Consider the following 55,140-nt stretch of genomic DNA (forward strand, 5'->3'; position numbering starts at 1 on the left):
ACAGGCCCTCATCGTGAACGCGGCGTACAACCTCCTCCGGATGGTCCGGCTCGAGTTGTGCGCCCGGGCCGCCTGAGGAGTTGTGCAGAGGCCGAAAGCCCTGTTCGCGGGGCTCCGAGAGGCCCCGATCGGAGGCCATCCAGGGCCTGGTCGCGTCGTTCGCGCGCATCTCGATCCGCTCAAGAGCTCCGTCAGTCCATCGACGACTGTTTTTTCAGCGTCCTGCTAAGTTCAGCGAGTGGTAGCATTCGCGATTCGTCCTCCGCTTCTCGCTCGAGTGCCCTGACGTGCCGGCAAACCCATAGGAGATGACCGATGATGACTTCGACGACAATGCGCATGACGGTCTTCTTGGCCGCTGTCGCCTTCTCAGCCTGCAGCGATCAGTCGACGGATCCGGCGGTTGAACGATGCGAGGCACAGACCGCCTCCCTCTTGCCCACCGTCACCACGGGGTCATCGGTGATCTTCAACTGGGAACCTCAGTGCGGCGTCATGATGCTGGGCGTGGAACCGCCGGATTCCGCTCAGGACAGCAGCGATCGTTGGTTCATATGGACGGACGAACAGACATGGGGCTCACCCGAGCAGGCGAACCTCATCTTCCCGCCGGTCACGTACGGCATTCGGCCCGCGGCATCCCCCAATTCCAACGGGCCTGAGCCGCTCTTGGCTGGCCGCGAATACGATCTGATACTGTGGCGGCAGCTGCCGATGGGACGGACCGATCAGTGCCTCAACGACTCAGGTACGGCGTGTCTGGTAACGTTGTATACCTTTGTCCGGTGACGGTCGGAGCTCCGGCGATTCCTTCACATGGACCTTCTTCACCGCGCGGACGACCGGAGCTTCCCCTCCAGGCCCCGCTTCTCACGCCCCCGCGCGGCTCCCCCGCAGGCCGAGCTCTCCTTCGATCGGACGCCCGCGTTCGACCCGTTCGATCCCGAGCTCATCCCCGAGCTCGACTTCGACCAGTCCCCGCGGGATCACTGGCACGCCTGACCTCGGGACGCCTGACCTCTCCTCTCCTCGGAGCTCCGCTCCGCGTTCGGTCACCATCGCCCCTTCTCCCATCCTCCCGGCTCATCCGGACATCGGACCACGGACCACCCCGTCCGGGCCCCGCGGCGCGCCTCTTCACTTGCCAAGCCTCCTCGTGTTTTTTCGCCTTCGAAGGTTTCTTCGGCATGGAAATCGCTCCCTCGTGCCCCGTGGAAGGCGACGTTACGAAAGCCGGAGGGGAAGGGTGCGGAGCCTCTGTCCCGTGAGCGCGAAAACCGCATTCGCGACGGCCGGTGCGATCGGCGGCACACCGGGTTCCCCGAGCCCGCCCATCGGGGCGTCCGAATCCAGGAAGGCGACGTTTACCTGCGGGGCGTTGGCGAGCCGGATCATCTCGTAGTCGGGGAAGCTGCGTTGCTCGACAGCCCCGCCCCGCACAGTGATCTCGTGGAAGAGGGCCGCGGAGAGGCCGAAGATGATTCCACCCTCGATCTGGGCCACGGCCTGATCCGGATTCACGACGAGTCCGCAATCCACCGCGGCGTCCACGCGGTACACGCGGATGGCGCCATTCGCGTCCAACCCGACCTCTCCGACTTCCGCCACGACCGTGCCGAACGACTGTACGATGGCGATCCCCCGTGCGCGTCCCTCCGGTGGAGCACTCCCCCACCCCGCCATCTCCGCGGCTCGCTCCAGAACGGCCCGATGGCGTGGCTCATCGTTGAGGAGGGATCGGCGATACTCGAAGGGATCTTCTCCCGCGGCGCTCGCAAGCTCGTCCACGAAGGACTCCATGAAGAAGCCGTGCTGCGACGAGGCCACCGAGCGCCAGGAGCCGGTCCGGAGGTGCCTCGGCGGATCCACGGCCCGGATGTCCAGATTCTCGATCGCATAGGCTGGTGTCGCCGCCGAACTGTCCATGAGCCGCGACCCGGTGAAGAGATGGCTCCACCGGAGCGGACGGCCGTTCGCGTCCAACTCTCCCCGCATCCGCGAAAGCACGGTCGGACGATAGTACCCGTGCTGCATGTCTTCCTCGCGACTCCAGATCAACTTCACCGCGCGAGGAGAGACCGCCTGGGCGATCTTCACCGCCTGCTCGACGTAGTCGAAGGTTCCGGGGAGCCGGCGCCCGAAGCCACCCCCGAGGTGCAGGTTGTGCATGAGGACGTCGTCCGCATCGATCCCCGCGGCGGCCGCCGCCGCCCGGCGCGCATTCAGGGGATCCTGCGTCCCAGCCCACACTTCGAGGCGGCCTTCCTCGAAACGCGCTGTCGCGCACATCGGCTCCATCGTGGCGTGCGCGAGATAGGGGACGCGGTACTCCGCGGAAACCGTGCGCGTGGCTCCGGGCACAGTCTCGTCCGTACCTTCCGCATCCAGCGCCGCCGCGTGATTGGCGTAAATTCGCTCGCTGTCCACCGCTCCGACCCCGCCGTCCGAGAAGTCCGGGGTGAGCGCGCGGAGCCCTTGGGTCGCCTGCCAATAGCCGTCCGCGACAACCGCCACCGCATTTTCCAACTGGACGACCTCGCGTACTCCGGCCACCGCCATGGCCGGAGCTGGATCCACGCCGCGTAGAACGCCGCCTGGAATCGGCGCGGCGACGATCGCGGCATACCACATGTCGGGGAGCGCAACGTCGATGCCGAATTGGGCATTCCCGGTCACCTTGTCCGGAATGTCCCTCCTCTGCGTGGGCGTTCCGACGAGGCGGTACTCCGCTCGGGACTTGAGCGGCGGATGTCGAGGTACATCGAGCGCGGCGGCCTCGGTCGCGAGCTCGCCATACGTCGCGCTGCGACCGGAAGGCCCATGAGTGATCCGCGAATCGCGCGCCGTGAGCTCTTCGGTCGTCACGTCGAAGCGCCTCGCCGCGGCTTCCAGGAGCATGACCTTCGCCGTCGCTCCCGCGACGCGCATCCCGAACTGTCCGGTCGCGCGCGTGCTCGTGCTTCCCCCGGTCATCTGCAGGTCCGCGATTCCCGCGACCTTGTAGGCCCCGAAGTCGAGCGCCCGTTCGAGCCACCGCGGCACCTCGAGCCCGAATTCCTCCGCGAAAGCGCGGAAGAGATAGCCATTCGCGAAGACGTCGTCGGCCGGAGCTTCCTCGATCCGCACCCGGCTCCAATCGGCCTCGAGCTCTTCGGCGAGCATCATCGCGAGCCCTGTCACCGCTCCCTGCCCCATCTCGCAGTGGGGAATGACGACGACGACATCATTGTCGGGAGTGATCTTGATCCAGGTCGTCAGGCGCTCGCCCTCGCCCCCTCCCGTACGATCCGGAAGGCTGCGAAGGCGGTTCGGCGCGAAGACGATTCCCCCCACGCCGAGGACGAGTCCGCCCCCGACGACAGTTCCGGCCCCGATGAAGGCGCGCCGCGTCCACTTACCCATTGGAGGGCTCCGGGGACGGGGCGATCGCGCGGATCGCGCGCCGTACGCGCACGTACGTTCCGCAGCGGCAGATGTTGCTCACCGCCGCTTCCATCTCTTCGTCGGTCGGCGCGGGGTTTTCCGCGAGGAGCGCGGCCACCGCCATAATGAGGCCGGACTGGCAGTAGCCACATTGGGGCACCTGATGCTCGATCCAGGCTGCTTGCACCGGATGAAGGCCGTCGGCCGGCGCTAGCCCTTCGATCGTCGTGACGCTTCGCCCGGCGACCGATCCCGTCGTCAGTACGCACGACCGAACGGGGGCGCCGTCGAGATGCACCATGCACGCGCCGCAGGCGCCTATGCCGCAGCCGAATTTCGTGCCGGTGAGGGCGGCCTGCTCCCGAATGGCCCAAAGGAGGGGCATCGCCGGATCCACGTCGAGCGTGACCGGCCGGCCATTCAGCGTGAATTCGATCATCTCAGGAAAACCCTTTGCCGCGAATGCCATCGCAACCGGCCACGGGATTCCCCAGTTCAAGCGCTCCGGCCCGCCCACTGTGGTGGGCGGACCGGAGTCTCGACTACGGAAGGGCCAGCGTCGCCAGCCCGGTCTGGAGCTGGAGGACCACGTACTGTTTCCCTTCGTGCATATAGCTCGACATCCCGTATCGAGGGAGACCGGGAAGCTCGACCGCCGCCAACCTCTTCCCCGTCCGCTTGTCGATCGCGAAGAGGTGCGGCGTGTCATCGGCCGTCTGGCCCGAGGCCATGAGGAGGGTCGGCGTCGCGACCATCGCGGAGTGTCCGGCGCGCCCGCGGTTCGCCATCACGCCTTGCACTCCCTGAAGAAGCGGGTGATTCGCAATCCGATCCTGCGCCGCCTGCGACGCATCCCCGTTCGGGATCGTCCAGAGATGCTCGCCCGTGTTCAGGTCGATCGCGACGATGCGGCCATCGGGTCCCTTCCAGATCGGGAGACCTTCGAGCGTGCCACCCCCGCCAAACCCGAGCGTCGTGGCCACGGCCACGTATTGCGAGAGCGTCTTGCCGGATTGGGTCGGACCGTCCATCGGCGATCCGTCACCTGGCCTCACCTGGAGCCGGAAGCACTGGCTCTGCGAGGTGATGAAGATCACGCCTTCGACGGGATCCGCGACCTGTGCGCCCGTAATGTTTGCGCCCCCTGCCCCGCCTGGGCAGTTCCATGCCGCCCCCGCGGGATCGTCGTCCGCCGTCGGCGGATTGAAGGGCGGATTAAAGAGGTTGTTCTCTTCGGCGACTCGAAGCGCCGCCTGGTAGATCTCGGGCGTGTAGTCGATCAGGTGCTCCGGTGCCCTCCCCTGCAGGTCGAAGGGCGCCGGGCGGGTCGGGAAGGGCTGCGTCGCCGAAAGCTGCTCTCCCGGCACTCGCGACTGCGGAACCGGGCGCTCCTCGATCGGCCAGAGCGGCTCGCCGGTCTCGCGGTTGAAGACGTAGAGAAATGCCTGCTTCGTCGCCTGCGCGACGATCGGCACCGTCTCGCCGTTAATCTCCACGTCCATCAGGATCGGCGCCGCCGGATTGTCGTAATTCCAGACGTCGTGGTGCACCATCTGGAAGTGCCAGCGCCGCTCCCCGGTTTCGACATCGAGGGCGATCAGGCTCGTTCCATAAAGATTGTCGCCGGGTCGATGGCCGCCGTAATAGTCGATCGTCGCCGGATTCGTCGGAATGTAGACCAGCCCGAGCTCCGGATCGGCAGACATCGGTGCCCACGAAGAGACGTCTCCCGTCCACTGCCAGGCATCGTTCTCCCAGGTCTCGTGCCCCGACTCGCCGGGGCGCGGAATGACGTGGAACTTCCACTTGAGCTCGCCCGTGCGCGCGTCGTACGCGAGGATGTCGCCCGGAACGTTCTCCACGCGGGTCTGGAGGTAGCCCTGCTCGGCGGAGTTTCCGACGATCACGACGTCGTTCACGACAATGGGTGGAGAGGAAGTCGTGATGAAGCCGAGCTCCTGGGGGATCCCCATGTAGGGGTCGTAATCGCCCTCATAGGCCTCCCACGGACCCCATCCCTCGATCAGGTCGGCGATCATGTCCACGCTCCCCGACTCGGGGAACCCTTCGATCGGGACCCCCTCACCCCAATTCTCCAGGGGGCGTCCCGTCTCTGCGTCGAGGGCGTGGAGGAAAAATCCGGGCGTCGTGATATAGACCACGCCTCGCCCGTCCACCTCGGCGTACGCCACGCCCTTCCCGTACCCCTGCCGCATCGAGTACTCCCACCGATGCGTGTTCGGCTCCGTGAAGCTCCAGAGGAGCTCTCCCGTCGCGGGATCGAGCGCCACCACGTGCCGGCGACTCCCCGTCACCGTGATCAGCTTGCCGTCCACGTAGCTCGGCGTCGCGCGCGGCGTGTTCGACCCGAAGCTCGCCGAGCTCCACTCCCAGGCGACTTCGAGCTGTTCGAAGTTCTCGGCGTTGATCTGGTCCACGGGCAGGTAGCGCGTGTGCCAGGCGTCGCCACCCAGGTAGGTCCACTGTCCGTTTTCGACGCCGGGTCCCTGGGCAGTCACGGTGTGCGCGGTAGAGAGCAAACCGGCCAGCACCAGAGGAAGCGCGAAAAGCACTGAAAGCGGACTGCCGGCTCGACTGGAGACGAACTTCATCGGGGCGACTCCTGAGGGGGACGCATGGAGAACTGGTATAGGGACTCGACTCTTGTACACCGGCCTGACCTTATGGATCGAGCGGCGGGTTCGCAATCGCCGCCCAACCGCGGTGGGGAGGAGGTAGTGCCCCGATCAGACGACCCGATCGATCCCGGGGATCGTGTCGAAGGCGCGATCGAAAGTCAGGATGCGTGAGATTCGCCGGCGCACCATGACCGCGGCGTGGATTGCATCGCGTGCTGAGGCGGCGGCCAAACCATCCAGGATCCGTTTCGCTCGTTCGATGTCCTCGAGTTCTACAGAAAAGACCTCATCCGCCACCCCGAGCAAAACGTCGAAGGCCGGCTGTATGGCCTCCCTTCGCTCGATCGCGACGTACCGGTGCAGAATCTCCTGGAGGACTTCGGCGCTCGTCACCAGGCGCTCCCCCCGGGCGATCGCCCGTTCGAGCAGATGCTGCGCGTCCGACTTGTGCGGGTGGGGAGCGCCCACCAGGTACATCGGGACGTTGGAGTCGACGAAGATCACGATCCCCCGACGTATCCCTGCTCGATCTCGCGGAGCATCTGCTCGATGTCGGCGGTGGGAAAGCCATGTCGGGCGGCGAAACGAACGGCTGCCAGCTTCTTCGCGGCATCCGTCTCGGGTTCCGATGCCCGCGACTCGGCCAGGGAGCGACGCACCCATTCGGAGAGCGTCAGCCCCTGCCGCTGGGCGGACCGCTTGATCTCGCGGTATTCCTTCTCGCTGAAGACGACCTGAAGACGCTTGCTCATGCCTTGAGTATGTTTCACTCAATAGCTTGAGTCAATGCTCGCTCGCTTCGTCCTTCCCCTTCCCGATTTCGTCGAGTCTCTGCTTGAGGCTCATCTTGTCGAGTGACCGCGTCGGGAGGTTTACGAAGAGCGAGATTCGGTTGTGCAGGGATCGCATGGTCTCCGCAAACGCCAACTGACGTTCCGCTTCGTTCCCCTTCACCGACGCTGGATCGGGAAGGCCCCAGTGCGCCGTCGCCGGGTGGCCCGGCCAGATCGGGCACACTTCGTTGGCCGCGTCGTCGCACACTGTGAAGACGAAATCCATCTCGGGAGCGCCGGGCTTGGCGAACTCCTCCCAACTCTTCGAGCGCAGTCCTCCCGTCGGGTAGTTCTGGTTCTTCAGTCTCCGGAGGGCGTCCGGATGCACCTCGCCCCTCGGCTGGCTCCCCGCCGAATAAGCACGGAAGCGGCCCCGGCCGACGCGATTCAGAATGCTCTCCGCGATGATGGAACGCGCGGAGTTCCCCGTGCAGAGGAAAAGCACGTTATAGATCTTTTCGTCCGTCATGCGTCGCCGCCTCTCACATTCGATGTCATTCCGACGTCGGTCCGGGACCGCCCGGTACTGGTTTTCAAACCGCCGGCTTCCGCGCCCGGACGAAGGCGGAAATCAGTCGGCCCTCCACGTCGGCGGCGATCGCATCCGCTTCCAGGCCGGCGTCGCCGAGCAGCTGCCTCGCATCCTCGAAGTCGTACACGCGCGTCGGCTCGAGACTCGGGTTCTCGAATCCCACTTCGCGGAGAAGCCCTTCGAATTCCTTCTCCTCGAGCGCGCCCGCCACGCATCCCACCCAGAGCTCCATGCTCCGCCGCACCTCGGTGGGAATCTCGCCGCGCACGACCACGTCGGAGACGGCGAAGCGTCCGCCCGGCTTCAGGACGCGAAAGGCCTCCTGGAGCACCTGCCGCTTGTCGGTCGAGAGGTTGATCACGCAGTTGCTGATGATCACGTCTACACTCTCGTTCGGAAGTGGGATGCTCTCGATGTCGCCCTTGAGGAACTCGACGTTGGTGGCACCCGCGGCCGCGGCGTTCTTTCGCGCGAGCGCGAGCATCTCGTCCGTCATGTCGAGCCCGTAGGCCTTTCCCGTGGGGCCGACCCTCTTGGCCGAGAGGAGGACATCGATCCCTCCTCCGCTTCCGAGGTCGAGAACGACTTCCCCTTCGTTCAGCTCCGCGAGGGCCGTCGGATTTCCACATCCGAGCGAGGCGAGGACCGCCTGTTCCGGGAGGGATGCCGTGGTCACCTCGTCGTAGAGGTCGCTCGTGATCGGATCCTTCGCTTCGCCTCCGCAGCAGGAAGTGCCGCAGCACGACCCTTTTTCTCCGGATGCCGCGCGCTGCGCCGCCTCTCCGTACTTTTCCCGCACGATGGCCTTCGTTTCCTGCGACATGACTCCTCCTATATCAATCTGCGTTGATGTAATCCCGGAAAAAAAATGCGGGGTCCTGTGCCTGCCCCGGTCACTAACAGCAAGACGCGTCTTTGGGGGGCGTCTGGAGCCGCGCCTTCGGCTGAGCCGACCGCCACTCTTCCCTCGGCATCGTGTCGCCCAGGAACGCCCTCATTCCCTCGAGCGCTTCCGGCACCAGCGAGTAATAGACCCACCGTCCGTCTCGCCGGTCATTGACGACCTCCGCCTCCTTCAGCTTCCGGAGGTGAAAAGAAAGCCGGGACTGTCCCGCCCCCCCAAGCGCGGCCTGGAGCTCGCAGACGCAGCGCTCACCATCCGACAGCAGCCGCACGATCTCGAAGCGCGTTTCCTCGGCGACGGCCTGAAGCTGCCGAAGCACGAGGCTGGAATTGGGGGACTTGGTGGTCATGAGGAAGATGATATATCAACTGATGTTGATACGTCAAGGGAGGCTCCCCCGAGTGAGAGCCGCCCTCGGGACCGCCGTGAGAGCCACCTGTCCACAGGGCCCCCGGAATCGGCGTTCAACGCTCCCGGTCCCTCACCTGTAGAGGACTCAAGACGGGCTCACCGCCCCTCGAAGTTAGGTGGCCAACCATCCAAGGGGGATCTCATGGCCCGTATTCGCATGGCTCCAACTCTCGCCGCCCTCGCGGCCGCCCTGACTCTCCTTCCCGCTTGTTCCGCCGGACCGGGGGTCGACGGGGGGGAGGCGAACGGCATTGAGCCCGAATTCGCGGCGCTCCAGGCACGAGGGGCGATCGGGATGGGAGTGGACCAGTACGCCTCAACCCATCTCTTCGATGCCCTCCCGGACGGCGGGCGCATCGAGTTCCAGTTCAACGGGGACGATCCCGAGGAGATCGCCACGATTCGCCGGCACCTCCAGGAGATTCAGGTCGCCTTCGCGGCCGGGGACTTCAGCACTCCGGCCTTCGTACACGCGCAGAATGTGCCCGGAACGGACGTCATGGCGGCCCGGAAGGAGCACATCGGGTACGTCTACAACGAGCTCCCTCGGGGCGGTGAACTACGGCTAGTCACGAGCGACCCCGAGGCCCTCGAGGCGATCCGCGTCTTCATGGCCTTTCAGCGGGACGATCACCGGGCGGAAGGGGTGGACCATGCGACGATGGATCACTCCACCATGGATCACTCGGCGATGGGAGCCGGTGCCGCCGCCGCGGGCGGGATGAGCCATGAAACGGGCGCCCAAGGGGCGTCGGATCAGGCCGCCATGGATCGGACCGCGCATCACCTGGAGATGGGGGGCGGGGACGTTGCCTTCGCGGCGGACATGGACATCATCCATGAACTCGTGACCAACAATCGGGCCATCACCCGAACGGTCGAGCATCTTCCGAACGGGATCCGGACCCTGACGGAGTCAACGAGCCCAGCTGTGGCCGGATTCATCTCCGCGCACGTCGCCAGCATGGAGCGGCGCCTCGAGGCGGGTGAGCTCTTCAACCTCTTCAGCGAGACGATCCCCGTCCTCTTCGAGAACTACGATCAGATTCATTCCACCTTCGAGTACGGTGCGAGGGGCGTGGCGGTGATCCAGACCTCCGAGAACCCGGAGATCGTGCAGGCCCTTCAGGCCCACGCCGCCGAGGTGACCGAGCTGGTGGACGAGGGGATGATCGCGATGATGCGCGGGATGATGTCGGACGGCTCGCAGGGGATGATGGGTGGCATGATGGAGGGGACCACGGGCGGGATGCCGGGCCCGGAAACGATGCCGGAGGGGCGCCAGCCCTGACCCCAAGAGGGAGAATGAATGGCGGGAGGGGGAGCCGGGTCGCGGTCGGGTGGAGGGGACCTTCCTCCCGGAGAGGATTCCGACGAGGCGCTCGTCCGAGCGGTTCGGAACGGGGACCGGGATGCGCTCGAGACGCTCGTTCGACGCTACCTCCGCCCCGTGCACGCGGTGGCAGCCTCCTTCTTCGCCGAGCCGGAGGAGGTGGAGGACACGGCACAGGAGACATTTCTCCGGGCCCTGGGGGCGCTCGATGGGTACGATCCCCGCCGCCCCTTCGCCCCCTGGCTCTATCAGATTGCACGCAATGTGGCACGGAACCGGCTCGCTGCCCGGGCCCGGTGGAAGCTGGAGGAACTCCCCTTGGGAGGGATGGAAAGTCCCGATCCGGGTCCGGAGGTGGAGATGGAGCGGACCGAAGCGCGAGACCGGGTGGTAGCCGGCCTGATGCGGCTCCCGGAGCAGCGGAGGACAGCCTTCAGACTCGTGGACGTGGAGGAAATGTCCGCGGAGGACGCGGGACGCATCATGGGACTCACCCCGGGTACGGTGCGATCCCATGTGCATCATGCGCGAAGGGAGTTGAGGAAGGCGCTGGGCGAGTACGCCGAAGCCCCACGAGAGGGAGGAGGGTGACCGCATGAGCCATCGTACACAGTCGGATGAGGAGGCGGGTGCCCCGCTCCCGCTCCCGCGCGATTGGTTGCCGGAGGCACATCCGCCCGCGGAGGACCCCGCCTGGGAGGGGAAGATTGCCCGGATCCTAGCTGCCGCCGATCCCGAGCTCGTTCGGCGAACGGACGGGATCCGCCCAGCCGCCCTCCCCCGGTGGACTGAAGTGGGAGAATGGTGGCGGCCCGCCCTGGCACTGGCGGCCGGGGCGGCAGCACTCTTCTTCGTGGTGGACCGTTCCACCCCCTCCCTGGGGGGGGCGCCCCTCGACGCGATCGCGCTGACGCTCGTGGCCGCCGAAGGGGATCCGGCGGCGCTCTGGCGGAGCCTGGGCGAGCGAGCCGATCCCGTGCTCGCCCACGTCGCGATGGAGGATCACGACGCCTTCGTCGATCCGGCGGGCCCCCGTACCCCTGCGGATGGAGAGATCCGATGACCATGTCCAAAGGGTGGGTTCGCATGCGGGCCGCCGGAACGGTCCTTCTCCTCCTCCTGTCTGGAGCCGTAGTGGGGATCGCGGTGGACCGACTTTGGTTTTCCGCCCCCGTGACCAGTGCGGAGGCGATGCCGCTGACCGTGGACGCGATGGCGGCACAGCTTGGGCTGTCGGCCGGCGAAGAGGCGCGGCTGACCGCGCTTTTGGACACTTTGAATGCAGAGATGGCCGGCGCGATGGCCGGAGGTTCCGAGGCCCTCATGACCGCAACCCACGCCGCGCACCTCCGCATCGAAGCCTCCCTCCCGCCGGAGGCCCGATCGGCCTTCCATGCCTGGATGCGTGAGCAGCACCAGCGCATGATGCTGCGCATGCATCAGGGTGCTTTGGTACCGGAGGCCATGGATTCCGGCGTGATGCACCCCTAAGTCGGGATCCTCCTGGAGGGTGGTCGATGCGGCGATCGCGAAAGCCGGCGCACGCTATGGGACGGAACGGGCGTTGTAACCGTGCGGGCGGCGCGCGGTGTGCTCCCGTCCGATATATTTCCGCACCGTGCAGATACCGAGGTCGCGCTCGAAGTGACCTCATGAGGAGGTCGGCATGTTCGACGTCATAGGCTTTCATGCCTACCCGTTGCTCTTTGCCGTCCTGTTGACAGCCCCCGCACCTGCCATGACCGATGTCGATAACCCGGTCGAGGCTCGTCTCGGCACTCCGGCTGAGATCGAGTGGCTGGAGGTCGACATGTCGCGCCGCGAGCTCCGTGTTTCCGAAGGCACTACTGTGGAAGTGAGGGGAAGTGGTAGCCTTCAATTCCGAAATGGGCGACGCGTCATCGAATTTCCGGAGTCCCTCATCGTATTGATCGACGGCGCCGAGGTCGCGGGGTCTGGAACAGCCGAGGCCGGCGCGGAGGTCGTATTGATCTCGGAGAGCGGTGAGATCCGCTGGACGCTGCGGCAGGCGTTCAGCATCCCTCGCGAAGAGGGGACGACAATTTCCGACGACGATCCAGAGGCGACGGCTGCCATCGAGACCATCGAGCAGATCCAGTTCTTCCTGCGGGTCGGAACCGACGGAGTCACGACGTTCTTCCACCCGACCGACCAGGATGTGAGCCGTGCGGAACCACGCCGTCCGGACCCTTGGCCCCCCGCTCGGGCCGCGCGACACGTGGCTGTGCGGTCGGAGCTCGACACATATTTCGCGCGCTTGGCACAGTTCGGATTTTCCGGCACGGTGTCATTCGCCGAAGGCGACGACCTCGTCTTCGCCGATGCTTACGGGCTGGCGGATCGCGAGGACCGAAGACCCTTCCTGCCGTCGACAATCCTCACGATCGGATCCATCACCAAGTCCTTCACGGCGGCTGCCGTGCTCAAGCTCCAGGACATGGGGCTCCTGGCGGTGGCGGATGCGATCACCGTCTATCTGGACGACGTGCCCGCGGACAAACAGGAGATTACGCTCCACCAGTTGCTGACGCACACATCTGGGCTGAAACGCAACGGCCTGGAGGGCGGTGATCTGAACCTCGAAGCCACTCGCGATGCCGTCCTGAGAGATGTTCTCCGGAGTGAACTTCTGTCACCTCCCGGCGCCGCGTACAGCTACTCCAACGTCGGATACTCGCTTCTCGCAGTCATCGTCGAGAACGCTTTGGGGCTCTCATACGAGGAATTCGTTTATCGGTACCTGCTCGTCCCTTCCGGCATGTTCCGCACGGGATACCTCCTGCCGTCCTATCGATCCGAAGAGCTGGCTGCGGGTTATCTCGACGGAGAGCGCCTGGATCCCGTGATTCGCCTGCCCATGCTCGCAGATGGGCCGACGTGGAACCTGAGGGGCAACGGCGGGCTGCACTCGGACAGCTACGATATGTTCCGGTGGTTCGTCGCATTGCGGTCCTACAAAGTGTTGTCGACCGACGCTCTGAACGCCATGACCGAGGCCCACGTGGACCAGGGGGACGGGAATCTGTTCTACGGCTATGGGTTGGATGTCGGAAGAACCTCCGTTGGGACGCGCGAACTCTCGCACCGCGGAGGCAATGGCTACTTCTCGGCCGCGTTCCACTGGCTTCCGGATGAAGACTACATGTTCTTCATCGGATCGAACGCCGCCTCTCAGGTCAACATGACTCGCCTGTCGGGGACGGTGAAATCCATCCTTCTGGGGGAGCCCTATGCGCTGCCCCCACTCCTGGCCTCCGTACCGGCTGCGACGCTGCGCGAGTATGAGGGGAGCTACCTCTTCCTCGAAGGCGACAGCGTGGTCGTGACGCACGTGGACGGCGCCCTCGTACTTCGCGGCAGCGGCGACTACGGTATTCAGGCTGTGCTGGGCGGCACAAGAACGCTGGCCGATGCTCAGGTTGAAGGGCTGGCGCAGCGGTCGCTGGCCCTGCTCGAAGCCGAGTTCAGGGGTGATTTCGAGCCCAAGTACGAGGCCATGGGAGGAACTACGTCAATCCTGGATCTCGAGCGCTATCACCAGTACGATCGGGAGAATTGGGACGATCAGTTCGGACCCCTCGAGCGGATCGATATCGCGGCGGCCGCCGGGGAAGCAGATGAAGTCGAGATCGTCGTTCGGCTGAATTTCATGCGAGGAGCCGGGGCCCAGATCCATACCTGGCGGGAGGAGCGGCTCGCGAACATCTCGGTTATCCCCGATTGGAGGGAATTCGACTTCAGCCGGACCGTCTTCCCCATCTCGGACACAGAATTCGAATCATTCACGACCGGCTCGGCGATTCGGGCCATGATTCGGATCGAGCGAGAGGATCAGGCGCTGGACGCCGCTCGCTCCATCGTCTTTCCTCTGCATCCAGATACGCCGCGCGCGCAACCTGCCTCGGGGGGGTGAGTCTCGGGGGAGCTGGCCCTATTTTTCGCGGTGATCACGGAGGCGGAGGGACTCGAACCCCCAAGGGCTTGCGCCCGCCGCATTTCGAGTGCGGTGCCTTACCAGTTAGGACTACGCCTCCGGGAGCTGTTACCTCGGAGGCCGATCAGTGGTTCTTGGGTCAGGACGCGGAGGTCTGCGGCGGAGGATTCCGGTGAACGGAGAGCCCGCGTCGTGCCAGTCATCACGGCACGAAGCCGATCTCCGTGAGGGCTGCGATGTACTGGGGATCCTCGCTGAGGAGCCGGTCTATGCTCGGCCTTCGGAGGCGGCGCGCAGGTGCGGGAATCCCATTGCGAACCGTTGACTCGAGGGCAACCGGAGCGCGCTCCTGGGTTCCGTGCGGGCACCCTCTCCCAGTCCGCATCGCCTCGGGCGCCCGTCGCAGGGGTCGACGGTATCCTCGGCCATCGAGATGTCGTCGGGGTCCAGCACCAGCTCCAGGTACGGTTGTGGCTGGCCCATTTGAATGAGCCGATGAACGGGAAGTCCCTATCGATTCCGCGGTGATTGCGTACGAGCACCCTTTCGAAGTACCGTTTTGTGCGGATGTCAAACCCCGACTTGACCCGGAGGCACCTATGCGCGCCACTCGATCCCGTTGGGTCGGATGCGCACTGCTAGTCATGTTCGCGACCGCAGCATGCGCCAGCGCCGGAACGACAGGCGATACGAACCCGGGAACCGATGCGCCCAGGGAGGGCTCGAGCATCCTGATTCTGAACTCGACTCCCGGTGGCAGCGTGGTCACTGCCTACATCGTGCCACAGGGCGGGGCCCCAGAGCCCCTCGGCACCATCGATCCGGGCCGCCAGAGAGAGTTCCCGTTCGACGGACCTACGGGGAGCTATCGGCTCCGCCTGATCGGCTCTCGAGGTGAGCAGTTGAGCGACTCGTTCCAGTTCTATGCGAACTCCGAAGCTCGCTGGGACGCCGGAACGAGTACACGCGTCCGGGTCAGCGGCAACTGACGGGTCTTGCGCGATGGGGCGCCCCTCGCGGAGGTCGTTCAGGATGGATGTAGTGTCGCCTGGTGGAGCCACCCACCGCTTCTCGGCACTCGCGACATCCGCGCCGGATGGGTGTGGGTATGGATCTCCTGGAGCCAGCCTCTGGCACCGGCAGGCACGGTCCAGAAACGACGACGCCCCCGATCCTGCGAGGGACACCGAGGGCTGAGAAGCCGTGGGGTACTTCAGTCTCTGCGGAAGCGGAGGCGGAGGGACTCGAACCCCCAAGGGCTTGCGCCCGCCGCATTTCGAGTGCGGTGCCTTACCAGTTAGGACTACGCCTCCGGGGCATGTTACCTCGGAACGTGGTCGGGGGTCCTTCAGTCGGGGCGCCCGGATTAGCTCCGCTGCGCTCCGCAGATCGGGGCGAACACGATCTTGCTCTTCGATACCAGTCGGGGCGCCCGGATTCGAACCGGGGACCTCTGCGACCCGAACGCAGCGCTCTACCGGACTGAGCCACGCCCCGGGGTCTTTTGCATCCTTACCCAATCCCATCCGAACTCCGTCCAGACCATGCCGTCGAGCGGACGGGGTGGGATTCGAACCCACGCGGGCTTGCACCCACACGATTTCCAATCGTGCGCCTTAAGCCACTCGGCCACCCGTCCGAATCCCCTATACCGTCGAATCTTGCCACGTACGGAGGGGGTGGGATTCGAACCCACGCGGGCCTTTCGGCCCAACGCCTTAGCAGGGCGCCGCCTTAAGCCACTCGGCCACCCCTCCTCCAGTTGCCCCTCCTGGGTTCGAACCAGGACTCTCCTGATCCAGAGTCAGGCGTGTTGCCAATTACACCAAGGGGCAATAACCGCGCTCCGTGTCGGAGAGCCACCAGTCGGATTCGAACCGACGACCCCGTCATTACGAATGACGTGCTCTACCGACTGAGCTATGGTGGCGTAGAGTATGGAGCCGAGGGGAGTCGAACCCCTGACCTCTGCAGTGCGATTGCAGCGCTCTCCCAACTGAGCTACGGCCCCGAGGCGGGAATTCCGGAAAGTGGGCGCGAGAGGAGTCGAACCTCTGACCTCTACGATGTCAACGTAGCGCTCTAACCAACTGAGCTACGCGCCCTCAATTGCCTTTGACGATTGCCCTCGAAGCGAGGTGAGTGCGCCCGGAGGGATTCGAACCCCCGACCTCTTGATCCGTAGTCAAGCGCTCTATCCATCTGAGCTACGGGCGCCCAACCCCCTGCTTCCCCTTCTCATGCCCACGACAGGACTCGAACCTGTACGCCGTTTCCGGCACTGGTCCCTCAAACCAGCCTGTCTACCAATTCCAGCACGTGGGCGACACTCATTAGACCGATCCCACAGAGCAGTGCTCGAGGGGGGACTCGAACCCCCACAGGGTTACCCCCACAGGATCCTGAATCCTGCGCGTCTACCAATTCCGCCACCCGAGCTCCAGATCACTCTGGAGTGGAGCCGAGGGGAATCGAACCCCTGACCTCCTGAATGCCATTCAGGCGCTCTCCCAACTGAGCTACGGCCCCTTCACCGACCACGACCCGAAGTTGTCAAACAGCGCTACGGGGCTGACGGGACTCGAACCCGCGGCCTCCGGTGTGACAGACCGGCACTCTAACCAACTGAGCTACAGCCCCCAACCCTGCGCCGGACCAGCCGGCTCCAGCAACGCCCCCACGGGGAATCGAACCCCGATCGCCACCTTGAAAGAGTGGTGTCCTAGCCGTTAGACGATGAGGGCTCGAGCCTTCGTCGCTTTCGAGATCCCGAGCCACCGTTCGATCCCGACACACGGCGGCCTCCCACCTCTCTTCACAGGCCCGGAGGGACTCGAACCCCCAACCCCCGGTTTTGGAGACCGGTGCTCTACCAGTTGAGCTACGGACCTCTATCTACCCTACGGAGCCCGAGGGCTCTTTTCTTGCCGAGTGGCCAGGGACGGAATCGAACCGCCGACACCACGATTTTCAGTCGTGTGCTCTACCAACTGAGCTACCTGGCCAGAAAAAACGCCCGAGCCAGGCGGCGCGGGCGGTTTCACCTTCGAAAGAGTCTGGTCCAGCTCTATCGACGTGTCCCGCCCGTTCCGAACGGCGATTCGGACCAGGTGTCAGCCACGAGCCACGTTCGCGCGCGATGCGATCCCAGGACCACGACCCCTCCGATTCTCTTTTGGCGAACCGTCGAGCGGGCGGCTCGGTCCTCGGCGGGCCCCTCGGGTCCGTCGGTTCGGTTCCCCCCAAGGGCAGACCGGCCCTCCCACAAGTGGAAACGCCGCCCGAGGCGGCGCTCCCCTACCCACTCGAAATAGCGGGGGCGGGATTCGAACCCGCGACCTTCGGGTTATGAGCCCGACGAGCTACCAGGCTGCTCCACCCCGCAACAAGGACCCCAAGTATACCCCTGGGTTTCGGGGGTGTCAACCCTGAATGAGCCCTGTGAACGACGAGGAGGAAAGGGCCGATCTTCCAAGTGGGAGAAGCATTTCCGGAAGTGCGAAGAGGACGCGGATCGCGCGAACTTGAGCGCATCGCGAGAACCCGGTTAGATTCACCCGCCTCGGGACGTGGCGCAGCCCGGTAGCGCACCTGAATGGGGTTCAGGGGGTCGCCGGTTCGAATCCGGCCGTCCCGATTGATGGACGATCCGAGAAGGTATACGGACGGATCACCGGAGCGAAAGCGAAAGTAATCCGGCCGTCCCGATTGTTATCGAAGACCAAGACTGGAATGCCGCAGGATCTGCGAAGCGAAGCGCAGCTAATCCGGCCGTCCCGATATGGAAAGGTCCGATGGGGCATCGCTCCATCGGGCCTCTCTAGTTCATCCCCAACTCCTCGAAGCGCTGGTTCCCGATCCGGTAGAATCGCCAGTCCTTGTAATCGAAGTGCCACCATTCCGCCTCATAGACCGCGAATCCCTCCGCCTCCATGGCGAGCCGAAGAAGCGCGCGGGACCAACGCTGCCGCATCGTTCCCCCGGGATAGGCCGCAAACGACCGGGGGGAGAACTCGTCATAACCTCCGGGCATGTCCACGGACGCCCCAGTCGCAAGATCATAGAGGGTGAGGTCCACGGCTCCGCCACGATTGTGGCGCGAGCCTCCCGTTGGATTCGCCACGAATGTGCGGAGTTCGGGAGGCGTGGCGTCCCAAAACATCCGCGTGACGTACCAGGGGCGGTAGCCATCGAAGATCATGAGACCGTACCCCAGGGTTCCCAACCACCGATGGGCCCGCACGAGCGCCTCCGCCGCCGGCCTCTGTAGGAAGGCGCGCGGGCTGGAATAAAACTGGTCGCCCATGAAGTTGTTCGTGGTGGCGTATCGGATATCCAGAGCGATGGTGGGCTCCACCTCGGTCAGCTCGACGAGATCCGCTTCACGAAACTCTCCCTCCTCCAGTGGGGGCTCGGCCGCCAGAGCCTCGACGCGAAGCTCGACCACCGGTCGCACCGGATCGATACGGAAACCTTCCCCGGTTTCACCCCCGAGAGTGAGGCGTGAAAGGACCCGGCCCTCGGAAAGAATCCCCAAGATGGCTCCCTCTCGCGCCCATCGGATCACGACCGGAGTGTCCATGCCCGTGACGACCAGGAGAGTATCCTCTTCGAGTCGCATGGCGCTGCGCTCCCCGCCCCAGCGCAGGTACTTGAGCTCTCCGCCGTCCTCCATCAGCGACACGGTGTCCGGTCCCGCCGCGTACTCGCCGATCAGGGGTCGCCAGGATTCGGGAATATCGGGCGGTGGCTGGAGAGTGACAGAGGCGGCAACCGAGGCACTCGATGCGGGGCCACCTCCCTCCTCTTCCACACCGCCCCTCGAGGCTGTCTCGAGGCCGCACCCCGTGGCGAGACCGGCCAGAAGGCCGGCGAGCATTACAAAACCCTGGAACGATCCCAAAAAATGTGACCCGGTTCGCATCCGTAACTACCGCAGGAAGAAGGGCGGATAGTCGTCGTAGAGGAGGAGCAGGTACCCCTCGAGTCTCGAATTCCACCGAAGCACGCCCACCCCGTAGTCGTAGATGCCCCGGGGGTAGTTGCCCGTGAAAAGGATCGCGAACCAGGCCGCGATCGAGGTAAAGAACCAACCGATTCCGAGAAACCAAACCGCCAGGATGTGCGGAATCGCCAGGAGGAGCCGGAAACCGACAGTCAGGCGATTCCGTGGGAGGGTCGGAAGGTCGACTTCGAACTCCGCGGGATAGTCGCCCTCCCCGAACGGGGGATACTCGTCTCGGAGAAGGGTCGTGTACGCGACGGCGCGCACGCGCCACCGAATATAAAACTCGCAGAAACCGCGAAGCCCTTCGGGTTGTTTTCCGGTAAAGACGATCGCGAACCACGAAATCACCGCCGCCACCGTCGCCGCCAGACCGATGAGTCCGCCGCCGCCGCCGCCCGCGCTGGCACTACCGTCCTCGCCGGGCTGGGACGCCGACCACGAGAGCGCCGCGCCGAGGGGTCCCCCCACCAGGATGAGATGGGGGATGGCGAGGATGATTCGGAACGCCGTGGTGAGGCGATTCCGTCTTTCCGTCATGGGAACAACCTCGACTGCAGCCGGATAAACGGCCCCGCTTGGACTCCCTCCTCCAGGTCCGTTCACGATCGCCACCCTCCGCAGGAAGAATCCGACCTCGCCCGATGCCGCGCTCAAAGATGCGCCCCACGCGTCCACGGTGCCATCTCGGTGCCGTGGTGCGAATACTCTACGTGCGCAGGAACCTCTCTCCTTCAGATCGGGTTTCACTTCTCGCGCACGGCCTGCGTCAGAATTCTCACCGTTTCGCCGCGCGCCTCACCCTTCATCCCGGCTTCCCGTGTCCGGTGGCTTGATGCGCCGATCCACCTTCGGATCCATCGCCGCCCTCACCCTGACCCTCGCAGGGTGTGACTCGGCTCCCACCGACCCCGGCCTCGGCCCTGACGGCCAGGCCATTCCCACGACCTGCGAAGAATCCAACACCGCGACCCTCCAAATCGGCGAGACGGCCGAGTTTATCGGGCCGCATGCACGTTTCTTCTGCGTTCACGGGGACGACGAGAGCCAGCTGGATTACGTGATGACCATGCATGCCGCGGGGACGTCGGCCGTAACGGTCGGCGCTGAAGTGAACGGGACCGTGGCCCCGAGGAGCTCGCCGTCACCCGTCCCCACCCAGGAAGTCCGGTCCCCGTCCGCCCCCGACGACGCCTTTCACATCGCACTCAGGGAACGCGAAGTGCGCGAGCTGTCCGGACTCATTGGCGCGACCCGGTCTCCCGGCGACCTCGCGCCCGCAGCTCCCGCGGCCGTCCCCTTCGTTGGAGACATGCTCGTCCTGAACGCACAGGCCAACGCGGGGGGACTATCCGACGGCGCGTGCGGGATCCCGCTTCATGTGACCGCTCGCGTCGAGGTCGTGTCGGCCCGGGCGATCGTCGTCGCGGACGTGGCGAACCCCGGAGGCGGGTTCACCACATCCGATTATCGGCGTTATGCCGCGCAGTTCGACACGCTCCTCGCTCCGCTGGCCGAGGCGCATTTCGGACCCGCGACCGACATTGATGCAAACGGCCGCACGATTCTCCTCTTCACGCGCGAAGTCAACCGACTGACGCTCCACAATGCGAATTCCTTCACCGCGGGGTTTTTCTTCGCTCGGGATCTTTTTCCCCGACAGCGGCCGGCGGATGGGCGCCTCGGCGAATGCACGCATTCCAACGAAGCCGAGATCCTCTATCTCCTCGTCCCCGATCCATCCGGCACGATCAATGGGAATGTCCGGTCCCGGTCCGAGGTGGATCAGTCCACCCCGGCGACGATCATCCACGAGTACCAGCATCTGATCAACGCCGGCCGCCGCCTGCATGTGAATCGGCTTTCGAGCGAGTTCTGGGCCGAAGAACCCTGGCTTAACGAGGGACTGTCGCATGTGGCTGAAGAGCTTCTCTTTTTTCGGGCATCCGGGCTCGCGCCGCGGACGAACATCGGGCGAAATGCGCTTACCCTCGGTGGGTTTCGAGCCTCCCTCGCGCTCGAGCGGCACCAGCGGAACAACTTCCTCCGCTTCTTCGACTTCCTCGAGCGCCCCGAGTCACGAGGGCCCTACGACGTCACATTGACCCTGGAGTCGCGTGGCGCGGCATGGAGCTTTCTCCGCTATCTCGCGGACCGGTCCCCGAACGACGCCGCGTTTTTGTTCGACCTCGTGGATTCCCGCACACGAGGCCTCGCCAATCTCGTCGAAGTCCTGGGAGGGAGCGCTGTCCTCTTCGACCGGCTTTCGGACTGGCGCATCGCGATCTATGGGGACGGCCGGGTCTTCGGATTGGCCGAAAGGCACCGCGATCTGAGCTGGGATCTGCCCTCGATTCATGGGCAACTCGGCTCCGGAAGTTATCCGATCCGTTCCGTGACGATGTCTTCTGGCGTGGCGGTCGATCGAACACTCGTCCCCGGAGGTGCCGCGTACCTCCGCTTCGCGGCGGAACCCGGAGTCACCGCGACGGTGGATCTTCTTTCGAACGGCTCCCTCCCGCCAGGGACGCTTCGCGCGACCGTCCTTCGCACGCGCTGAGCGGGGCATTCATGCGCACCCATACACTTTCGAGCACTAATATCACCGCTCTTTCCCGATTATCGGATTTCCGTCGAATTGACACCCGCATCACTTTTTCTTTGATTGACTCTCCCTGTCATAGTCGAAGGGCCTCAAACAACTCACAGGAGGTAATTCCAGAATGACGAAGAAGGATGAAAAGATCCTCGCGCTGATGGAAACCGAGCTGGGAAAGAACCCGAAGGCCGCCACGCAAGACCTGTTCGATAAGGCGAAGGCGATAGACTCCGCGGTAGGCAAACTTTCGCTGCGTCAGTTCCATGCCCGCTATCCGCTTCAGATCAAGCGGAGGCGGAAGCGGGGCCGTCCGCGCCGCAAAGTCGCGGGAGTGACCCGACGCCGTGGAAGAAGCGCCGCTAAGAGTGGACGCGACGGACTTCGCGCCGTGTTCCTCCGGTTCGCCGAGGATCTGACGGCAGCGGAGGATCGCCGCAATCTGGTCAAGGTTCTCGCGAACGTGGATCAGTATGTGGACGATGCGGTGAAGGCCGCTCGGGCATAGCTTCTTCGCGACCCTAGTTCAGTTTTCTCCGCGCCGGGGGCGCGGGTCGCGGCCGGGTGGGTTTCATGCGATTCTTGCACCTCGCGGACGTCCATCTCGATACCGCCTTCGCCAGCCGTTCGCGTGAGATCGCCGCGGAGCTGAGAAAGGCTTCGCGCGCGGCGTTCGAGGGTGCGGTCGAAACCGCGGTCCGGGAGCGGGTGGACGCCCTTCTGATCGCGGGGGATCTCTTCGACGGGGAACGGCTCACCGTCGAGACGGAACATTTTCTCCATGAGACGCTGAGTCGTCTCCGCACGTCCGGGATCCAGGTTGTTTACGCGACGGGGAATCATGACCCGGGCGGCGCCGCCGGCCCGGCGTCCCTGGTTCGGTGGCCCGATAATGTCAGCCTGATCCAGGGACCCGAGCCGGTCACCGTCGAGATCCTACGCGAGGGAGAGCCGGTCGGGCTCGTAACCGGGGTGGGCCACGCTTCAGCGCATGTCACCGATGACCTGTCGCGGCGTTTTCCCCTCCCTCACCGGGGTCCCCCGCACGTCGCCCTGCTCCACACCCAGGTGAGGGGTTCCGCAGGGGGGGAAGGACACGAACCGTACGCCCCCTCCGATCTCGCCCACCTGAGCACCGCGGGATACGACTACTGGGCCTTGGGGCACGTACACCTTCGTCAGACGCTCTCCGACGACCCCCCGACTCACTATCCGGGAAATCCGCAGGGCCGAAACCCCCGGGAAACGGGCGCGAAGGGTGCTCTCCTCGTGGACCTTTCCCGCAAAGAGTCGCCGCGTGTGGACTTCATCGAGCTCGGCCCCGTGCGTTGGGAGACGCTCCGCGTGAAGGACTTCGAGGGGGAAGGACACGTGCCCGCCCTCGCGCGGCGGCTGGAGCGGGAGTGGCGCGCGGCGCGCCAGAACGACGCCGGGCGCCCGGGGACACGCTGGATCGCCCGCATCGAGCTCGAGGGTCCATCCCCGCTCCACCGCCAGCTCGCGACCGGAGAGACGCTCGCAGAACTCAGAGACGCCCTCGTGTCCACCGTCGGACTCCTCGACGCGGAAGTTCGTTCGAGTGGCGTCCGGTCGCTCGAGCGCGTCGAAGATTACGTGCGGCGGGACGACGTGCTCGGTGAGACGCTCCGTCTCGTGCGCGACCTGGCGTCGTCGTCGGGCGCGTCCCCCGCCGAGGCTCTGGGACTCTCCAGGGACCTGTTGGCGACACAGGTGGACGCGCTCCAGCTCGACGACTACCTCCGCGAGCTCCTCGCCTCCGGGGACGCCCTACTTCTCGACGCCCTCCTGCGCTCCGCGGACCGGTGAGATTCGTACGCGTCGCGGTCACTCGGTTCGGACCGCTCTCGGAGTTCGAGCCCGGTGCCGGGTCGCCCCTTCCCGGCCTCGTGATCGTCCTCGGGCCAAACGAAGCGGGGAAGTCGACCTTTCATCGGGTCCTCACTTCGCTGATCCATGGGATCTATCCCGCAACGCGCGATCAGAATCCCTTCACGCCGTGGAAGGGCGGCGACATCGAGATCGGGGGGACGATCGCCCTCGACAGCGGCGAAGAGTGGGAGGTTCAGCGCCGGCTTCTGAGCACGCCGAGAGGGCACCTGGTCCGCGGCGGGGCCACCGATCCGCTCGACAATCGCAGCCTCCCCTGCGCCAGTCATGTGAGCTCGGCGATCTATTCGCAGGTGTACGCGATCGGGCTCGCCGATCTGGCCGGAGTCGAGCGCGAGCCCTGGGACGCCGTGCGGGACCACCTCATCGTCGGAATGGGGAGCGACGACTTGCGCGCGCCCCGCGAGGTCGCGGAGGAGCTGAACGCGCGGGCAGCGAGTCTCTGGCGGCCGACGAGAAAGGGGAATTCGCGTCACCGGGAGCTCGAAGCCGAGATGAAGGAGCTTCGGAGTCGGCGCGACGACGCCCTGAAGCGCGACCGACGCCAGCGAGAGGCGCTCGGTCGGGCTCTCGCACTCGATCGAACCCTCGACGAGCTGCGCAGGGAGAAGGTCGCGGCGGCAGCCCGTGTCGAGCGACTCCGGACGCTCGTCCCCCTCCGGGTGCGGCTGGAGCGCTTGGACCGGATGGAAGCGCCGCTCGGTCCGATCGAGGGGCTCCGGGAGCTCCCGCGAGACCCCGCGGCTCGGCTCCGGGAGCTCCACGATCGGGCGGAAGCGGAGAGGCGCCGCGCGGAAGAGCGCGAGGCCATGGACGGCCGGCTGCGGGAGGCCGGGCAGCCGCTCTTCGACGCACTTCCCGCGGACGACGAAGAACTGGCCACCTTCGGACAGCGAGTGGCAGCGGTCCCTCTCACGCTCCTCGACGAAAGGATCGCGGGGCTCGAGGATGAAACGGGGCGGATACGCGCTCTCGAGGAGCGACTCGAGGAGCTTTCGGGCCGGGCCCCGCAGCCGCCGGAAGCGATCCCGAAGATCGGCTTCCTCCTCGGCGCCCTGGCGCTCGGCATCCTGACGGCCGCGCTCGCCCTCCGAGACCCAATTTTCGGAATCGCGGGAGGGGTTTTCCTGATCGTTTCGACCGCACTCATCGCACGCGCGCTCGAACTGAGGGCTCGGCGGGTCGGGCTCCGCGAAGCGCACGAAGCCGAAGTGCGCAATCTCCAGAGCCGCCTCCCGAGCGCCCAGCGCGCGCGCGATGAACGGGAGAAAGGAGTTCGCGAGCTACTCGAGCCGCTCTCCCTGAGCACGTCGGCACGGGAGCTCCAGGGACGTCGGCTCGTCTCCGATCTCGAGCGGCTCGCGGGACTTTTCCGAGAGCGCTCGGAGCGGGGTCGCCCCAGGGAAGTGCGGGCCGAGGCGGAGCTCCAGGCCTTCCTGGCGGCGCTCCGGCGGGCCGGCGGAAGCGCCGATGCCGACGGGGCGGAACGGGTCGCCGCGCGGATCATCGAGATGGAAAAGGTGGACCGGGCGCGCGAAGAGCTGGAGGGAGACGCCGGCGAGATCGAGGTATTGCGCGACAAGATCCAGGAGGCCGAGCGCGACGGAGAGGTGTGGGTCGAGGTCCCGGAACGGCTCGCCGGGGCGGAAGCCGAGGTCGAAGAAATCGATTCGCGGATGCAGCGGGCACGTGACGAGCAGACGGCCTTTCGCCGGGATGCCGCGCACGACGCGAAGGACGAGACAGTGGATCTCGTGGACAGCCACATCGAAGAGGTCCGCGAGCAGATGCGTACCGCCGAACGGGAGCGGGATCGCCTCTTCGTCCTGGCACGGCTTCTCGAGAGGGCCGAAGCGACCTTCCGCGAAACCCACCAGCCGGAGCTCCTCCGCCGTGCCGAGCGCCACCTCGCACGGATCACGGGAGGGCGGTACGCGCGCATTCTCACGGGAAGAGGAGACGATCCGAACGCTCTCCACCTGCACGCGAATCACCTTCCCCACCCGACGCCGGTGGAGTCCCCCCTCTCGACCGGAACGCGCGAACAGGTCTACCTCGCGCTTCGCCTCGCCATCGTGGACCATCTGGACGAAGGGAAGGAGACCCTCCCCCTCCTTCTCGACGAGATCTTGGTGAACTGGGATCCCGAGAGGCGCCAGCGCGTCCTGGATCTGCTCGTCGAGCTCTCTCGGAGCCGCCAGATCTTCCTCTTCACCTGCCATCCCCACCTCGCGGGGGAGGTCGCGCGCGCGGGGGGCCGCGTGATCGAGCTCCCGGCCCCGTGAACGCGGACGGCGCCGGAGGGGAATTGGGCGCGGCGCGTGTGGCCCCACCCGACCCGGCGCTCCATGTGGTCACGCGGGGAAAAGGAGATCCCCCCCTCGTTCTCGTGCACGGCTTCGGGGCGCACGGTCATTTCTGGCGCCACTGGAGGCCCTGGCTCGAATCCCGCCACCGGACGCACACGTTGGATCTTCTCGGCGCGGGGCTCTCTCCCGCCCCTCCGGCCGCGGACTATTCCCCGGCCGCGCAGGCATCGCGCGTGGCGGCACTCGTGAGGGACCTGGGCGGACCGGCCCCGGTCATGATCGGGCACTCCCTCGGAGCCGGCGTCGCACTTCTCGCCACGCTCCTCCTTCGAGACGCAGGATCGAGCGCCGCGCCGCGCGCCCTCGTCCTCGTGAGCGGCGCCGTGTACCCCCAGCGCCTTCCGCCCTACATCTCCCTGGCGAGAATCCCGGGGCTTCGCTGGCTATTCCTGGTTGCACCGCCCCCGCGACCCCTCCTGCGACTCGGGATCCGAGGGATCGTGCGAAAAAAAGAGAGCGTCAATGCGGAGCAGGTCGAAGGATACCGCGAGCCGCTTCGAAGCCTGGCGCGCCGGCGGGCGTTGGTACGCGGGGCCGGCCAGCTGGACCTCGAAGCGGGCGCCGCGCTGGCGCGCCGGGTTCCTGAGGTCGACCTCCCCACCCTTCTGATCTGGGGAGCCGAGGATCCGGTTGTTCCCGTTGCGCACGCAGAGCGGCTCGCGCGTGAGCTGCCCGATGCCGAGCTCGTCCTCCTTCCGGGAATCGGCCATCTCCCCCCGGAGGAAGATCCTGAGAGGTCGGTGGAGCCGGTCCTCGCCTTCCTCAGTTCCCTCCGCTCCCCGCGCGGCGACGCTCCGCGATGAGGGTGAAGAGCATCTTCTTCCCCGCTCGAAAAGACCCTGAGAGGCTCCCGGAGACCTTCGAGCGCCCGGCGGCACGAGGGCGGTGAGGCACCTCGACCTCGCAAACGCGAATCCCGAGGTGATGGGCCCGGAGCTGCATCTGCACCGTCCAACCCCAGTCTCGATCGTCCATCCCGAGCCGAACGAGGGCGGAGTGACGAATCGCGCGGAAGGGTCCGAGATCTCTAGCCCGTACGCCGTGGAGCAGGCGCATCCCCAGGAGGACGAGCCTGTTCCCCATCCGAGCGTGGAGGGGAACGGCGCTCGCCCCGCCCGAGGGAGGTGCCGTCCGGATTCCCACGACGAGGTCCGCCTTTCCGGATCGGATGGGCGCGAGGAGGCGGTCGAGGGCAGCGGGATCGTCGCTCTGGTCGCCGTCGAGGAAGACGAGGACCTCGGGGGGTCGCAAGGCGAGATGACACATCCCCGCAAGGCATGCCGCTCCGTACCCGCGGCGAGGCTCGAGGACGACTTCCGCGCCTCCTTCTCTTGCCACGCGGGCCGTCCCATCCGTCGAGCCGTTGTCCACGACGACGATTCGCCCGATCCCGAGGGCACGAAGTGAAGCGAGGACTCCGGGGAGGGCCTCTTCTTCGTTCAGCGCCGGAATGAGCGCCGCGACTCCGTCGTTTCGGGACCCGCCCCGGCGCGCGACCGGTCCCGGATCAGGGGGACGCAACGGTGCTCAATTCGCCCCGGACCGATTCGGGACGCGTCCGCTCCGGCGACGCGAGGTGCCGGACTCGGTCCCGGAGCTCGCCGAACGCCAGCCACCCGTATCCCAGGCCGAAGAGGAGGATGAAGGGAAGCGCCATGTAGAGTCCCGCACGGAGCGCCACGACCGCCGAGGCGCTCATCCAGGCCGTGAGGATCAGCTTGGCAGCGAGATCGGCGCCGCGCGACGGGTTCGAGTACCGCTTCGTGCCGGTCCCCCGCTTGGGTGTGCGGTGGAAGGGGTCTCCTCCCCGTCCGCGGATTCCCCGAAACACCGCGCCGGACACGGTGGCGGTCAGGCCGATCCCGAGCGCCATCGTGAGGAGGGCGGTCGGAACCAGGGTGATCCAGGGGCGCTCCCGGCGGCGCCCAGCCGCGCAGTAGAAGACGAGGAAGGAGAGGGTTGCCCCCGCGAAGACCAAAAGATCGAGGGGAAGGGCCGGATCGAGGGCGAGTGCCTCCCAGGCGAGCGAAGAGGGGAGGAGGAGGAGGGCGAAGAGCAGCGTGAGCGGATGAGCGAGATGCCCGAAGAGGTGGAAGACCGCCTCGATCTTCACCGCGAAGGGCCAGGGCCCACGAAGGAGCACGGGGAGGAGTTTCCGCCCGGTCTCGATCCCCCCCTGGGACCACCGCTTCTGCTGCACCTCGAGCGCCCGGACTTCCTCCGGGAGTTCGGCCGGAACGCCGATCGCCGGCCGAAAGACGAAGCGCCACCCCTTCATCTGTGCCCGGTAGCTCGCGTCCAGATCCTCGGTGAGCGTATCGCACGACCAGCCACCTGCCTCCTCGAGTGCCGCGCGGCGCCACATCCCGGCCGTGCCGTTGAAGCTCATGAAGCGCCCACCAGCCCAGCGCCCCCCCTGCTCGAAGAAGAAGTGCGCGTCGAGGAGGAGCGCCTGGCATCGTGTCAGCGGGGAGCGGTCTTCATTCAGGTGATCCCAGCGGGCCTGCACCATCCCGACCCCGGGGTCGTCGAGGGGTCCGAGAAGCCTGTGGATCAGGTCGGGCCCCGGAACGAAGTCCGCATCGAGGATGAGGATGAACTCTCCTCGGGCACGCTCGAGCCCGTGCGCGAGCGCCCCCGCCTTGAACCCGATCCGCGAACCGCGCCGGAGCTGCTCGATTCGCACGCCCCGTTCCCGCCAGAACTCTGCACGCCGCCGCCCGAGCTCCGTCGTCTCATCGGTGGAGTCGTCGAGGAGCTGGATGTCGAGGAGATCTTTCGGATAGTCCAGGGAGGCGGCGGCGTCTACGAGGCGCTCGATGACGCCGGCCTCGTTGTACACGGGGAGCTGGACAGTCACTCGGGGGAGAGGCCCCTTCCAGCGCTCGCGTTCCGGCCGCTCCCGGCGCGCGAGAAGCAGGAGAAAGCTTCGATGGAGCGCCATCGGAAGGAGAAGCCCCAACGTAGCGATCGTCAAAAAAAGGACGATCCAGGCGAGCCACTGAGGCATATCGCCGGTTCCTCGTCAGGATGGGGGTGGGTGCCGACACCCCAAGTTGTCCGGCGCCAGCGGTTCGGGAAAGTCCCGCAACTCGGGTTCTCCCGTCGTGCGAGAAATGCGATACCTTAAGGACCGTGCACTGTATCCCGCCCCCTGCCGCGAAAATCACCGTCCGCTAGGCCATCGGAAGACCCGAAGCCGGAACGATGTCCATTTCGAAGCTCTTCGACGGATACAACGCCGGGTACGCGCAGGACCTCTACGAGCGGTATGCACGAAATCCCGACTCCGTACCGGAGGAGTGGAAGGAGATCTTCTCCGGCAGGATCGAGGAGCTGATCGCCGACGGGCTGATCACGCCGGACGCCCTTCGCGACAATGGACTCGGGAGCGCTCCGCCATCGGCCGCACTGCCGTCCTCCCCGGTGGAACCGCCGCCGAGCGCGATCCCCTCCCCCGAGGCTCCGCCGGTTCGCCGGCCCGAGCCGCGTCTCGAAGAAGAAGGGGCCGATCGCCGGCGCCTCCTTCCTCGGATCGCCCGCGCGGCCTTCCTCATCCAGGCCTTCCGGAACCACGGCCATCAACTGGCTCGGCTGGATCCGCTCGGTTCGGAGCCCCCGGGACACCCCCAGCTCGACCCCGCGTTTTTCGGAACCTCGATGGAGGATCTCGCCGCGATCCCGACCTCGCTCGTGCTGGAAGAGGGCGGGGACGAACCGCTCTCGCAGGCCCTGCAACGACTCCGCGAGATCTACTGCGGCTCGATCGGATTCCAGTTCGAGCATCTGGAGGATCCGGCCAAGGTGCGTTGGCTCTGGAAGGAGGTGGAATCGGGGCGGCACGCTCAGCCCCTCGGGCAGGAAGCGCGACTCGCGCTCCTGCACAGACTCTCCCAAGTGGAGGGGTTCGAACGCTTTCTCCACCGCGCCTACCTCGGACAGAAGCGCTTCTCGATCGAAGGGAATGACATGCTCCTTCCGATGCTCGACCTCGCGATCGAACGCGCCGCCGCATCCGGCGGCCGCCGGGTCGTGCTCGGGATGGCGCATCGTGGACGCCTGAACGTCCTTCATCACATCGTCGGGGTCTCGGACACCTCCATCCTCCGCGAGTTCGAGGAAACGGCGCGGGCCGAGGCCGCCCCATCCCACGTTCCGACCGGGACCGGGGACGTGAAATACCACCACGGCGCGGGAGGCGAATACGAGCTCCGCGACGGATCGAAGATCGCGGTGTCCCTTGCGCCGAACCCGAGCCACCTCGAGTTCGTGAACCCGGTCGTCATGGGGATGGCCCGGGCCCTCCAATTCGCGGGGCCCGGACGCGGCGCCCGGCTGGAAGCTTCGGCCGTGGTGCCCATCCTCATTCACGGCGATGCCGCGTTCGCGGCGGAAGGGATCGTCGCCGAGTCGCTCAACCTTGCGCGGCTCCGCGGCTACACGGTCGGAGGCACCGTTCATATCATCGTCAACAACCAGGTGGGGTTCACGACCAACCCCGAAGACGGGCGCTCGACGCGTTACGCCTCGGATCTCGCGAAGGGTTACGACCTTCCGGTCCTCCACGTGAACGCGGACGATCCCGAGGCATGCCTCGCCTCGGTCCGCCTGGCGATCGCGTTCCGCGAAAAATTCCACGACGACGTGGTCATCGACCTCGTGGGATACCGGCGGTATGGGCACAACGAGGGAGACGAGCCGTCCTACACCCAGCCCCTCCTCTACGCCCGCATCGCCGACCACCCGACCGTCCGCACGCAATGGGCATCCCGCCTCGTGTCGGATGAGACGCTTTCCTCCGCCGAGGCCGAAGAGATCGAGGACGCCGTGGCTCACCGGCTGCGCGCGGCGCAGGAAGAGGTGGAAGCAGAGGAGAGCAGAGCACATACACTTCCCGCCACACCGGCGGAAGCGGAGCCGGAGCCCCCGGAGACCGCGGTTCCGCTGGAGCACCTCGTGCAGGTGAACGCCGGCACGGTCGCCGTCCCCGGCGAGTTCACCCTCCATCCGAAGCTCAAGCGACAACTCGAGCATCGTCGCTCCGACTTCGCCGCGGACAGGGCGGTGGATTGGGCGCACGCGGAGGCGCTCGCGCTCGGATCCATCCTGAGCGAGAACGTCGCGATCCGCCTGACGGGCCAGGATACGGAGCGTGGGACCTTTTCCCAGCGGCATCTCGTCCTCCACGACGTGGAAACCGGCGCGGAGGTCACTCCCCTCGCCGAGTTCGGCGAGGGTCGCTTCGAGATCTACAATTCCCCGCTTTCCGAGGCGGCGGCGCTCGGCTTCGAATACGGCGCCTCCGTGGCGGCGCCCGAGACCTTCGTGCTCTGGGAAGCACAGTTCGGCGACTTCGTGAATGCGGCGCAAGTGATCGTTGACCAGTTCATCGCATCGGGACGCGCGAAATGGGGTCAACAATCGCGCCTCACACTCCTCCTCCCTCACGGTTACGAAGGGCAGGGCCCGGAGCACTCCTCCGCGCGGTTGGAGCGTTTCCTCCAGCTGGCCGCCGAAGAGAACATCCGGGTGGCGTACCCGACGACACCGGCTCAGTACTTTCATCTCGTCCGGCGCCAGGCGCTCGGAATCCCGATGCGCCCCCTCGTCATCCTGACCCCGAAGAGCCTCCTTCGGCACCCGCGTGCGGTGTCGTCCGTCGCCGAGCTCACCCGCTCCTCCTTCCGCACGATCCTTCCCGAGGAATCCCCTCCGGGAGACCCGAAAGAAGTGACTCGCCTGATCCTCTGCTCGGGAAAGATTTACTACGACCTGGTCGGGGTGGAGGGGCGCGCGGAGCTCCGTCAGGTCGCGGTGGGACGGATCGAAGGGCTCTACCCTTTCCCGGCCATGGGTCTCACCGCCCTGGTGGGCTTGTATCCGAAGCTCGAAGAGGTCGTCTGGGTCCAGGAGGAACCGCGCAATATGGGCGCTCTCGCCTACATCGGACCGAGACTCAGGGGCGGGATCCCGCGGGACGTCGCGCTCCGGCACGTTTCGCGCCCCGAGCGGGCCAGCCCCGCGGAAGGGAAAAACAGGAACCACCGGCTCCAACAGGAGCGAATCGTACGGGAAGCGCTCGGAGTGGAATGAGACTTCCCTGACCGGAGCGACGCTTTGCCGGCAGGGGTGTCAGCGCTCGTCCCAGTCGAGGAGGAGCTTCCCGAAGCTTTCGTTCGCTTCCATCCGGCGATGGGCCTCCGCCGCCTCCGCCGCGGGGTACACCTGATCTACGACTGGGCGCAAGAGTCCCCGTTCGAAGAGGGGGACGATCGTGCGTTCGAACTCACGCGCGAGGCGGATCTTCTCCTCGACGGGGCGCGCGCGAAGGACCGTCCCCCGGAGGAGTGCCCGCTTCCTCATGAGCTTCCGCAGGTCCATCGTTCCCTTCATTCCCCCCGGAACGCCCACGACGATCCAGCGACCCCCCGTCGCGAGCGCGTCGAGATTTCCCTCGATGTATGGCGCACCCACCAGGTCGAGGATGAGGTCCACTCCGCCTTCCCCGGCGAGCTCCCGCACCTCGGCGGCCCAGTCGCTTCCCTCCCCCGCGACGACGCCGAGATCGAGGCCGAGGGCCAGCGCCCGGTCCACCTTGTCCGCGGTGCGGGAGGTCCCGATGGTCCGGGCGCCGAACGCGCGGCAGAGCTGGAGCGCTGCGGTCCCCACGCCGCTTCCGACGGCGTGGATGAGCACCGTTTCTCCGGCCTGGAGCCCCCCCTGGAGGACCAGGGCGTCCCACGCCGTGAAAAAGACCTCGGGAATCGCTCCGGCGCGCGTGAGGTCCATCCCATCGGGGACACGAACGGTCGCGCGTTCGGGGACAACCACGGCTTCCGCGTACCCGGACCCGCCCAGGATCCCCATGACGGGATCTCCCACCCGGCGGAGGAGGCACTCCGGCCCGACTTCCTCGACGATCCCGGCGAACTCGAGTCCCGGGATGTCCTGCGGTTCGCCTGGAGGGGCGGGATAACGTCCCATCCGTTGGAGGAGATCGGCGCGGTTGATGCCGGAACTGCGCACCCGGGCCCGGACCCGGTCCCCCAGGACGGGTGGAAGTGGACGCTCGGCGAGGCGCAGGACTTCGGGCCCCCCCGGCTCGCGGATCTCGACCACCTTCATTCGTTCGCCTCCTCCCATTGCGTGGCGCCGGACGCCCCCCAAGGTTTCGCCTCGGTTGGCCCAGGTCCACGCCAGGATACCCGCACCCTCACCACGCCGCCATGCCGGACTCCCTGCCCTTTCCATTCCCCCTCGAGCGTCCGCTCGTCTTCCTCGATCTGGAGACGACCGGACTCCGAATCGGGACCGACCGGATCATCGAGCTCGCGGTCATCCGGCTTTCGCCGAACGGCGACGTATTTGAAAAGGTCCGCCGCTTCAACCCGGAGATGCCGATCCCCCCGGAAGCGACCGCGGTGCACGGGATCACCGACGCCGACGTCGCGCACGAAACGCCCTTCCCCGCCCGTGCGCGGAGCTTGTCCGAGCTCCTGGAGCCGTGCGACCTCGCCGGTTTCAACATCCGCCGCTTCGACCTTCCCATCCTCCTCGCCGAGTTCCGGCGAGCCGGCGTTCCCTTCGACGTGGAAGGGCGGAGACTGCTCGACGTCCAGATGATCTTTCACCGCGAGGAACCGCGCGACCTCTCGGCAGCGGTGCGTTTCTACCTCCATCGAGAGCTGGAGGAAGCCCACTCCGCACTCGCGGATATCCGCGCGACAGCCGCAGTGCTGGCAGCCCAACTCGAGCGTTATCCGCACATCCCGCGGGACCTGGAAGGATTGGATCGGTACTGTGACGAAGTGCGCCCCTTCGAGACCGAGGTGGACCAGTGGTTCCAGCGGACGGCCGACCGCGGGTTCGTCTTTCGGCGAGGAAAACACAAGGGCCGTCCGATTGCCGAAGTCGCTCTGAGCGAGCCCGACTACCTACGCTGGATGCTCTCTGCGGAGCAAATGGACGACAGTGTCAGGGAGGTCGTGCGCGGCGCGTTGTCCGGAGGCGCCGGCTAGCGGCCGATCTCTTTTCGCACGACTTCGCGAAACATGCGTGAGAGGAGGGTGAAGGTCGGCCCGGGTCGCCCCTCCCCGACCCTCGCTCCCTCCACTTCGATGACGGGGACCACTTCGCGTAGCGAAGAGGAGAGGAGGATTTCCGAGAGCTCCACGAGCTCTTCGGGATGAATCCCCCGTTCTTCCACCGTGAGTCCGGCACCCCGAGCCACTTCCAGGAGGACACCCCGGGTGATCCCCGGGAGCGCGCCCGCCTCTAGCCCCGGCGCGACGAATGTCGTGCCCCGCACCGCGAAGAGGTTCGAGGCCGACCCCTCGACGATCAGGCCTCGGGCGTTGCGGAGGAGCGCTTCGTCGGCGCCCAGGCCCTTCGCGAGGCGAAGGGCCTGAATCCGCTCCAGGTAACCGATCGCTTTGTGCCCGCTCGTGAGGGCGTGTTCGTCGAGGCGGCCGAAGAGGCGCGCGCGGACTCCCGCGGCGGCGCCGGCCACCTCCGGCCCGATCGCGCGCACTGAAATGAAGAGGCGTGACCGTGGCTCCGGCGGCGGGGCGAGCCCGACGCCCGCCCCACGCGTCAGCGTGATACGGAGCGCCCCATCGGGTCCGTCGAAGGCGGCGATCCCGGCGGCCACCCGCTCCCGGAGCGAGTCCGGCATGGGAAAACCGAGCGCCGCAGCCGAGGCATCGAGGCGGCGGAGATGGGACTCGAGACGAAACGGGTGTCCCCTGTAAATGCGCACTGTCTCGAAGAGCCCGTCGCCGAGGAGGAGTCCGCGATCGTCCGCCGGGACGACCTCCGGGTCGAAGGCGCTCACGACCCGCCACCGGCGGAGGTACTCTCCTCGCGGCGGCGGGCCGCGCCCGCTCCCTCCGGCGAGCCCAACGCGAGGAAGTTCTCGAAGATCGTCTGACCGACGGGAGTGAGCACCGACTCGGGGTGGAATTGTACGCCCCACACTGGATGGGTTCGATGCCGCAGGGCCATGATTTCGCCGGCGCGGGTCCGGGCCGCGACGGAGAAGGTGTCCGGGAGATCGCCGGCGCGGACCGCGAGGGAGTGGTAGAGTCCAGCGGGAAAAGGCGAAGGGAGACCGGCCAGGATTCCCTCCCCCGCGTGGAAGATCTCCGCGGCTCTCCCGTGCGCCGGATCCAAAGCGGGAACGAGTGACGCCCCGTACGCCGCGGCGACCGCCTGGTGACCGAGGCAGATTCCGAGGATGGGCACCCGGCCCTCCAAAACGCGCACGAGCTCCACGCTGATCCCAGCCTCCGCGGGGGTGCAGGGCCCGGGCGAAAGCACGACGCGCGACGGGACACGGGCCACCGCCTCCGCCACGGTGAGCGCATCGCTCCGCACGACTTCGACCTCCGCGCCGAGCTCCCGGAAGGAACGCGCGACGTTGAACACGAAGGAGTCGTAATTGTCGAGCAGGAGGATCACCGTCTCATCCCCATCCGGGGGAGATCGCCTGAAGGAAGGCCCGCGCCTTGTCCTCCGTTTCCGCCCACTCGGCTTCCGGATTCGAAGCGAGGGTGATCCCACCCCCCGTCCCATAGTGCGCCCGGCCGTCGCGCAGCACCGCCGTCCGGATCGCCACCGAGAGCTCCGCATCACCGTGGAATCCGAGGATCCCCAGTGCGCCGGTGTACACTCCTCGTCGCACCGGTTCCAACTCGCGAAGGATTTCCATCGCGCGGATTTTCGGGGCGCCGGTGACACTCCCTCCGGGGAATGTCGCTCGAAGCAGGTCCATGATCGTCTTGTCGGGTCCGAGACGGCCGGTCACGGTGGAGACGAGATGGTGCACGGTCGGGTGCGTCTCCACGGTGGCGAGCCGGGAGACGGCGATCGAACCCGGGAGCGAAACGCGAGAGAGGTCGTTTCGGAGGAGATCCACGATCATCACGTTTTCGGCGCGGTCCTTGTCGCTCCCTGCGAGGTCGCGCCGAAGGACCTCGTCTTCCTCGGTGGTTCTCCCGCGCGGGCGCGTCCCCTTGATCGGCGAGGTCGCAATGCCGCGGCCTCGAAGCGAAAGGAAGAGCTCCGGGGAAATCGAAGCCACTTCCGCGTCTCCGCAATCCAGGTAGGCCGCGTAAGGGGCAGGGCTCGCCTCCACCATCGCCCCGTAAAGCTCCGTTCCGGACATCGCGGTCTGGACCGTGAGCCGCCGCGTCAGATTCGCCTGGAAGAGGTCCCCGGCGCGAATGTATTCCCGAATCCTCTCGACGCCGGCCAGGAAGGCATCCCGCTCGAGGGAAGAGGTCCCGGGCGCGACCGGAGAGGGCGCCCTCGACTTCGAGCCCTCCATCGAGCGCGAGGCGGCCCCCGGCACTCTTACTCGCTCCGCGAGCCGCTCGAGCCGCGCGACGGTCTCTTCCTTCGTCCGACCGGGAAGGACGGACGCGACGGCCGCGCACGACCCCCGGTTCCGATCCCATACGACCGCCGAGTCGTAAACGCCGAACCAGGCATCGGGGATTCCGAGGTCGTTCGGACGGGAGGGAGGGAGGTGTTCCAGATAGTCCCCCGCCTCGTAGCCGAGGAACCCGATGACGCCGCCGGCGAAGGAAACGCCGTCCGAGGGCGGCGGCATGTGCCAGCGGGCAAGGAGGAAGTCCAGACCCGCGAAGGGGTCGGCGAGGGGCTCAGCATCCTCCATCGCCCCCGTCCCCGCGACCCGTGTCCTCCCTCCGGAGGACCGGAGCACGGCGATCGGGTCGGCCGCGACGAAAGAAAAGGTCCCCTCTTCTCCGGCGCTTTCGAGGAGGACCCGCCCGGGAAGCCCCGCGAGCCGTTTCAGGGCGTCGGACGGAGCAGGAGGCGAGTCCAGCTCGATCCTGAGGACGACCCCGGGATTGTCGCGCCCAAATGGGGTTCCAAGGCGGGAAGAGGGGACGTTCATCGGCGGATCCTACCGGAGCTTCAGGGGGTGCAGCAAGGCGCGCCGCGCGGTATCCTTCCCTTTCCCGGTCCGGACCGGTCCCCCGCGCGGGGCTTGTCCACCCGCTCCCGCGCCTCGCGCACACTTGCACAGGGAAACCCATGCTCACCGGACTGCTCCACGCGCACTCGGGCCTTAGATACCTGATCCTCATCGCGGGAGTCGTGGCTTTCGCTTACTCTCTCTTCGCGGTACTGACGCGCCGCCCGTACGACCGGGGTCTCCGGGCGACAGGCGCGTCCTTCGCCGGGCTCCTGCACCTCCAGGTCCTCCTCGGCTTCATCATGATCGTCTCGGGAGAATTTTATTCGGCGCTGATCGGCCACATCTTCATGATGTTCTTCGCGGCGGTGACGGCCCAGGTCCCCGTCTCCGTCATGCGCCGCCGGCCGCCCGAGGCGCGAACCGCACTCCCCCACCTGATCGCCGTGACGATCGCGGGGGTGCTCATTTGGGGAGGGGTCAGGGCGATCGGCCGGGGGGTCCTCACCTCCACGGTCTTTTAGCGGGACGGCGGATGGCGCAGACGGGAGCGCTCACGGGCGGGACAGACCCGGAGCCTGGCCCGCTGGGGCTCGTGATGGGAGGCGGGGGCGCACGCGCCGCCTACCAGGTTGGGTTTCTTCGAGCACTCGCCCGGGCCGTGCCCGATCTCGAGGTCCCCATCATCACCGGCGTCAGCGCGGGGGCCATCAATGCCGCCCACCTCGCCGCCCACTCCGGGACCTTCCGCGAGGCAGTCGAGGACCTCGCCAAGCTCTGGGAGTCGCTGACGATGGAGCAGGTCTTCCGCATCTCCCCGGGTCGGCTCAGTTGGAACGTGATGCGGTGGGGAATGCAGCTCGTCTCGGGAGGGCTCGGCGGCCCGCCGAAGGTCCGTGGGCTCGTGGACACCGCGCCCCTCCGCACCTTTCTCGAGACGGCACTGGGAGTGACCGAAGGCCGTATTCCGGGAATCGACGAAAAGGCCCGCGCGGGTCGCCTCCGGGCCGTCGCCATCAGCACGTCGTCTTATTCGACCGGACAGTCGGTGACCTGGGTGCAGGGAAGCGCGGCGTGCGAATGGCTTCGCCCCCAGCGCCGGGGAAAGCTCTCCGAGATCGGGGTGGATCACGTCATGGCCTCCGCGGCCCTCCCCCTTTTTTTTCCGGCGGTCCAGATCGGGAACGAGTGGTACGGAGACGGCGGGATCCGCCTCTCCGCTCCTCTTTCACCGGCTCTCCATCTCGGAGCGAAGCGCATCCTCGCGATCTCGACGCGATTCCGGCGGCTCCCGCGCGAAGAAGAAGATCCCGCGATCCACCAATATCCGCCGCCGGCACAGGTCATCGGCTCGTTAATGAACTCCGTTTTCCTCGACCTCCTCGACCAGGACGCGTGGCGGGTCGAGTTGATGAACGACCTCCTCCGCCGCATGGAGCCCGAGGCGAGGGGGGACCTGCAGGTGGTGCGGCTCCTGACCCTTCGCCCTTCCAGGGACCTCGGGCGGCTGGCCGGTGACTTCGAGTTGGGGCTTCCCCGGACCTTCCGCTTCCTTGTCCGCGGGCTGGGAACGCGTCAGACGAAGAGCCCCGACCTCCTCTCTTTCCTTCTCTTTCAGCCCGAATACCTCCGCATTCTCCTCGAGATCGGGGAGCAGGACGGCGAGGCCCGGATTGGAGAGATCGAAGAGCTGGTTCGGGGCGAGTCCCGGGGGGAGAAGGGAACGGTCGCGGCCGGGACCCTTACCTCGTCCCCCCAACTCGCCGAAGGAGAATCTCCACCTCCGCACCCCCCCCTTCGCGATTCCTGAGGGTCAGGGTCGCGTCCTGCTTGGCGAGGACCTTTCGGGCATGGGTGAGGCCCAGACCCAGCGCGTCGCGATCCGTGGTCCAGAACGGCTCGAAGGCGCGGTAGAGGGCGTCGGGGGTGAATCCGGGCCCTCGATCCCGCACGAAGAGCTTGACCCGGTCTCCCGCCGACTCCGCGACGACTTCCACGGTGCTCCCCTTCCCGAAGCGACCCGCATTGGCGAGAAGGAGGTAGAGCGCGTCCTTGAACGCCTCCGGCGCGACGTGGGCGGCGAGGACCTCGGCGGGGGCACTGAATTTCACCGGGACTCCAGTGTCGAGCGCAAACTCCCGCGTCACCGCCTGCACGATGGCTCCCAGATTCTCCGTGCCGGGCACCTCGCCTTTCCGGTCCTTCGCGAAAAAAGCGAGATCCTCGAGCGCATTCGTCGCGTCGTCCAGGCGGGCTCCGCCCTCCGGCCTCGCGCGCGCAGCCTGGAGGGGTGCGAGGACCGCCTCCTCGAGGTAGCGAAACAGCCCGCGGATTGCTGCGTCCGGGTCGCCGGCCTCGGAAGGTCGTCCCGCACCGCGGGAGATCGCCGCACGGAGCTTCGCGACCTCCGGCGGGTCTTCCGCCTGAGCGGCTGCCGAAACGCCGGCACCTTCCGCCTCCCGCACGAGGCGCTCCACGGCGCGCCCGAGTCGCCCGTCGCCTCCCCGTGTGAGGAGGATGATCACCACCACGACGAGGAGCGCGACGAGGACCCAGGGGAGCCAGGTCATGGCGTACCCGCCCGGATCGCGGCGACGACCTCGTTCGCGTGTCCTTCAGGATCCACTCGCCGCCACACCTTCCGCACGATTCCGGATTCGTCGATGAAAAAAGTGCTCCGCTCGACTCCCCAGTAAGTGTTGCCGTACATCATCTTCTCCCTCCAGACGCCGTAGTCTTCCGCGACGGAATGATCCTCGTCCGCCAGGAGCGGAAAGTTGAGTCCGAGCTTATCTCGAAAGTCCGCGTGAGACGGGACCGGATCGGGGGAGACGCCGAGGACGGAGACCCCCTCGTTCGACAGCCCCGGTAGGGCATCCCGGAAGTCGCACGCTTCTTTCGTACACCCGGGGGTATCGTCCTTTGGATAGAAGTAGAGGACGACGCGCCGTCCCCGGAATTCGGAAATCCGAACCCTCCCGCCGTCGTCCGCCGGGAGCTCGAAGTCGGGTGCGAGGTCTCCCTCCATCGGCTCTGCCACGGGATCCCCACCCAATCCGCTAGTTGGGGTCCGGGCATGATGGCGCCGGCACCCGTCGAGCCTCGTTCGAGAGTGTCCCTTCCTCGATCGACCAGAGGCAACGGAGGTGGCCCCGGGCCCGGCATTCGGGATGCGTCACCCTGGCCTGGACCTTTTCGTACGCCTCGAGCACGGCCTGGGAAAACCCGGTGACGAGCGCACATGCCCCGCCTCCCGGGTCCCCCTCCAAAAGCACGTCATGCACGGCCTCGAGCCGAAACGAAGGGCCCGCGGACTTCACGAGAGCCCCTCCGAACAGAGCGCGGAGGCGGGCCTGTGTGCGCCGCCGCGCCAGCCCGAGCACCATTTTCGGGGGCAGAATACGCCGCCATGCGGGAGCTCCGTCAACCGCCGTCAGGGAGCGCCCCACTTCCTGAAACACCTCGTCCGAGTCGGGGCGGCGCGTGACAAGCCGGATCAGATCGGTCACCTCCGCCTCGGGAATCCTGCGTCCGCGCTTCGCTTCCTGCTGGTAACGGTAGATCTGCGAGCGGACGACCCCCGAGAGCCCGAAGCGCCGCGGAAGGGTCTCGGTCACATTCTCGTCGTCGAGCACTTCTCCCGGGCGATCGTGATCGCGCAGGGCTTCCAGGAGGGCGAGCGCCACCCGGGCGTGCACACGGCGTCCGCGCGATTTCATAAGGTCGGAGACGACGGTGGAGTTCGACTCGGTTGCCGAGGTAGATCTGAGCTCTGCTGCCATGATCCGGACGGAGGAGTGGCGATCGCGGTCGGTGGAATCTGGTCCCGCCGGGGGGCGACGGCAACGACTTGACATCGCCCTGATGTCCCGAACACGGACCCCGGTGAGCCCGGCCCGGGCTCGTGGGAAGCCCGCCGTCGCTTTCTCATGGTGCCGGCGCTCACCTTGAAAATCGGGCCGATTCGCCCCATATTTGTTCTTGATCGTCGCGTGGATGCACGATTCCCCTTTCTCCGGGGCAAACGACACTCAAAGGGCCCGTGCGGACGGTACGGTGCCCTTTTTTGTCCCCTCCCACGCCGCGGTCGCATTCACCCCCACGAGGAATTCCCACGGACATGTCCGAGCTCTCTACAGACCGGCACGAAGCCCCTCACCCCGACGCCGCGGCCGCGCACCGCGGACTCGACGAGTTGAGCGATGAGGAGCTGGTCACAGCCCATCTGGACGGCCGTCCCGGGGCCTTTCAGGAGCTCTTCGATCGTTATCGGGACCGACTCGTCCATTTCATCACCCGCAAAACAGGCGATTCGGATCGCGCACAGGATCTCGTCCAGGAGGCGTTCATCCGGGTTACCCGCCACCTGCACCGCTTCGACACGAGCAAGAAGTTCTCGACCTGGATCTACACGATTGCGAGCAATCTTTCGAAAAACGAGCTCCGGAACCGCTCCCGCAGCCCGCTCGTCCTTTTCCAGAAGCTCACGAACAACTGGGACGACGACCATCGCCCGCTCCAGTTCGAGGACGCGAGCATGCGCCCCGACGACCTCTACCGCAAGCGCTTTCTCCAGCGCATCGTCGAAGACACGGTGGAAAAACTTCCCGAGCACCACCGCCTCGTCTTCCGGCTCCGTGAGCTGGAGGGGAAGAGCTACGAGGAGATCTCCGAGATCACGGGCGTGAACCTCGGTACGGTCAAGAGCCGCCTCCATCGGGCGCGGAACTCCTTCGCTCAGAGGATCGAGCACCTCCTGAACTGAAGAGGTCACGGCCGTAGTCCACCTGCCGACCTTTCATGTTCGAAGCTCTTCGGGAAGCCTTCCGTCAGGCCGTCGAGAACTTCCGGGAAGAGCTGGGGCGCGACGAGGCCCCAGGCGCGCTCGCCCGCATCCACCGCACGCTCTCTCGGGAGCTTTCCCGAGCCGAAGGGCGGCTCCGCTCGCTCGAATCCGATCTGGAGAAGGTTCGGAAAGAGGCCCACGCCGAAGCGAATGAGGCCGCAGTTTGCCTCCGCCGGGAGGAGCTGGCCGTCCGGATCGACGATCTGGAGACGGCGCGAGTCGCCCGGGAGTATGCTGGGCGCCACCTCCGCCGCCAGGAGATCCTCGAGGAAAAGGGGCGGGTCCTCGCCACCGAGCTCCATGACCGCCGCGACGAGCTCATGGACATGAAGGCGCGTCTCGGTGAGCTCCTTGCCGACTCCGACGGGGCGCCCGGGGTGGCCGGGCTCGGGGACCCGGGATAAATTTCCCGCGCGAACGATCGGGTGGCTCGGGGGGATCTTGCAGCCGGGCACAGTTGGACGCTCAAGCCGGGTGGACCATGGAAAATTGGATCGGGGTTGGGATCTGGATCGTCCTGGGGGCGGTCATCGGCCTTGTGATGAAGGTCTTGAAGCGGGGTGGTGCGGACCGCCCAGGACACACGGCCATTCTCGCCATTTTCGGTGCCTTCGGCGCGGTGGTCGGCGGGATGCTCGGCGTCGGCTCGTTCCAGTTCGAGGACCCGAGGGCCCTGAGCATCGGCGGGATGGCCGGCGCGGTCTTCCTGAGCGCGCTCCTCACCTGGATCTACCGTTGGGGCACTCGCGCCCTGATCTGACGCCGCACGTCGCCCGGTTTCGGGACGAGCTTTTCGAATTCCTCCGGATCCCTTCGGTGAGCGCCCGCGCCGAGCGCGGGGGCGATACACGCCGGGCCGCCGAGTGGGTCGCCGAGGCGCTCCAGCGCGCCGGCCTGGAGGCCGAAGTCGCCGAAACGGGCGGCCACCCGGTCGCTCTCGGAGAATGGCGCGGGGCCGGCCCTGGCGCACCGACCCTCCTCGTTTACGGACACTACGACGTCCAGCCGGCGGAGCCCCTCGAACTCTGGACTTCCGCGCCCTTCGAGCCGGAGCTGCGCGACGGGCGCATCTACGCGCGGGGCGCCGCCGACGACAAGGGACAGGTTTTTCTCCACCTGAAGGCGCTGGAGCTCCTCCTGGCCGACGGCGGGACTCTCCCGGTCAACGTCGTTGTCCTGATCGAAGGCGAGGAGGAGATCGCCTCGCCCAATCTTCTCACTTTCGTGGAATCAAATCGCGAGCGGCTCGCCGCGGACGCGGTGCTCGTCTCGGACACGGCCATGTTCGCGCCCGGAGTCCCCGCTCTCGTGATCTCCCTTCGAGGGCTCGCTTACTTCGAGCTCCGCGTCCGGGGCACCCGTGCAGACCTCCACTCGGGGACCTACGGTGGCGCGGTTCCGAATGCCGCGGCCATCCTCGTCGAGATCCTCTCCACCCTGCACGACGCCCACGGCCACATCCTGATTCCGGAGTTTTACGATCGGGTCGCGGAGTGGGAGAGCGAGGCGCTTCACCGCCTGCGCGAGCTCCCCTTCGACGACGAGACGTTTCGTGAGGAGGCCGGAGCGATCGCGCTCTCCGGAGAGGCGGGTTACTCGACGCTCGAGAGGCTCTGGACGCGCCCGACCTGCGAGGTGAACGGCCTTCTCGCCGGATACACGGGCGAGGGGGCGAAAACCGTCCTTCCGTCACACGCGCTGGCGAAGGTGAGCTTCCGGCTCGTTCCGGATCAGGACCCGAAGGAGGTCGAGCGGCTTTTCCGGGCGCACGTCGCGCGCGTCGCTCCCGCGGAGGTGGAGGTCGAGGTCGTGCCGCTGCACGGGGGAAGACCCTGGCGCGCCAGCACCGAGGGGCCCGTCTTCGAAGCGGCCCGGGGGGCGCTGGCCAGCGTTTACGGGAAGGAGCCGGTCCTCATAGGCGACGGCGCTTCGATCCCGATCGTCGCCGGCTTCGAGCGCGTCCTGGGGACTCGCTGCGTCCTCATGGGATTCGGATACCCGGGCGCGAATCTGCACGCCCCCGACGAATGGTTTCCCGACGCGCAGATCGAGAAGGGGATCGCCTCGCTTTTGGAGTTCTACCGGCGGCTCTGACGAGCCCGCTCCGGGATCACTCCTCCGGATGCCCCACCATGACCCCTGCGCGAAGGAGGGCGCGCGCCTTGTTCAGCGTCTCCTCATACTCCGTTGCGGGATCGGAGTCGGCGACGATCCCGGCACCGGCCTGCACGAAGGCGCGCCCGTCCACGGCGAGAACGGTGCGGATCGCGATGGCGGTATCCATCGTCATTCCGCCGTACCCGAGATAACCCACCGCTCCGGCATAGGGGCCACGGCGCGTGGGCTCGAGTTCCTCGATGATCTCCATCGCGCGGATCTTCGGCGCACCGGAAACGGTCCCCGCGGGAAAACATGCGCGCAGCACGTCCATCGCCCCGAGCCCCTCCTTCAACTCGCCTTCGACCTGAGAGCAAATGTGCATCACGTGAGAGTAGCGCTCGACCGCCATGAGCTCGGGGACGCGCACCGTCCCGAAACGGGCGACGCGTCCCACGTCATTACGTCCGAGGTCCACGAGCATTCGGTGCTCGGCAAGCTCCTTCTCGTCAGCGAGGAGGTCGAGCTCGAGGGCGCGGTCTTCCGCCTCATCGCGTCCCCGGCGACGCGTCCCCGCGATCGGGCGCACCGTGATGGTCCCTCGGTCCACCCGGGTCAGAACTTCCGGGGAAGCGCCCACGAGGCGCACGCCATCCAGCTCGATGTAAAAGAGGTAAGGGGAAGGATTCAGCGAGCGGAGTGCGCGGTAGAGTTCGAAGGGCGAGCCGTCGAGCTTCATCCCGAGCCTCTGGCTGAGCACGACCTGGAAGGCGTCCCCGGCCAGGATGTATTCGCGGATCCGTGCGACCGCCGCCTCGTATTCCGCCCTTGTCATCGTACTCTCGAAGGGAGGATCCTCCGGCGGCTCGGCGCGGAGGACCAGAGGGGGCGGGGGCGACCCTGCGTTCAGGCGCTCCACGACCCCGGCGATCGCCTCTTCCGCCTTCCGGTATCGCACGCGCAACTCGGCTTCCGAGAGGCCCGGCTCCACTTCGACGGCCCGGATCGCCATCGCCCGCCCGAGCAGGTTGTCTATGGCGAGAACCATGTCCGTGAAGATCAGCTCGGCGTCCGGAATCCCGAGGTCGTCGCGCGCCAGCTCGGGGAGACGCTCCACCTGGCGGATCACATCGTAGCCGAAATAACCGACCGCCCCTCCCCAGAAGCGGGGAAGGCCGGGGACGGGCGCGGGGACGCGGTCGCGCAGGCGCGCGTCGAGATCGGCGAGGGGATCCGTCGTTTCGACCTCCTCCCAACCCTTCCCTGGGGTCCACCAGGAAACTGCATTCCCTTTGAGCCGCCAGGCCGCCGCGGGCTCCGTTCCGAGAAAAGTGTACCGGGCCCACTTCTCCCCTCCGACCACCGACTCGAGGAGGAATCCGAAAGGCGGCCGCGCGAGCTTCTGATAGGCCGTGACGGCGGTCTCGGTGTCGAAGAGGAAGTCGCCCCGCACGGGCACGATCCTGGCCGTGCGCGCGTAGTTCGCGAACTCTTCGAAGGAAGGGATGAGCTTCATGAGGGAACGAAAGTTGACGGGCGGCGGGGCGATCCGGTAGCTCGGAAGGGGTTTCGCGAACCGGAGGGCGGGAATGTCCCCAGGTGAGGAGATAATGTCAACGTCGCTCCTGGCGATCGATACCGGAGGGACCTTCACGGACCTGCTTCTCTTCCACGAGGGGTCCCTCACCGCCCTGAAACTTCCTTCGACCCCCGCGGACCCCGCGGAGGCCGTCCTCGCGGGAATCCGGCGCATCCTCGCGGAACGAGCGGCGGAAGAGCTCCTCCTCTCCGGGGACCTCGAGATCGTCCACGGGTCGACCGCCGCCACGAACGCCCTCCTCGAGCGGAAAGGTGCGCGCGTCTTCCTCGTGACGAATTCCGGGTTCGAGGACGTGCTCGAGATCGGACGCCAGGACCGCCCCCAACTTTATGCCCTCGTCGGGCATCGGCCGCCGCCTCTGGTGGACCGCGACCACCGACTCGGAGTCTCAGGGCGACTCGGCGCGGACGGATCGGAAATCGAGCCCCTGGACCCCGACGAGCTCGCAGCCCTCCCGCCCCGACTCTCGGCCGCCGAGTCGGTCGCGGTCGTGCTGCTGCACAGCTACGCGAACCCCATGCACGAGGAGGCCGTCGGTCTGGCCCTCGAACCGATCTCGGTCCCCCTTTCCATTTCTTCGAAAATCCTCCCCGAGTTTCGCGAATTCGAACGGACCTCCACGACGGTCGCGAATGCTTACATCGCACCGCTGATGAGGCGGTATCTCGAACGTCTCGCACGCGAAACCGGCGGCGGACGCATCCGTATCATGGGATCGAACGGCGGCGCTCTTCCGCTCGCGCGCGCCGCGACGGAACCCGTGCATACAATACTCTCGGGGCCGGCGGGGGGCGTCGTCGCCGCGCTCGAATGGGGGCGACGTTGCGGGAAGGAGCGCCTCCTCTCCTTCGACATGGGCGGGACCTCCACCGACGTGAGCCTCATTCCCGGATCGCTCCTCCACACGCGGGAGGGACGGGTCGGGGGGATCCCGATTGCGATTCCCCTCCTCGACATCCACACGGTCGGCGCGGGGGGCGGTTCGATCGCCCGCGTGGACCCCGGCGGGGCGCTCCGCGTCGGGCCGGAAAGCGCCGGAGCCGTCCCCGGCCCGATCGCTTATGGAGACGGTGGAGCAGAGGTGACGGTCACCGACGCGCACCTCTGGCTGGGGCGACTGCCGTCCGCCAGCCTGGCCGGGGGCCGGCGACTCCTGGACCGGACGGCGGTCGCGGCCCCGCTGGCGGAGCTGGCCCGGGAAGCGGGTACCTCTCCGGACCAGGTCGCGGAGGGGGTGGTCGAAGTCGCAAACACCGCAATGGAGGGAGCCCTTCGCGTGATCTCGGTCGAGCGGGGGGTCGATGTCTCCGACTTCACCCTCGTCGCCTTCGGAGGGGCCGCAGGCCTCCACGCCGCCGAGCTCGCCGATCGCCTCGGGGTCGAAGGGGTCCTCGTGCCGCCGGCGCCGGGGCTCTTTTCCGCTTTCGGAATGCTCGTTGCGCCAAACCTCCGGGAGCGCCAGCGAACCGTTCTCGTTTCCTCTGAAGAGTCGGGGAGCGGCGAGGAGGTCGAGAGGATCCTTGCGGAACTCGAAGAGGGGGCGATGGAGGAGATGCTTCGGGAGGGCGCGCCTCGGGACCGGCTCACGTCCCGCCGGTGGGTGGACGCCCGGTACCGCGATCAGAGCTTCGAGCTCCGCGTCCCGGCGGTTCAATGGGCGACTCGCTTCCAGGAGGCGCACGAGGCGCGATATGGGTACCGGCGCGAGGGTGTCCTGGTGGAGGCGGTGACGCTCCGGGTTCAGGTGGAGTCCCCCGGCGCGGAGATCGCCACAGCCACCCTGCGGGAGCCGGAAACCGCGGCAGGCGCCGCACACACCACGGTCTTCTGGAGGGGGGAGAAGATCGAGGCTGCCGTGGTCGCGCGCGGGAGTCTCGAGGAGGACCGGGCCATCGCCGGGCCCGCCATCGTCACCGAATACAGCGCGACGACCTGGTGTCCCCCCGGGTGGCGGATCCGGCGCGACACGCTCGGTGCACTCCACCTGTCGCGGAACTGAGGCCGGGTCGCCGGTCCTCCGCTCGACCGGCCCCCTCCCGGTCATCCCTCCTCGGGGATCGAAAGTCCAGGGGAACCCGAAGGAATCCGGCGCACGATCCAGCGCCCCCGCCCGTCCAGGGTGAGCTCGAGGACCCGCGCCATGCGCTCGGGGAGATTCTCCGCCACGGAGGGCGGCGCGACGACGAGGGCGAGGGCCCCTTCGGGGACGCGCTCCGCAACGACTTCAATCGCGGCCGAAGCCAACGGTTCGCCCCCATGCCCGCCGAGCTCGGTCAGGAGCAGGGGGCCCGGCTCACCCGCGCTCCCCTCCCCAGACTCCCACGCAGAGAAGCGGATCGCGAAACGAAGGGCCGTGAGATCCGTCCCTTCCGGCACCTCTTCCCGCCCCCCCGCGCCCACGGCCAGGAGGCGCCCCTCTCGCACCCGCACCCCCGAGATCCGTCCCTCCGTCATGGAGGAAAGGAGGTTCGCGGTCCTGCGCAGAACGGCGCGTGCTCCGGGGAGCGCCTCCAGTGCAGGTCCGCCGGTCGTTCCAGCTGCGCCGGGCCTCTCAAAGCCCTCGCGGGGCGGCGACTCTCGACCGGCGGCGTGGTGCTCGCGGGCGCGCTGGACCCGCTCGGCTTCTTCTTCGACGCGCGCGTGGAGTCGGAGCGAGTTCTCCTCCATCGCCTGAAGCTCCTTCGGCTTCTCGTCGAGCTGCGCACGCCTCTTCTTCCACCACTTCCCGTCCTGAATGACCGCTTCCATCTCGTCGGAAAGGGTGGCCATAAGCCGTCCCGCTTCCGATCCGAGCGGCCGTCCGCAGGTGGGGCAGCGGCTCTCCTCACCCCGGGCTTCGAGAAGGCGGATGCGATTCTTCAGCTCACGCGCCCGGTCGCGGTAGTCGAGGAGTTTGGTATCGGCTTCCTGGCGGTCGCGCGCCCACTCGAGCGTTCGGGCCTCCAGGTCCCCGGTCGCCTCGATGGAATCCGCACGCAGCTCCGTGAGAGCGTTCGCCATGGCGGCGACGCCCGCCTCCGGCGGCTCCGCGAGGCCATCTCCCGGCAACGCGGCTCCAATTTGTGGCGGCGCCGGCGCCCGGTGGACCAGGATCGCGCGCAGGAGCTCCGCCGGATCGCCATCGGGGAGTGTGGGGAACGGGATGGTCCCGTCCCCGACCCGAAGGACTTCCAACGCAGGGAGTGGCGGGTAGCCCCCGTCCGCCGATTCGTCCGGCCCGCGCAGCGCCCGGACGATCCGCGTCCGGTCCGCCTCCGTCGGGGCGGTGAGGAGGACGACTCCGAATCCGAGGGGAACCTCGGTCGGCACTCCCTCCTCGGAAACGCCGAAGCGGAGGGCGAATGTCTCGGAGCCCCGGGGAGAACGCCGCGTCGCAGCCGGAGCGCTCTCTCCGAGAAGGTGGAACTCCGCGAAGGCCGCCCTCCCTCGGATCGCGGAGAGAAGCCCCTCCGAGACGCCGTCCCCGGGGGCGAGGACATCCCCCCGGAGGCGGATCCGGACGATCCTTCCTTCCGTGCCCCCCGGGATTCCCTCGAGGAGCTCGCGAAGCCTTCGTGTGCCGGTATCCGGATCGGAGGAGGAAACGCGGACCGGCGCGAGGTCCACGACGGGGCGCCCGGGAACCGGGTGAAACTCCGTCGTCCCGCCCTCCAGGTCGAAGCTGAGGAAGCCACGCTCCTCGGTCGCCTGGTGCCAGGGGTTCCGCCCGGGACGCTCGAGCGCCCCGGCCGACCAGGCGTTTGGGGCCCAACGCATGGCTTCGTGGGGTCCGCCGACGGCGATGTAGCTCCACTCCGCGGGTCTTACGGGCAACGCCGAAGGAGCGTCGGTCACCCGGCCCCGAATGACGAGAATGTTCCAGCGGGCGCCGGGGTCCGGACGAAGCGCGGGAAAGGGTGGGTCCAGAATCGCCCGTTGAGGAACGAGCAACACATGGATCCCCGCCTCGCGGAAGCGCACCGCTCTCGGCGCACCCGCCGCCGCCTCGACGCCGGGAAGGCCGTCCAGGACCGCGAGGGGTCCCGGATCGGCCGGATTCCGCGGGGTGTCGCGTTCGCCCGCGATCGCGAGGAGCTGGGTCGCGGGCAGGTGAGAGCGAAGGATGCCGAGCCCTCGCTGAAGGGCGAGGTACGCGGTGTTCGGGGGATCTGGGCGATCGAAGAGATCGCCGGAGAGGAGGACCAGGTCGGGCGCCAGGCGGACGATCTCCTGAACCGCCCAGCGGAAGGCCCCGGCCAGATCCCGCTCCCGAAGATTCCACCCCCTCTCGGCGCGGGGGAAGGCCCGGAAGCCGAGATGGAGGTCGGAGAGGTGGACGAGGCGCACCGTCCTCCTAAAGGCCTTCGGGACGCGCCGCGGGGGCGGTCACGGTTCGAAGGTTCCGTACTCTCCCCGAAAGAAGAGAAGGGGCGAACCGGTCTCGTCGGCCCCGAAGGCAAGAACTTCGCCGATCAGGATCGTGTGATCCCCCGCGTCCACGGGCTTCCAGAGCGCGCACTCCAACCAGGCGAGGGGGTCGGGGAGGAAAGGGACACCGCCGAGGGAACGGCGCAACTCGAGCTCTCTGAAGCGCTCCCCGGGCACCTCCGCGGAGAAACGGCGAGCGAGGGCCTCCTGCTGCCCCCGGAGGACCGAGATTCCGAACCGGCGCGTCTCGAGAATCGCCGCGAGAGAGGCGGATCCCCGGTCGAGGCAGACCAGAACGAGTGGCGGTCGCAGGGAAACCGAGGCCATCGAATTGGCCGTGAGGCCCACCGGAGCTCCGGCGGCGCCCGCCCCCGTGACGACCGTGACTCCCGTGGTGAAGTGCCCCAGCACGCTTCGGAACGAATCGCTTGGGTCGGCCATCCCCCTCCTTCCGATGGACCGGCGGACCTTTGCGCTCCACTTTCCGCTCGGGTAACTTCATGACTCGGGCCTTTCCCGCTCCCGACCAGTGTTCGGAAGTCGCTCGCGGCCGCCCCACCCCGGAAACACCATGCACGCCAAGGGATTTCCCTCCTTCCTCGTGCCCGTGATGATAATCGCGAGCTCCGGGTGCGACAACGTGGAGTTCGGGGGGTTCCAACTGGAGCTCCAGGCGCCGGCTCCGGCGCAGGGCATGCCCACCCAAATCGTTCTGCCGGACTCCCTTCCCACTCCTCTCGCCCCGATCCAGACCGGTCCGGTCCTCTACCTGGTGGAGCGGGGCGAAGGGTCCGAAGCATCGCTCGTCGCCGTCGCCTCCTTCACAGACGAAGGGTACGAGCCCCTCCCCGACTCCGAGGAAGTGCCGGAGATGGTGGAGCGGTTCGCGATCGGCCGCTTCGAGCGTGCGACCGAATTCGTCCTTCTCTCCCGGGGCGCCCGCGCGGGGACCTTCATCGCGGACGGCTTCGCGGCAGCGGACGAGTCGACCTGCCGCCTTCGCCCCAGCGCGAGCGGGAGGGTCGAGATCCGCCCCGAGGCTTCGGGGGAACGCCGCTTCCTGGCGGTTGCGAAGGACGACCTTTTTGCGGTCGGGCTAGAATCGGCCGCCGAATCCGCGCCCCTCCCCGCCTCGCCCGGTATGGCGGCGCTCGATCCCGGATCCGTCACCGCCGCGCAGATCGCGATCCCGGCCATGAACGTCCCTTGGCCCGCCTCCATTCCGGGCGCCCGCCGGGACCTCCAACCACTCGTATTCGACGGCGGCGCGACGCAGGGGCTCGCAGCTTCCTTCGTTTACGGCGGCGAGATGGACATCGGCCCCGAAGTCCCGGTCGCTTATGGCCTCTTCATCGCCTCGGCCCCCGTGGGCACGCGTTACGAACCCATCGTGGCCTGGTACCAGCGAGTCGGGCAGGACGGAAAGGCGTTCGCCCGGCTGCTCGGGGCGCACGATCTGCAAGGGGCCGGCGCCCCGGACCTCCTCCTCGAGGTCTTCGGCGAAGAAGCGCGGTGGCTCGCCCTACTGGGAACGCGCGAAGGCGAGTGGTCCATGCTCTACCAGGATCCCTGCGGCGTGCCGGCCGCTCGGGGAGGGATCCGGACCTTCCGCTGATGCGGCGAATCGCCGCCGCCACACCGATCGCCCGGGAACGCCCCTCGGACCGCCGCTGCCTCGGGAAAGGTCTCTTTCTGGCGGCCGCGCTTTTGGCCGGCGGGTGCGGCGGATCGGAACAGGAGGGGGCGCGGAGCGATCGAGGGGGACGGGCGACGCCCGAGCCGTCCCAGGGGTTCCCCGTCACGGTCCGCGACGACGGGGGGCGCGAGGTCGTCCTCCCGGCTCCCCCGCAGCGCATCATCTCCCTCGTCCCTTCCGCGACGTCGATCCTTCTCGCCCTGGGCCAGGAGGCGCAGTTCGTCGGACGCACCGACTTCGACGACGAGGCAGCCGTCGCGAGTCTCCCCTCCGTGGGCGGAGGGCTGGGATCTTCGATCGAGACCATCGTCTCGCTCCGGCCGGATCTCGTCGTCCGCTTCGAGGCCGGCTCGGACGCCACGACGCCCCGCCGGCTGGACGCCGCCGGAATCCCGCACTTCTCGATTCGCCCCAATGGGATCGAAGATGTCATGCGGATTATCGGCCTCCTCGGCCAGGCCGTGGGGGAGGTGGAGGCGGCGGACTCGATTCGCGCCTCCCTCAGAGACGAGCTCGATGAGGTCGCCCTCCGCGTCGCGGGGGCGCCCCGGCCCCGCGTGGCGATCCTCGGCGGCGATCCGCCTCTCGCCGCAGGGCCCGAGACCTTTCTCCACGAGCTGGTCGAGCTCGCCGGTGGAGCAAATGTCTTCGCCGACGCCGGAGCGCTTTACGCTCCCGTGAGTGTGGAGGCCGTTCTCGCTCGCGATCTGGACCTCCTGCTCGTCTCCGAAGGCACACCGGTCCCACGCGCTTTGGAGGCCATTCCCCTGAGGCGCATTCCCCTGGAGGTCGAGATCCCCGGGCTGGGGCTGGGCGCATCGGCCCGGATCCTCGCGGGCCTCCTCCATCCGGGCCTCACTCCGTGAGCCGGACCCGCGGGACCGGAGGAACCGCGGTCGTTCTCCTCCTCGCGGTCGTGGCGGTCGCCTTCCTCCTGAGCGTCCGCTTCGGGAGCGTGGAGATCACCCTCTCGGAGATCTTCGACGTCTTCGCCGGCCGGGGATCGGAGACGAATCACCTCATCGTCACCGAGCTTCGAATCCCGCGCGCGCTCCTCGCCCTTCTCGTAGGGGGCGGACTCGCCCTCGCCGGGGGCGTTTTCCAGGCCCTTCTCCGCAATCCGCTCGCGGAACCGTACATCATGGGGATTTCGGGAGGGGCGGCGACGGGGGCGGTCCTGGTCCTGGCCGTGGGTTGGGTCACCACGGTCTCCTGGGCACTTCCTCTGGCCGCCTTTGCCGGGGCGGCGGTGGCGATCCTCCTCGTCTTCGGGGTGGCACTTTCGGCCGACCGACGAATGGACGTTCGCGTATTGCTCCTGTCCGGCGTGGTCGTCGGCGCTTTTTTCTCGGCGTGCATCGCTCTCATCTTCGCACTCTCGAACGCCGCCACGCTGCGATCCGCCGTCATCTGGATGATGGGGAGCCTGGGTGGAGCCAGCTGGCAAACCGTCGCGATCGTCGCGGCCTATACCCTACCCCTGTCGGCCGTGTTGATCGGGCTCGCCCGCGCACTCGACCTCCTGGCGATCGGCGAGGAGACCGCGCGTTACCTGGGGACGCGAGTCGAGCGAGTGAAACGGACCGCGTACGGGGTCGCCTCCCTGATCGCGGCCGCCGGGGTCGCCTTCGCGGGAGTCATCGGATTCGTGGGACTGGTGATTCCACACGGTGTCCGAATCATCGTGGGCTCCAACCACCGTCTTCTCCTTCCGCTTTCCTTTCTCGCCGGGGGCGCGTTCCTCATCCTCGCGGATCTCCTGGCGCGCACCGTGGCCGCCCCCGCCGAGATTCCGATCGGGGTGATCACGGCCTTCGTAGGCGTGCCGGCCTTCCTTCTACTCCTTCGGCGGAGCCTGCGAGGGTGACCTTCGAGACCCACGATCTGGTCTTCCGATACGGACGAGGGCGCCCGCCGGCGCTCGACGGAGTGACCCTACGCGTGCCGGCCGGCTCCTTTTACGCGGTGCTCGGCCCGAACGGGTCCGGGAAATCCACCCTCATGCGAGCGCTCCTCGGGGCAGTCGCGCCCGAATCCGGGAGGGTGATTCTCGACGGTCGCGAGCTGGCCGCCTGGGGCCGGCGGGAGCTCGCGAAGGCGGTCGGAGCGGTCACCCAGTCGGAGTCGATCGCCTTCCCACTCACGGTGCGCCAGCTCGTGGAGATGGGACGATATCCTCACCTCGGGCCCGTTCGCGGCATGGGGCGCGACGACCTCGCCGCGGTGGAGCGCGCCCTCGAGCAATGCGACGCACTCGGGTTCGCGGACCGTGACGTGGGCACTTTGTCGGGGGGGGAGTTCCAGAGGGCGAGAGTCGCCCGTGCGTTGGCACAGGAACCCCGCGCCCTCGTCCTGGACGAACCCACTCAGTCGCTCGATGTGAGGCACGAGATGGAAATTCTGAGCCTCCTGAGGAAGGCGGCCGCGGGCGGGATGACGATCTTCCTGATCACCCACCATCTCGATGCGGCATCGCGATTCGCGGACCGGCTGCTTCTGATGGAAGGGGGACGGGTCGCCGCGGAGGGATCGCCGGAGGAAGTTCTCAGGGAAGAGAGCCTAGAGCGGATCTATCACTGGCCGATGTCGGTGCGCCCCGACCCGATCACCGGTCACCTTCGCGTGACCCCTCTCGGTTGACGGCCCCCCCGGGAAGAGAGCGGCCCCATTCGTGTGACCCGCGGCTCCCATCGTGACCTCCTCACACCCTCGCATCCCATGCCTCAGATCGCTCAGGCATTATGAGATGGGGTTCACGTTGATGACCACGTACCCGCGCTTGTGTCCCTGCTGCACATAAGCATGGGCTTCCACGATCCGGTCCAATGGGTATTCGCGGTCGACGAAGGTGTGGAGCTCGCCCCCGTCAGCCAATGAGGTCAGGAATTGCAGTTCCGCTGTCGTCATCTTCCCGACTAGATGAGCATGCTTCCGCACGTCGAGACTCTGGCCGGAGGGTGCCAAAAGCCTCCTGGCCAGAGCCGCCGGCAGTTTTCCGACGGCATCGAGGACCACATCGAAAGTTTCCGTGCAGGTTTCGAGTTCGTCCCTCGTGTAGTCGATGACCTTGCTCGCCCCCAGGGATCGCACCATGTCAAGATTCCCCGTGCTGCAAACGCCCGTGACCTCTGCGCCGAAATACCTGGCCAACTGCAAGGCGTACACGCCCACACTTCCCGAAGCTCCGTAAACCAGCACGCTCCGTCCGGGGCGGATGTCCGCCTTCCTGAGCATGCTCAAAGCCGTGAGTCCGCCCGTGGCGATGCCGGCAGCCGCCTCGGCAAAGCTCATGGAAGCCGGTTTATGCACAACGAGACCCTTTCGGACATCCCCGGCGTCCTCGGGCAGGCAGATGTATTCCGCATAGGCACCGAGGGCAAAGCCTGAAAAAGCCAGCACAGCATCACCGGGCTTGAATCTGCGGACCGCCTTTCCGACGGCTTCTACCCCACCCGAGAGTTCCATGCCCAGTACTTTGCGCTTCGGCTTCCGGATGCCCATATAAAGCCTGAAAGGAAGTTGCATCCAGAGAGGGAGAATCGCGCCACGGACTCGAACGTCACCGATATGGCAGGTAGTAGCGTGGATACGGATCAGCACGTCGTTGTCGAGTGGCGCGGGCTGGGGTAGCTCCGCCTGCTGTA

General features: G+C 67.0%; 50 protein-coding genes and 19 tRNA genes (1 of these 69 only partly in view). 26 read left to right on the forward strand and 43 right to left on the reverse strand.

Annotation, left to right across the window (positions count from 1 at the left end):
- Positions 1-315 precede the first annotated feature (315 nt).
- Complete coding sequence (locus WEG36_14815; GenBank protein ID MEX1258884.1) at positions 316-789, forward strand: hypothetical protein; 474 nt, start codon at positions 316-318, stop codon at positions 787-789.
- Between the two features lie 81 nt (positions 790-870).
- On the opposite strand, the gene WEG36_14820 is transcribed toward WEG36_14815, so the two are convergent.
- From WEG36_14820 to WEG36_14860, 9 genes are all read right to left on the reverse strand, one after another.
- Complete coding sequence (locus tag WEG36_14820; GenBank protein ID MEX1258885.1) at positions 871-996, reverse strand: hypothetical protein; 126 nt, start codon at positions 994-996, stop codon at positions 871-873.
- Between the two features lie 228 nt (positions 997-1,224).
- Entirely contained in the window at positions 1,225-3,402 is a 2,178-nt protein-coding gene (locus WEG36_14825) for a molybdopterin cofactor-binding domain-containing protein (GenBank protein MEX1258886.1), read from the reverse strand.
- Entirely contained in the window at positions 3,395-3,862 is a 468-nt protein-coding gene (locus tag WEG36_14830) for a (2Fe-2S)-binding protein (protein MEX1258887.1), read from the reverse strand. The genes WEG36_14825 and WEG36_14830 overlap by 8 nt, the downstream gene beginning before the upstream one ends.
- Positions 3,863-3,965: 103 nt before the next feature.
- Positions 3,966-6,035 carry a PQQ-binding-like beta-propeller repeat protein gene (locus WEG36_14835; GenBank protein ID MEX1258888.1) on the reverse strand — a complete coding sequence of 690 codons (2,070 nt, stop codon included), beginning with the start codon at positions 6,033-6,035 and terminating at the stop codon, positions 3,966-3,968.
- Between the two features lie 135 nt (positions 6,036-6,170).
- A complete protein-coding gene (locus WEG36_14840) occupies positions 6,171-6,566 on the reverse strand; it encodes a type II toxin-antitoxin system VapC family toxin (GenBank protein MEX1258889.1) in 396 nt (131 codons plus the stop codon).
- Positions 6,563-6,814, reverse strand: coding sequence for an antitoxin (locus tag WEG36_14845; GenBank protein ID MEX1258890.1), 252 nt, complete (start codon positions 6,812-6,814; stop codon positions 6,563-6,565). Before WEG36_14845 ends, WEG36_14840 begins: the two co-directional genes overlap by 4 nt.
- A 31-nt stretch (positions 6,815-6,845) precedes the next feature.
- Positions 6,846-7,364 carry an arsenate reductase ArsC gene (locus tag WEG36_14850; GenBank protein ID MEX1258891.1) on the reverse strand — a complete coding sequence of 173 codons (519 nt, stop codon included), beginning with the start codon at positions 7,362-7,364 and terminating at the stop codon, positions 6,846-6,848.
- A 64-nt stretch (positions 7,365-7,428) separates the two neighbouring features.
- Positions 7,429-8,250 (reverse strand): arsenite methyltransferase, encoded by an 822-nt coding sequence (locus tag WEG36_14855; GenBank protein MEX1258892.1) that lies wholly within the window; start codon positions 8,248-8,250, stop codon positions 7,429-7,431.
- Between the two features lie 73 nt (positions 8,251-8,323).
- Positions 8,324-8,680 (reverse strand): metalloregulator ArsR/SmtB family transcription factor, encoded by a 357-nt coding sequence (locus WEG36_14860; protein ID MEX1258893.1) that lies wholly within the window; start codon positions 8,678-8,680, stop codon positions 8,324-8,326.
- Positions 8,681-8,884: 204 nt separating this feature from the next.
- Between WEG36_14860 and WEG36_14865 the strand changes: the two genes are divergently transcribed.
- From WEG36_14865 to WEG36_14885, 5 genes are all read left to right on the forward strand, one after another.
- The gene (locus WEG36_14865) at positions 8,885-10,033 is read left to right on the forward strand and encodes a hypothetical protein (protein MEX1258894.1); all 1,149 of its coding nucleotides are present in this window, start codon (positions 8,885-8,887) and stop codon (positions 10,031-10,033) included.
- A gap of 18 nt (positions 10,034-10,051) precedes the next feature.
- A complete protein-coding gene (locus WEG36_14870; protein MEX1258895.1) occupies positions 10,052-10,666 on the forward strand; it encodes a sigma-70 family RNA polymerase sigma factor in 615 nt (204 codons plus the stop codon).
- A 4-nt stretch (positions 10,667-10,670) separates the two neighbouring features.
- Positions 10,671-11,138 (forward strand): hypothetical protein, encoded by a 468-nt coding sequence (locus tag WEG36_14875; protein ID MEX1258896.1) that lies wholly within the window; start codon positions 10,671-10,673, stop codon positions 11,136-11,138.
- Positions 11,135-11,566, forward strand: a complete 432-nt coding sequence (locus WEG36_14880) for a hypothetical protein (protein MEX1258897.1) — start codon at positions 11,135-11,137, stop codon at positions 11,564-11,566. The genes WEG36_14875 and WEG36_14880 overlap by 4 nt, the downstream gene beginning before the upstream one ends.
- Positions 11,567-11,741: 175 nt before the next feature.
- The gene (locus WEG36_14885) at positions 11,742-14,009 is read left to right on the forward strand and encodes a serine hydrolase domain-containing protein (GenBank protein MEX1258898.1); all 2,268 of its coding nucleotides are present in this window, start codon (positions 11,742-11,744) and stop codon (positions 14,007-14,009) included.
- Positions 14,010-14,046: 37 nt separating this feature from the next.
- Here WEG36_14885 and WEG36_14890 read toward each other — a convergent pair.
- Together WEG36_14890 and WEG36_14895 are read right to left on the reverse strand one after the other, a co-directional pair.
- Positions 14,047-14,130, reverse strand: a tRNA-Ser gene (locus tag WEG36_14890).
- Between the two features lie 102 nt (positions 14,131-14,232).
- A complete protein-coding gene (locus tag WEG36_14895) occupies positions 14,233-14,415 on the reverse strand; it encodes a hypothetical protein (GenBank protein ID MEX1258899.1) in 183 nt (60 codons plus the stop codon).
- 259 nt (positions 14,416-14,674) lie between these two features.
- Here WEG36_14895 and WEG36_14900 point away from each other — a divergent pair, with 259 nt between their 5' ends.
- A complete protein-coding gene (locus tag WEG36_14900) occupies positions 14,675-15,019 on the forward strand; it encodes a hypothetical protein (GenBank protein MEX1258900.1) in 345 nt (114 codons plus the stop codon).
- Between the two features lie 240 nt (positions 15,020-15,259).
- On the opposite strand, the gene WEG36_14905 is transcribed toward WEG36_14900, so the two are convergent.
- The 17 genes from WEG36_14905 to WEG36_14985 form a co-directional block, all read right to left on the reverse strand.
- A tRNA-Ser gene (locus WEG36_14905) sits at positions 15,260-15,343 on the reverse strand.
- A 110-nt stretch (positions 15,344-15,453) separates the two neighbouring features.
- Positions 15,454-15,527, reverse strand: a tRNA-Pro gene (locus tag WEG36_14910).
- Between the two features lie 58 nt (positions 15,528-15,585).
- Positions 15,586-15,669, reverse strand: a tRNA-Ser gene (locus WEG36_14915).
- A gap of 32 nt (positions 15,670-15,701) precedes the next feature.
- Positions 15,702-15,787: transfer RNA gene (locus WEG36_14920), tRNA-Ser, on the reverse strand.
- A 5-nt stretch (positions 15,788-15,792) separates the two neighbouring features.
- Positions 15,793-15,865 (reverse strand) — tRNA-Gln (locus tag WEG36_14925).
- A 22-nt stretch (positions 15,866-15,887) separates the two neighbouring features.
- Positions 15,888-15,960 (reverse strand) — tRNA-Thr (locus WEG36_14930).
- An 8-nt stretch (positions 15,961-15,968) separates the two neighbouring features.
- A tRNA-Ala gene (locus WEG36_14935) sits at positions 15,969-16,041 on the reverse strand.
- Positions 16,042-16,061: 20 nt separating this feature from the next.
- A tRNA-Val gene (locus WEG36_14940) sits at positions 16,062-16,135 on the reverse strand.
- A gap of 38 nt (positions 16,136-16,173) precedes the next feature.
- Positions 16,174-16,247 (reverse strand) — tRNA-Arg (locus tag WEG36_14945).
- Positions 16,248-16,271: 24 nt separating this feature from the next.
- Positions 16,272-16,355, reverse strand: a tRNA-Leu gene (locus WEG36_14950).
- A gap of 30 nt (positions 16,356-16,385) precedes the next feature.
- Positions 16,386-16,469 (reverse strand) — tRNA-Leu (locus WEG36_14955).
- Positions 16,470-16,486: 17 nt separating this feature from the next.
- A tRNA-Ala gene (locus WEG36_14960) sits at positions 16,487-16,559 on the reverse strand.
- 37 nt (positions 16,560-16,596) lie between these two features.
- A tRNA-Asp gene (locus tag WEG36_14965) sits at positions 16,597-16,670 on the reverse strand.
- 32 nt (positions 16,671-16,702) lie between these two features.
- A tRNA-Glu gene (locus WEG36_14970) sits at positions 16,703-16,774 on the reverse strand.
- A 74-nt stretch (positions 16,775-16,848) separates the two neighbouring features.
- A tRNA-Trp gene (locus WEG36_14975) sits at positions 16,849-16,921 on the reverse strand.
- A 41-nt stretch (positions 16,922-16,962) separates the two neighbouring features.
- A tRNA-Phe gene (locus WEG36_14980) sits at positions 16,963-17,035 on the reverse strand.
- Positions 17,036-17,341: 306 nt separating this feature from the next.
- Positions 17,342-17,415 (reverse strand) — tRNA-Met (locus WEG36_14985).
- A gap of 178 nt (positions 17,416-17,593) precedes the next feature.
- On the opposite strand from WEG36_14985, the gene WEG36_14990 reads away from it, so the two are divergent.
- Positions 17,594-17,667 (forward strand) — tRNA-Pro (locus WEG36_14990).
- Positions 17,668-17,850: 183 nt separating this feature from the next.
- Here the strand turns inward: WEG36_14990 and WEG36_14995 are convergent.
- Both WEG36_14995 and WEG36_15000 read right to left on the reverse strand, forming a co-directional pair.
- On the reverse strand, positions 17,851-18,909 hold the full coding sequence (locus WEG36_14995; protein ID MEX1258901.1) for a M15 family metallopeptidase: 1,059 nt from the start codon (positions 18,907-18,909) through the stop codon (positions 17,851-17,853).
- 51 nt (positions 18,910-18,960) lie between these two features.
- Positions 18,961-19,575 (reverse strand): DUF4389 domain-containing protein, encoded by a 615-nt coding sequence (locus WEG36_15000; protein MEX1258902.1) that lies wholly within the window; start codon positions 19,573-19,575, stop codon positions 18,961-18,963.
- Positions 19,576-19,870: 295 nt separating this feature from the next.
- On the opposite strand from WEG36_15000, the gene WEG36_15005 reads away from it, so the two are divergent.
- The 5 genes from WEG36_15005 to WEG36_15025 all read left to right on the forward strand — a co-directional run bounded on the left by WEG36_15005 (position 19,871) and on the right by WEG36_15025 (position 26,711).
- Positions 19,871-21,595: a hypothetical protein gene (locus WEG36_15005; protein ID MEX1258903.1), complete on the forward strand. Its 1,725-nt coding sequence runs from the start codon at positions 19,871-19,873 to the stop codon at positions 21,593-21,595.
- A gap of 163 nt (positions 21,596-21,758) precedes the next feature.
- Positions 21,759-22,139 (forward strand): hypothetical protein, encoded by a 381-nt coding sequence (locus tag WEG36_15010; GenBank protein MEX1258904.1) that lies wholly within the window; start codon positions 21,759-21,761, stop codon positions 22,137-22,139.
- A gap of 65 nt (positions 22,140-22,204) precedes the next feature.
- Positions 22,205-23,458 carry an exonuclease SbcCD subunit D gene (locus tag WEG36_15015; GenBank protein ID MEX1258905.1) on the forward strand — a complete coding sequence of 418 codons (1,254 nt, stop codon included), beginning with the start codon at positions 22,205-22,207 and terminating at the stop codon, positions 23,456-23,458.
- A complete protein-coding gene (locus WEG36_15020; protein MEX1258906.1) occupies positions 23,455-25,824 on the forward strand; it encodes an AAA family ATPase in 2,370 nt (789 codons plus the stop codon). Before WEG36_15015 ends, WEG36_15020 begins: the two co-directional genes overlap by 4 nt.
- Positions 25,821-26,711, forward strand: coding sequence for an alpha/beta hydrolase (locus WEG36_15025; GenBank protein ID MEX1258907.1), 891 nt, complete (start codon positions 25,821-25,823; stop codon positions 26,709-26,711). Before WEG36_15020 ends, WEG36_15025 begins: the two co-directional genes overlap by 4 nt.
- Here the strand turns inward: WEG36_15025 and WEG36_15030 are convergent.
- Together WEG36_15030 and WEG36_15035 are read right to left on the reverse strand one after the other, a co-directional pair.
- On the reverse strand, positions 26,671-27,429 hold the full coding sequence (locus tag WEG36_15030) for a glycosyltransferase family 2 protein (GenBank protein MEX1258908.1): 759 nt from the start codon (positions 27,427-27,429) through the stop codon (positions 26,671-26,673). The two genes, WEG36_15025 and WEG36_15030, sit on opposite strands and share 41 nt — an antisense overlap.
- Positions 27,416-28,918 (reverse strand): glycosyltransferase, encoded by a 1,503-nt coding sequence (locus tag WEG36_15035; GenBank protein ID MEX1258909.1) that lies wholly within the window; start codon positions 28,916-28,918, stop codon positions 27,416-27,418. The genes WEG36_15030 and WEG36_15035 overlap by 14 nt, the downstream gene beginning before the upstream one ends.
- A gap of 197 nt (positions 28,919-29,115) precedes the next feature.
- Between WEG36_15035 and WEG36_15040 the strand changes: the two genes are divergently transcribed.
- A complete protein-coding gene (locus WEG36_15040) occupies positions 29,116-32,001 on the forward strand; it encodes a 2-oxoglutarate dehydrogenase E1 component (GenBank protein MEX1258910.1) in 2,886 nt (961 codons plus the stop codon).
- A 39-nt stretch (positions 32,002-32,040) separates the two neighbouring features.
- Here WEG36_15040 and WEG36_15045 read toward each other — a convergent pair whose 3' ends face one another.
- The gene (locus WEG36_15045; GenBank protein ID MEX1258911.1) at positions 32,041-33,033 is read right to left on the reverse strand and encodes an NAD(P)H-quinone oxidoreductase; all 993 of its coding nucleotides are present in this window, start codon (positions 33,031-33,033) and stop codon (positions 32,041-32,043) included.
- A 101-nt stretch (positions 33,034-33,134) separates the two neighbouring features.
- Between WEG36_15045 and WEG36_15050 the strand changes: the two genes are divergently transcribed.
- Positions 33,135-33,926 carry a 3'-5' exonuclease gene (locus WEG36_15050; GenBank protein MEX1258912.1) on the forward strand — a complete coding sequence of 264 codons (792 nt, stop codon included), beginning with the start codon at positions 33,135-33,137 and terminating at the stop codon, positions 33,924-33,926.
- Here the strand turns inward: WEG36_15050 and WEG36_15055 are convergent.
- The 3 genes from WEG36_15055 to pabB are packed head-to-tail and all read right to left on the reverse strand — an operon-like array spanning position 33,923 to position 36,829.
- A complete protein-coding gene (locus tag WEG36_15055) occupies positions 33,923-34,741 on the reverse strand; it encodes an aminotransferase class IV (GenBank protein ID MEX1258913.1) in 819 nt (272 codons plus the stop codon). The two genes, WEG36_15050 and WEG36_15055, sit on opposite strands and share 4 nt — an antisense overlap.
- Positions 34,738-35,367 (reverse strand): aminodeoxychorismate/anthranilate synthase component II, encoded by a 630-nt coding sequence (locus WEG36_15060; GenBank protein MEX1258914.1) that lies wholly within the window; start codon positions 35,365-35,367, stop codon positions 34,738-34,740. The genes WEG36_15055 and WEG36_15060 overlap by 4 nt, the downstream gene beginning before the upstream one ends.
- Before the next feature lie 4 nt (positions 35,368-35,371).
- Positions 35,372-36,829, reverse strand: coding sequence for an aminodeoxychorismate synthase component I (pabB, locus tag WEG36_15065; GenBank protein MEX1258915.1), 1,458 nt, complete (start codon positions 36,827-36,829; stop codon positions 35,372-35,374).
- Positions 36,830-36,969: 140 nt separating this feature from the next.
- Between pabB and WEG36_15070 the strand changes: the two genes are divergently transcribed.
- Together WEG36_15070 and WEG36_15075 are read left to right on the forward strand one after the other, a co-directional pair.
- Positions 36,970-37,374, forward strand: a complete 405-nt coding sequence (locus WEG36_15070; protein MEX1258916.1) for a hypothetical protein — start codon at positions 36,970-36,972, stop codon at positions 37,372-37,374.
- An 11-nt stretch (positions 37,375-37,385) separates the two neighbouring features.
- On the forward strand, positions 37,386-38,660 hold the full coding sequence (locus tag WEG36_15075; protein ID MEX1258917.1) for a patatin-like phospholipase family protein: 1,275 nt from the start codon (positions 37,386-37,388) through the stop codon (positions 38,658-38,660).
- Here the strand turns inward: WEG36_15075 and WEG36_15080 are convergent.
- From WEG36_15080 to WEG36_15090, 3 genes are read right to left on the reverse strand one after another with little or no spacing between them, the layout of a single operon-like run.
- Entirely contained in the window at positions 38,593-39,420 is an 828-nt protein-coding gene (locus WEG36_15080; GenBank protein MEX1258918.1) for a HAMP domain-containing sensor histidine kinase, read from the reverse strand. The genes WEG36_15075 and WEG36_15080 overlap by 68 nt on opposite strands.
- Entirely contained in the window at positions 39,417-39,890 is a 474-nt protein-coding gene (bcp, locus tag WEG36_15085) for a thioredoxin-dependent thiol peroxidase (protein MEX1258919.1), read from the reverse strand. Before bcp ends, WEG36_15080 begins: the two co-directional genes overlap by 4 nt.
- Positions 39,891-39,909: 19 nt before the next feature.
- Complete coding sequence (locus WEG36_15090) at positions 39,910-40,548, reverse strand: hypothetical protein (protein ID MEX1258920.1); 639 nt, start codon at positions 40,546-40,548, stop codon at positions 39,910-39,912.
- 422 nt (positions 40,549-40,970) lie between these two features.
- Between WEG36_15090 and WEG36_15095 the strand changes: the two genes are divergently transcribed.
- From WEG36_15095 to WEG36_15110, 4 genes are all read left to right on the forward strand, one after another.
- Positions 40,971-41,615 carry a sigma-70 family RNA polymerase sigma factor gene (locus tag WEG36_15095; GenBank protein ID MEX1258921.1) on the forward strand — a complete coding sequence of 215 codons (645 nt, stop codon included), beginning with the start codon at positions 40,971-40,973 and terminating at the stop codon, positions 41,613-41,615.
- A 35-nt stretch (positions 41,616-41,650) separates the two neighbouring features.
- Positions 41,651-42,100 carry a hypothetical protein gene (locus WEG36_15100; protein ID MEX1258922.1) on the forward strand — a complete coding sequence of 150 codons (450 nt, stop codon included), beginning with the start codon at positions 41,651-41,653 and terminating at the stop codon, positions 42,098-42,100.
- A 77-nt stretch (positions 42,101-42,177) separates the two neighbouring features.
- Positions 42,178-42,456 carry a hypothetical protein gene (locus WEG36_15105; GenBank protein ID MEX1258923.1) on the forward strand — a complete coding sequence of 93 codons (279 nt, stop codon included), beginning with the start codon at positions 42,178-42,180 and terminating at the stop codon, positions 42,454-42,456.
- On the forward strand, positions 42,432-43,790 hold the full coding sequence (locus tag WEG36_15110; GenBank protein MEX1258924.1) for a dipeptidase: 1,359 nt from the start codon (positions 42,432-42,434) through the stop codon (positions 43,788-43,790). Before WEG36_15105 ends, WEG36_15110 begins: the two co-directional genes overlap by 25 nt.
- A 16-nt stretch (positions 43,791-43,806) precedes the next feature.
- Here WEG36_15110 and trpE read toward each other — a convergent pair whose 3' ends face one another.
- Positions 43,807-45,309 carry an anthranilate synthase component I gene (gene trpE, locus WEG36_15115; protein MEX1258925.1) on the reverse strand — a complete coding sequence of 501 codons (1,503 nt, stop codon included), beginning with the start codon at positions 45,307-45,309 and terminating at the stop codon, positions 43,807-43,809.
- Between the two features lie 94 nt (positions 45,310-45,403).
- Between trpE and WEG36_15120 the strand changes: the two genes are divergently transcribed.
- Positions 45,404-47,392 (forward strand): hydantoinase/oxoprolinase family protein, encoded by a 1,989-nt coding sequence (locus WEG36_15120; protein MEX1258926.1) that lies wholly within the window; start codon positions 45,404-45,406, stop codon positions 47,390-47,392.
- Positions 47,393-47,433: 41 nt separating this feature from the next.
- On the opposite strand, the gene WEG36_15125 is transcribed toward WEG36_15120, so the two are convergent.
- Both WEG36_15125 and WEG36_15130 read right to left on the reverse strand, forming a co-directional pair.
- Positions 47,434-49,719, reverse strand: coding sequence for a metallophosphoesterase (locus WEG36_15125; protein MEX1258927.1), 2,286 nt, complete (start codon positions 49,717-49,719; stop codon positions 47,434-47,436).
- Positions 49,720-49,758: 39 nt separating this feature from the next.
- Positions 49,759-50,241, reverse strand: coding sequence for a flavin reductase family protein (locus WEG36_15130; protein ID MEX1258928.1), 483 nt, complete (start codon positions 50,239-50,241; stop codon positions 49,759-49,761).
- 130 nt (positions 50,242-50,371) lie between these two features.
- Here WEG36_15130 and WEG36_15135 point away from each other — a divergent pair, with 130 nt between their 5' ends.
- Genes WEG36_15135 through WEG36_15150 form a run of 4 tightly spaced genes read left to right on the forward strand, consistent with a single transcriptional unit; the run spans position 50,372 to position 54,136 of the window.
- Positions 50,372-51,415, forward strand: coding sequence for a hypothetical protein (locus tag WEG36_15135; protein ID MEX1258929.1), 1,044 nt, complete (start codon positions 50,372-50,374; stop codon positions 51,413-51,415).
- Entirely contained in the window at positions 51,415-52,362 is a 948-nt protein-coding gene (locus WEG36_15140) for a helical backbone metal receptor (GenBank protein MEX1258930.1), read from the forward strand. The genes WEG36_15135 and WEG36_15140 overlap by 1 nt, the downstream gene beginning before the upstream one ends.
- Positions 52,359-53,363 carry an iron ABC transporter permease gene (locus WEG36_15145; GenBank protein MEX1258931.1) on the forward strand — a complete coding sequence of 335 codons (1,005 nt, stop codon included), beginning with the start codon at positions 52,359-52,361 and terminating at the stop codon, positions 53,361-53,363. Before WEG36_15140 ends, WEG36_15145 begins: the two co-directional genes overlap by 4 nt.
- Positions 53,360-54,136 carry an ABC transporter ATP-binding protein gene (locus WEG36_15150; GenBank protein ID MEX1258932.1) on the forward strand — a complete coding sequence of 259 codons (777 nt, stop codon included), beginning with the start codon at positions 53,360-53,362 and terminating at the stop codon, positions 54,134-54,136. The genes WEG36_15145 and WEG36_15150 overlap by 4 nt, the downstream gene beginning before the upstream one ends.
- A gap of 99 nt (positions 54,137-54,235) precedes the next feature.
- Here the strand turns inward: WEG36_15150 and WEG36_15155 are convergent, their stop codons facing one another.
- Positions 54,236-55,140 carry the 3' portion of an NAD(P)-dependent alcohol dehydrogenase gene (locus WEG36_15155; protein MEX1258933.1) on the reverse strand. 43 nt of this gene lie beyond the right edge of the window, so only the last 905 of its 948 coding nucleotides appear in the window; the start codon falls outside the window, past its right edge; it ends in the stop codon at positions 54,236-54,238.

Source organism: Gemmatimonadota bacterium (assembly GCA_040882465.1).
GTDB lineage: Bacteria > Gemmatimonadota > Gemmatimonadetes > Longimicrobiales > Gaopeijiaceae > JBBEBG01.

What these genes read in the sequence shown, in the direction of transcription:
- WEG36_15010 (MEX1258904.1), top strand. Translation starts at nt 21,759, where the DNA reads ATGACGAAGAAGGATGAAAAGATCCTCGCGCTGATGGAAACCGAGCTG.
- WEG36_14995 (MEX1258901.1), bottom strand. Translation starts at nt 18,909, where the DNA reads ATGCTCGCCGGCCTTCTGGCCGGTCTCGCCACGGGGTGCGGCCTCGAG.
- WEG36_14835 (MEX1258888.1), bottom strand. Translation starts at nt 6,035, where the DNA reads ATGAAGTTCGTCTCCAGTCGAGCCGGCAGTCCGCTTTCAGTGCTTTTC.
- WEG36_14900 (MEX1258900.1), top strand. Translation starts at nt 14,675, where the DNA reads ATGTTCGCGACCGCAGCATGCGCCAGCGCCGGAACGACAGGCGATACG.
- trpE (MEX1258925.1), bottom strand. Translation starts at nt 45,309, where the DNA reads ATGAAGCTCATCCCTTCCTTCGAAGAGTTCGCGAACTACGCGCGCACG.
- WEG36_15000 (MEX1258902.1), bottom strand. Translation starts at nt 19,575, where the DNA reads ATGACGGAAAGACGGAATCGCCTCACCACGGCGTTCCGAATCATCCTC.
- WEG36_15035 (MEX1258909.1), bottom strand. Translation starts at nt 28,918, where the DNA reads ATGCCTCAGTGGCTCGCCTGGATCGTCCTTTTTTTGACGATCGCTACG.
- WEG36_14830 (MEX1258887.1), bottom strand. Translation starts at nt 3,862, where the DNA reads ATGATCGAATTCACGCTGAATGGCCGGCCGGTCACGCTCGACGTGGAT.
- WEG36_15095 (MEX1258921.1), top strand. Translation starts at nt 40,971, where the DNA reads ATGTCCGAGCTCTCTACAGACCGGCACGAAGCCCCTCACCCCGACGCC.
- WEG36_14880 (MEX1258897.1), top strand. Translation starts at nt 11,135, where the DNA reads ATGACCATGTCCAAAGGGTGGGTTCGCATGCGGGCCGCCGGAACGGTC.
- WEG36_15100 (MEX1258922.1), top strand. Translation starts at nt 41,651, where the DNA reads ATGTTCGAAGCTCTTCGGGAAGCCTTCCGTCAGGCCGTCGAGAACTTC.
- WEG36_14875 (MEX1258896.1), top strand. Translation starts at nt 10,671, where the DNA reads ATGAGCCATCGTACACAGTCGGATGAGGAGGCGGGTGCCCCGCTCCCG.
- WEG36_15040 (MEX1258910.1), top strand. Translation starts at nt 29,116, where the DNA reads ATGTCCATTTCGAAGCTCTTCGACGGATACAACGCCGGGTACGCGCAG.
- WEG36_15140 (MEX1258930.1), top strand. Translation starts at nt 51,415, where the DNA reads ATGCGGCGAATCGCCGCCGCCACACCGATCGCCCGGGAACGCCCCTCG.
- WEG36_14850 (MEX1258891.1), bottom strand. Translation starts at nt 7,364, where the DNA reads ATGACGGACGAAAAGATCTATAACGTGCTTTTCCTCTGCACGGGGAAC.
- WEG36_14895 (MEX1258899.1), bottom strand. Translation starts at nt 14,415, where the DNA reads ATGCGGACTGGGAGAGGGTGCCCGCACGGAACCCAGGAGCGCGCTCCG.
- WEG36_15080 (MEX1258918.1), bottom strand. Translation starts at nt 39,420, where the DNA reads ATGACCTGGCTCCCCTGGGTCCTCGTCGCGCTCCTCGTCGTGGTGGTG.
- WEG36_15130 (MEX1258928.1), bottom strand. Translation starts at nt 50,241, where the DNA reads ATGGCCGACCCAAGCGATTCGTTCCGAAGCGTGCTGGGGCACTTCACC.
- WEG36_15105 (MEX1258923.1), top strand. Translation starts at nt 42,178, where the DNA reads ATGGAAAATTGGATCGGGGTTGGGATCTGGATCGTCCTGGGGGCGGTC.
- WEG36_15015 (MEX1258905.1), top strand. Translation starts at nt 22,205, where the DNA reads ATGCGATTCTTGCACCTCGCGGACGTCCATCTCGATACCGCCTTCGCC.
- WEG36_15120 (MEX1258926.1), top strand. Translation starts at nt 45,404, where the DNA reads ATGTCAACGTCGCTCCTGGCGATCGATACCGGAGGGACCTTCACGGAC.
- WEG36_14865 (MEX1258894.1), top strand. Translation starts at nt 8,885, where the DNA reads ATGGCCCGTATTCGCATGGCTCCAACTCTCGCCGCCCTCGCGGCCGCC.
- WEG36_14885 (MEX1258898.1), top strand. Translation starts at nt 11,742, where the DNA reads ATGTTCGACGTCATAGGCTTTCATGCCTACCCGTTGCTCTTTGCCGTC.
- WEG36_14860 (MEX1258893.1), bottom strand. Translation starts at nt 8,680, where the DNA reads ATGACCACCAAGTCCCCCAATTCCAGCCTCGTGCTTCGGCAGCTTCAG.
- WEG36_14845 (MEX1258890.1), bottom strand. Translation starts at nt 6,814, where the DNA reads ATGAGCAAGCGTCTTCAGGTCGTCTTCAGCGAGAAGGAATACCGCGAG.
- WEG36_15075 (MEX1258917.1), top strand. Translation starts at nt 37,386, where the DNA reads ATGGCGCAGACGGGAGCGCTCACGGGCGGGACAGACCCGGAGCCTGGC.
- WEG36_14870 (MEX1258895.1), top strand. Translation starts at nt 10,052, where the DNA reads ATGGCGGGAGGGGGAGCCGGGTCGCGGTCGGGTGGAGGGGACCTTCCT.
- WEG36_15005 (MEX1258903.1), top strand. Translation starts at nt 19,871, where the DNA reads ATGCGCCGATCCACCTTCGGATCCATCGCCGCCCTCACCCTGACCCTC.
- WEG36_14815 (MEX1258884.1), top strand. Translation starts at nt 316, where the DNA reads ATGATGACTTCGACGACAATGCGCATGACGGTCTTCTTGGCCGCTGTC.
- WEG36_14825 (MEX1258886.1), bottom strand. Translation starts at nt 3,402, where the DNA reads ATGGGTAAGTGGACGCGGCGCGCCTTCATCGGGGCCGGAACTGTCGTC.
- WEG36_15135 (MEX1258929.1), top strand. Translation starts at nt 50,372, where the DNA reads ATGCACGCCAAGGGATTTCCCTCCTTCCTCGTGCCCGTGATGATAATC.
- WEG36_15050 (MEX1258912.1), top strand. Translation starts at nt 33,135, where the DNA reads ATGCCGGACTCCCTGCCCTTTCCATTCCCCCTCGAGCGTCCGCTCGTC.
- WEG36_15070 (MEX1258916.1), top strand. Translation starts at nt 36,970, where the DNA reads ATGCTCACCGGACTGCTCCACGCGCACTCGGGCCTTAGATACCTGATC.
- pabB (MEX1258915.1), bottom strand. Translation starts at nt 36,829, where the DNA reads ATGAACGTCCCCTCTTCCCGCCTTGGAACCCCATTTGGGCGCGACAAT.
- WEG36_14855 (MEX1258892.1), bottom strand. Translation starts at nt 8,250, where the DNA reads ATGTCGCAGGAAACGAAGGCCATCGTGCGGGAAAAGTACGGAGAGGCG.
- WEG36_15045 (MEX1258911.1), bottom strand. Translation starts at nt 33,033, where the DNA reads ATGAAGGTGGTCGAGATCCGCGAGCCGGGGGGGCCCGAAGTCCTGCGC.